Origin of the sequence: Bacillus sp. V5-8f (assembly GCF_002863565.1) — a bacterium.
Taxonomy (GTDB): domain Bacteria; phylum Bacillota; class Bacilli; order Bacillales; family DSM-1321; genus Peribacillus.
On the sequence record NZ_PGUW01000001.1, the window covers coordinates 230,686 to 288,356 of the forward strand.

A 57,671-nucleotide genomic window follows, 5' to 3' on the forward strand; every position below is an offset into this window, starting at 1 on the left:
TGCCACGTCCTGTGGCAACGTCGGCACTATCACATCTTTGTGTCGGTGCTGGACGCTTTAGCTAGACATCAATACATGTTGAAAGTTTTATACTTTCTTCTCTTCCAACAATAGTCTCGCCAGATTACTTGTTTCCTAAACTAGTAAAATCAAATTTTGTGGAGGAGAGCGAAAACATAAAAGGACCCGCCCCCGAAAAAGGGCGAGTCCTTATGGCAATTCCGCAAACACCATGCGGTCTTTTCCGTTAATATCAAATTCTATGGATATATGCCCTTGCGGAAATGTTTCCTTAAGCAAGTTAGCCACTGCCTCTCCTTGTCCTGCGCCTACTTCAAATCCTATCAACCCCGGCTGATTGATCACCTGTGGAAGCTCAACCATGAAGCGGCGATAAAAATCAAGGCCGTCTTCGCCAGCAAATAACGCCCTGTGTGGTTCGTGCCCTGTTACCACAACAGACATCGTTTCGATATCTGAAACAGGAATATAAGGCGGATTGGATAAAACGATATCAAACTTGCGCCCGGTGCCAATAAAGGCTTGGAGCAGATCTGCCTGCAAGAATTGAACGTCTGCCCTAAGCGCCTTTGCATTCCGACGCGCAACTTGCAGGGATGCTTCGGCAATATCCGTAGCCGTCACCGATAAATCAGCTCTTTCCAGCTTCATCGTAATCGCAATTGCTCCACTGCCTGTTCCAATATCGGCCAGTGCCAATTTCTCACCGGGCAATTTTTTTATTTTCTCCAAAGTATGGTAGATCAACTCTTCCGTTTCTGGCCGGGGAATCAGCACTTCCTGATTGACTGAATAAGTACGTCCATAAAACTCTTCAGACCCAATAATATATTGTACAGGAACACCCGAAACATGCCTTTCGACCTCTGCGACAAATCTAGCAGCAACACTTTCTGGCAAAGTCATTTGCATGTTGGCAAACAACTTGGACCTGTCCATCTCCAAAAGATGCCTTAATAAAATCTCTCCGGCATTCTCATCCCTGCCGTTTTCCGTTAAAAAAGAAGAAGCCCATTTCAGGGCCTCATATACCTTAGTAGACGGTTTACTCATCAGCGTTTTGCAGCTTAGATGATTGATCTTCTAATATTAAAGTATCAATTACTTCATCCAGCTTTCCTTCAATGATTTGGTCCAGCTTTTGGATGGTCAAACCTATACGGTGGTCGGTTACACGGTTTTGTGGGAAATTATACGTACGGATCCGCTCTGAACGGTCACCAGTACCCACAGCCAGTTTCCTGTTCTGGTCATACTCAGCCTGTGCTTCCTGCTGGAATTTGTCATAAACCCGGGCCCGCAAGATCTTCATGGCTTTTTCCTTATTTTTAATCTGAGATTTCTCATCCTGCATGGATACCACGATCCCTGTCGGCATATGGGTAAGACGGACAGCTGACATCGTTGTGTTTACGCTTTGCCCGCCCGGTCCGCTGGAAGCAAACGTATCAACGCGAATATCTTTTTCATGGATTTCTACTTCCACTTCCTCCGCCTCGGGAAGAACCGCCACAGTCGCGGTGGAAGTATGAATCCGCCCGCCGGATTCCGTTTCAGGTACCCGCTGAACGCGATGTGCGCCATTTTCGTACTTCAATCTGGAATAGGCCCCATTTCCGTTAATCATGAAGATGATTTCTTTAAAACCTCCCAAACCGGTAGGGTTCGAGTCCATCACATCAATTTTCCACCCTTTGGTTTCGGCATAGCGAGTGTACATTCGATAAAGGCTTCCCGCAAAAAGGGCTGCCTCGTCACCGCCTGCTGCACCGCGGATTTCCATGATGACGTTCTTATCATCATTAGGATCTTTTGGAATGAGAAGGATCTTCAGCCTTTCCTCAAGGGATTCCATACGTTCCTCAAGTTCATTCAGTTCTTCCTTTACCATCTCACGCATTTCCGCATCGAGCTTTTCCTCAAGCATCGCCTTGGCATCCTGGAATTGTTCACGCACTTCTTTGTATTCCCTGTAAGCTTGAACAGTCTCCTGAATATCCGATTGTTCCTTGGAATATTCCCTTAGCTTCTTGGAATCGTTAAGCGTCTCCGGGTCACTTAGCAATTCATTCAATTTTTCATATCTATCTTCAACAGCCTGCAGTCGATCGAGCATGTTATTCACCTCGTAAATTCATTGAACAAAATAAGCTGCCCTTAGCATATAAGCGGGCTTCTTTTCTACTTTAGTAAAAAACTATCCATAACATTCTAATTATAGTATAGATGAATAATTAACGTCAAAGACATTCGGTTTCATTCTTTCCCATTCTAAGTTAAAAAAAACTCAAAGACAGAGTCTTTGAGCTGTGAATCGATTAAAGTTGGGATAATTTTAACGCTTTTTCTTTTATAGTATCATTTTTGCCGGGAACTTCGTGATGATGCCTGCAGCGGGGTTCATAGGATTCGGATGCTCCTACGAGGATAACCGGATCATCATAGGAAGCTGGAGCTCCATTAATTAAACGCTGCGTACGGCTAGCGGGCGAGCCGCAAACAGCACAAACCGCCTGCAATTTTGTAACCGATTCAGCCAACGACATCAGGAATGGAACCGGGCCAAACGGGACGCCACGGAAGTCCTGGTCAAGGCCGGCAAGGATGACACGATAACCGCTGTCCGCAAGATGCTGGGCCACTTCAATGATTTCCTCATCGAAAAATTGCACTTCATCAATCGCAATAATATCTAATTTCTCATCAAGGTTCTTGAAAATGTCGGTAGAATGTGAAATCGGCTTCGCTATTACCGACGTTCCATTATGTGATACAACAGCCTCTTCCGCATAGCGATTATCTAAAACAGGCTTAAAAACAGCGATTTGCTGCTTTGCAAATTGAGCTCGGCTAACCCTTTTAATCAATTCTTCAGATTTGCCGGAAAACATGCTGCCGCAAATTAACTCAATCCAGCCTGGTTGTTTCATTTCGTACATTGAAACAGCCACTCCCTTCCACAAATCGGTCCCTTATCGTACCAAAGGCAACTTTAAAACAAGGATGTATTATTCGGTCATACCCCAGTGCTATCCATAAACTTCCCCATCCACAAAAAAAAAACCATTCAGAACCCGGATACGTGAACAGAAACCTCTAAGTAAAAAAGAGGCAAGCAAATGCCTGCCTATTATAAAACTTCACCAGACAAGATAAACACTGCACTGGATGAAGAAAAATAAAACTTCCATCCACAGATGGAAGTTTTTTTAAATTACTTAATGCCGTATTTTTTGTTGAAACGGTCAACACGTCCGCCAGCTTCAGCGAATTTTTGACGTCCAGTATAGAATGGGTGGCATTCAGAGCAAGTCTCAACACGCACTTCATTTTTTACAGAACCAGTTTCAAAAGTGTTACCGCAAGAACATGTAACAGTTACTTTTTTGTAGTTTGGATGAATTCCAGCTTTCATTCTTTTCAGCTCCTTTTGCCCTGAATCATTCGAAACAGAGTTTATATACTTCAACGTGAGTTTAAGACCTCACATATATTGTAAAAACACATTGATTTGATTATAACAACAATCTACGTTTTTTGCAACTGCTTGTTACGAGAAATTAAAGGTTATTAACTAGGATCTTTTCGCTGCCGTCCCTTTTTTCATCTCTTCTTCCAGCTTGCTGAAAAATTCTTCATTGCTCTTGGTTTGCTTTAAGCGGCGTAGAAACTTCTCAGCAAAGTCAGGTGAATCAGACATGGTTTTCCTGATTGCCCATATTTTATCCAGATGTTCTTTCGGGATAAGAAGCTCTTCTTTACGCGTACCAGAACGCCTAATATCAATAGCAGGGAATATCCGTCTTTCCGCAAGGGTTCGGTCTAGATGAAGCTCCATATTACCCGTACCTTTAAACTCCTCGTAAATGACATCGTCCATACGGGAACCAGTGTCAACCAGGGCAGTAGCCAAAATCGTCAAGCTTCCACCTTCTTCAATATTCCTCGCTGCGCCAAAGAACCGTTTTGGCCGGTGGAAAGCAGCCGGGTCAATCCCCCCGGATAACGTTCTTCCACTTGGAGGTATCACTAGGTTGTATGCCCGGGCAAGACGAGTGATACTATCCATTAAGATAATGACATCGCGCTTATGCTCTACAAGGCGCATGGCCCTTTCCAAAACAAGCTCCGCCACTTTAATATGATTTTCCGGTACTTCATCAAATGTTGAACTGACGACGTCACCAGCAACTGAACGTTCAATATCAGTTACTTCTTCCGGACGTTCATCAATCAATAGAACGATCAGCTCTGCTTCCGGATGGTTCGTTGTTATGGCGTTTGCAATTTCCTTTATCAGCATGGTTTTACCCGCTTTTGGAGGGGCAACAATCAAACCGCGCTGTCCGAAACCAACAGGTGCCAATACATCCATGATCCTGGTTGAAATATTTTTGGGTACGGTCTCAAGCATAATCTGTCTGTCAGGATATAACGGAGTCAAACCCGGAAAGTGAACCCGTTCCTTTGCCGATTCAGGGTTGTCCCCATTTACTGCCTCAACATGGAGAAGTCCGTAATATCGCTCATTTTCTTTTGGCGGCCTTACCTTACCGGAGACTTTATCCCCGTTACGCAAATCGAACCGGCGGATTTGGGATGCTGAAATATAAATGTCCTCAGAGCTAGGTGAATAATTGATTGGGCGCAGGAACCCAAAGCCCTCGGACGGAATAATTTCAAGTACGCCTTCCATAAATAGCAATCCGTCCTGCTCTGCCTGAGCTTTCAAAATGGCAAAAATAAGTTCTTTTTTGCTCAGCTTGCTGTAGTAGGATACTTTATATTCACGTGCGTGCTCATACAGTTCCTTGAGCTTCATGTTTTCTAAATTGGAAATAGTTAAATTCATTATGACACCACACTTTAGTAATTTAAACGTTTTCACCCATACTGAACAAAAGAAATAAGATATGGACGTGAGAAGAACAAACGAATCCATATTGTCGGGATTGCTTATTCTTTTTTAGAAAGGATGATACATTTTTGGGTAAAGAAGAAAATTTGAAGGCTTTCTTGAAGTTTGGAGTAGTAAGGCAGATTGTTCTTTTTATTTTGAAACAAGCTTAATTTTACTGTTTTTGTAGTAAATATTCAACTGATTTTTATTTTTTATAGCGAAAGCGAGCGACTAAGCGCCCGCTTTCAAGAGAAAACCCGTATTTACTTAATTACGAGGTTCGGCTTCTTCTTTAGACTGTGGCGCCCATCAACAAAACGAACGGTTCCAGATTTCGCACGCATGACAAGGGAATGGGTCAAGCCATAATTCCCCTTGAACTGAACACCTTTTAGCAATTCCCCGTCAGTGACGCCGGTTGCAGCGAAAATTGCGTCGTCTCCACGGACCAGGTCTTCCATCCGCAGCACACTATCCAGATTGATGCCCATCATTTTGCAACGTTCAGCTTCCTGGTCATTCTGCGGCAGCAGTTTACCTTGCAGTTCACCACCTAGGCATTTTAAAGCGACAGCAGCAATCACCCCTTCAGGTGCCCCTCCAGAACCAAACAAAATATCTACCCCGGTTTGGTCAAAGGCTGTATTGATTGCTCCGGCAACATCCCCGTCGTTGATTAATTTGATACGTGCTCCCGCTTCCCTCAGTTCATGTATGATCCTGGAATGGCGGTCACGGTTTAAAACGGTTGCAACAACATCCTGGATATCTTTATTCTTTGCCTTCGCGACTGCTTTCAGGTTATCCAAAGTAGAAGCATTGATATCAATTTGCCCAACAGCCTCAGGACCGACTGCGATCTTTTCCATGTACATATCCGGTGCATGCAGGAGGTTGCCATTATCAGCAACTGCAAGTACGGCCAATGCGTTCCAGCCTCCTGAAGCGACAATGTTTGTACCTTCCAAAGGGTCTACTGCAACATCTACACGGGGACCATAACCGGTTCCCAGCTTTTCCCCTATATATAACATTGGAGCCTCGTCCATCTCGCCTTCCCCAATGACCACAGTACCTTTCATTGGAACTGTATCAAACACATCTCGCATAGCCGAAGTGGCCGCATCGTCTGCTTCATCCTTCTTGCCTCTCCCCATCCAGCGCGCTGAAGCTAAAGCAGCCGCTTCCGTTACACGCACTAGCTCCATAGATAAGCTTCTCTCCATTGTTGGTTCCTCCTCAGTGCTACTTTACAATGTTTACGATATAAATAGTATAACACAATGACACTATTATCGTAACACATTTAAACACCGAGACTATTATTAATTTTTCAACTGTTCTACTTCTTCTTCCGTCAGCTTTTCTCTCCAAATCGTTGCACCAAGGCCGGAAAGCTTTTCGACTAGATCACTATAACCTCTGTCGATATGGTCGACTCCGGTTACTTCGGTAACTCCCTCTGCCATAAGTCCGGCTATGACAAGGGCAGCTCCAGCACGGAGGTCGCTAGCTTTTACCTTCGCGCCATTCAACTGGACCGGGCCGTTAATGATGGCTGACCTTCCCTCAACCTTGATCGCAGCATTCATCCGGCGAAGCTCGTCAATATGCTTAAACCGTGCTCCGTAGATAGTATCTGTGACAACGCTTGTACCCTCGGCCTTTGTCAAAAGAGAGGTAAATGGCTGTTGAAGGTCGGTTGGAAAACCTGGATAGACGAGCGTCTTGATATCGACGGCTTTCAAAGCTGCCCCGGGCGAAACGAATACCTGGTCGTCCCCAGCCTCTATGTTGACATCCATTTCCCGCAGCTTTGCCGTAAGCGATTCGAGATGCTGTGGAATGACATTATCGATCAGAATCCCTTCTCCGACAGCCGCTGCCAGAATCATAAAGGTTCCTGCCTCAATCCTGTCAGGGATGATCGTATGCCTGCAACCACTTAATTGTTCTACGCCATCAATCCGGATGATGTCCGTTCCCGCCCCTTTAATCTTTGCGCCCATATTCGTCAGTAAGGTGGCGACATCGATAATCTCCGGTTCTTTTGCCGCATTTTCAATAATGGTCCTGCCTTTTGCCAACACAGCTGCAAGCATGATGTTAATTGTTGCGCCTACACTGACTACATCCAGGTAAATCCGAGCACCCCTAAGCTCATCGGCCCGCAGATAAATGGCACCCTGTTCATTGGTCACTTGGGCGCCAAGTGCTTCAAACCCTTTGATATGCTGATCTATAGGCCGCGGCCCTAAATGGCAGCCCCCGGGAAGGCCAATAACTGCCTTCTTAAATTTCCCGAGCATTGCACCCATTAAATAATAGGAGGCACGAAGCTTTTTTACCCGTCCATTCGGTAGGGGCATTGATATCATACTTCCGGGATCGACGGTCATTTCTCCATCCTTGAAAGACACCTTTCCACCGACTTCTTCAAGGAGGCCTTTTAAAATTTCTACATCCGATATATTCGGCAGTCCCTCGATGGTGACAGGGGAATCTGCAAGAATCGTAGCAGGAATGAGAGCAACCGCGCTATTTTTAGCGCCGCTTACCCGTATGCTTCCTTTTAACGGGTAGCCGCCCGCAATGTTAAGTTTGTCCATAATAAACTCCCTTCCACTCTAAGCAGTCAAGAACGATTTCCACCGACATGATAGCAAGGAATAATTTCCCAAATCATATGAACATATTCCGACATTCTTTTCTTTCTATTTTATTAGTTTACACAAAAATCGAAAAGTCATGTAAAAATTTGAAAAAAATTATAGCTAGCTGTCCACTAAATTTTTTATCACATTAGAGAAGAAGGGTGTAACCAATTCTAGTTTGAGCGGGATTTCTAGTCCGCAAGAAACGCATCGATTCCTTTGTCCTTAAACGGGTGCTTGAACAACTGCAATTGTACGTTATACGGAATCGTGGCGATATGAGCTCCCTTTAAAGCCGCTTCCATAACATGCAACGGGTGGCGGATGGACGCTGCGATGATTTCCGATTGGATGTCATGGATAGCAAAAACGCCGGCAATATGTTGCAATTATGTAAATATTGAATTTTCAGTTATTTTATAGTCGAAAGAAAGGCCCGACCTGAAAAAGCATGCTGGGTTACGCATAACTTTTTGGAGGATCAGACCTTTTATATGATCGTGCTAATTTTTCTCAAAAATTAAGCTTGGCCATTTGAACCGAACTCGCGAATCTTGCCAACAACTGTTTCTTTGATAGCATCGCGTCCTGGGCCAATATATTTACGAGGATCGTATACTTCGCTGTTGCTATTTAAAACGTCGCGAACAGCTTTTGTAAAAGCAATTTGATTTTCAGTGTTGACATTAATTTTGGACGTACCCAGAGAGACTGCACGCTGGATGTCCTTTGTAGGAATTCCTGTTCCGCCGTGCAGAACCAATGGAACCCTTGTTAAGTCACGTACTTCTTCCATTTCTTTAAAGCCGAGGTTCGGTTCGCCTTTATAAGGACCGTGTACAGAACCCAAAGCAGGTGCAAAGCAATCAACGCCAGTGCGTCTTACCAGTTCTTCACATTCCTTCGGATCAGCATAAATCACGCCATCAGCCACTACATCGTCTTCCTGTCCGCCTACAGTCCCTAATTCGGCTTCTACAGATACACCTTTAGAATGGGCATATTCGACAACCTTTGAAGTGGTCTCAATATTTTCTTGTAACGGATGGTGTGAAGCGTCGATCATGACGGAAGTAAAGCCGGCATCAATCGCTTCCTTACACTTATCAAAACTTGAGCCATGATCAAGGTGAATGGCCACCGGAACAGTAATCTTCATATCTTCCAACAGTCCTTGAACCATCATCACAGTCGTTTTAAATCCTCCCATGTGACGTGCTGCACCTTCTGATACACCAAGGATTACAGGTGATTTCTCCTGCTCTGCAGCAGCTAAAATCGCTTGTGTCCATTCAAGGTTATTAATATTGAACTGGCCAACAGCATATTTGCCTTCAAGGGCTTTATTAAGCATGTCTGTCATTGATACTAAAGGCATTTCTGTTTCCTCCTTCTATCCTGCTTCACGCAGATTCTCTCTAGAATATTCCCTTAAATATGTAGTTCCTATACAAAGCGTATTGTCGGGAATACCCAAAATCACTCTAAGCATATCAGGCTATGGATAAAACAGCAACCGATTCACAAGTTTGGAGAATATTTAAAAAAATGCATACGCTTTCTCTGAAACACTATTGTTTTGCTTGGTAATTCCCCTTTTTTTCTTAGACGCTTTTATTCTGTTACTTTTTGCTTAATCATTTGTTTTCAGGTATTCAGAATCGGAATCTGTTCCGCCTATTTTTTCTATTTCTCTTGGTTTCTTATCCTGCTGGCAGCCCATTTCATGCTTTTACAAAAAAACACGGCTGTACCCCGGGAGAATCTGTGCCGGAATACACCCGCAGAGCTGCGTGCAAAGGCGTGCGTACTTATTATATGTTTTTAAGAAATCACCCTTGGGACTTTTCCATCGGTATATATTCTCTAACTGCTTTCCTTATATCATCAATATCAAAAGGTTTGGCAAAATGAGTGATAGCTCCTAAATCCTTAGCTTTTTGGATCATATCCAATTCTCCGTAAGCAGTCATGATGATGACCCGAATATCCGGATCCATTTGTTTCATCCGCTTCAGGATCTCAATGCCATCCATCCCCGGAATTTTCATATCCAACAGGACTAAATCGGGAGATTGCTTTTTCACGACATCGAGAGCCTGTATGCCGTTTGCTGCCTGGAACGTACTGTAGCCCTCTTTTGTAAGGACTTCGTTTAGCAAAATCCTGATCCCGAATTGATCGTCAACAATTAATATGTTTGCTGCCATTCTCACACCTCTTCCTCGTTTGAAAGAAATAACTAGCCTTTGCGCTGCCCTTCCGTCCGGTTATGTATAGTGCAGCCCTGCTAAATCCGTGTTTTTTTTTCTATTGCTCCGAATGCTTATTTAATTCTATTCGCTAAATATTCCCCGAATCCTTCTAGATACCTATAAACCTCAAAAAAATTTGTCGATTCTCATATATCCAGTAAAACACGGTTATTCGCTTTAGAAAAACCGTTGCTATATAATATATAGGCAATTAGTATCTAAAGGAGAAAATGATTCATGTTAAAAATGTTTTCTACCCAAATAAACGGTTTATTTAAAAAAATTATGGAAGGTGAAGAATTTGCCTTTGAAGACTGTGCTCGGTTGCTTGCCCAGGCTTCGATCGGGGACGGCACCATTTATATGCATGGTTTTGGAGAAATGCAGGGAATCCTCGCGGAAGCCATTTGCGGCGAGGAGCCTTTTCCAAACGCAAAGCCTCTTTATGATGAAAGCAATACACAAGTTTCGCTTTCGATTGCAGACCGAGTACTGCTATTCTCCCGTCATTCTGATGACAAGGAAGCATTGAAGCTTGCGGGCCAGCTTCGCCATGATGGCATTCCTTTTATCGCCATTTCCACCAAAATACCGTCAGCAGAACATTCACTGGACCAACTGGCTGATGTCCATATCGACCTGCGTCTGCAAAAAGGATTGCTTCCTGATGATAATGGCAACCGTGTTGGGTATCCCGCACTAATGGCTGCTTTATTTGTTTATTATGGCATAAAATTTACATTGGAGGAAATTTTGTCGGAGTATGAACAGGATTAATATTGGCCCTTTCCTTTTGCTCGTTATATCATTTTTTCATCCAACTTCTATAATCTGCGGCTATTCTTATATTTCAGCTTAATAGTAAAAAACGCTTGGTTCCATGAATCCAAGCGTTTTTTAGTCTTTATATTTTTACAGTTGTTTCCCCTGCTGTAAGGAAGCTTCAACAAAATCACGGAATAATGGCTGTGGACGCGTCGGCCTTGAAATAAATTCTGGATGGAATTGAGACGCAACAAACCATGGATGATCTTTAAGTTCAATAATTTCTACAAGACGGCCGTCCGGGCTTGTTCCTGAGAATACAAACCCTTCCGCTTCCATCGCCTGGCGGTAATGGTTGTTAAACTCAAAGCGGTGGCGGTGGCGTTCATATACTACACTGTCGTTATAGGCAGCATGTGCTTTCGATCCTTCTACAAGCTTACATGGATACAATCCAAGGCGAAGGGTTCCGCCAAGATCTTCTACATCCTTTTGCTCCGGAAGCAAGTCGATGATCGGATGAGGCGTATCCGCATTAATTTCGGATGAATGTGCTCCTTCGAGACCTAATACATGGCGGGCATATTCGATGGAAGCAAGCTGCATACCCAGACAAATACCCAGGAACGGAATTTTATTGATACGCGCAAATTCGATGGCAGAGATTTTTCCTTCAATTCCACGGTCACCGAATCCGCCCGGAACGAGGATTCCGTCTGCTCCTTCAAGAAGCTCAGCCACATTTTCACGATTTACATGCTCTGCGTTGACCCATTTAATATCAATATCCGCATCAAACGTGTAGCCTGCATGCTTCAATGCTTCCACTACGGAGATATATGCATCCTGCAGCTCTACATATTTACCAACCAATGCAATAGTCGTTTTCTTTGAGAGATTTGTAACCTTATGGACGAGTTCTTTCCACTCTTCCATGTTGGCCTCTTTGCAATCAAGCTTAAGATGGTCACAGACGATTTGGTCCATTTTTTGTGCCTGCAATGCCAAAGGAATGGTATAAAGTGTATCTGCATCCTGGCACTCGATTACAGCTTTCGCGTCAATGTCGCAGAATAGGGCGATTTTATCCTTCATATCGCGGGAGATTGGCATTTCTGTACGGACGACAATGATATTCGGCTGAATACCAAGGCTCCGCAGTTCTTTTACGCTGTGTTGAGTCGGCTTTGTTTTCATTTCTCCAGCAGCTTTAATATAAGGAACAAGCGTACAATGGATATACATTACATTGTCTCGCCCAATGTCGCTCTTAATTTGACGGATCGCTTCCAAAAACGGCAGTGATTCAATATCGCCTACTGTTCCGCCAATTTCAGTAATGACCACATCCGCGTTCGTTTCATGTCCTGCACGGAAAACCCGTTCTTTAATTTCATTTGTAATATGGGGGATAACTTGCACCGTTCCGCCTAAATAATCTCCGCGGCGCTCTTTTCTCAAAACGGTTGAATAAATCTTACCTGTCGTGACGTTGCTGTGTTTTCCAAGGTTAATGTCAATGAAACGCTCATAGTGACCCAAATCGAGGTCTGTTTCCGCACCGTCATCTGTTACGAATACTTCACCGTGCTGATACGGGCTCATTGTTCCCGGGTCAACATTAATGTACGGATCAAATTTTTGGATGGTGACATTTAAGCCCCTGTTCTTCAAAAGCCTTCCAAGCGATGCTGCTGTGATTCCTTTACCCAGTGAAGAAACCACTCCGCCTGTTACGAAAATATATTTTGTCAACGTTTTTTCCCCCTTTGAAATCAAAAAGTTCAAACTTTATTATTTACTCATGTAGTTTTTCCCTTTAACGTGAAAACATTACAAGTAGCTTATCCGCTAAAAAACAAAAACGCCCCTTACAACCGTAAGGGAGCGTTATAATCATTTACAGTCCTTATTAAAAGGAGCCCAAAAATGATATTACAAAAATCGATATGAAAAGTCAAGCATCTACAAAAACTAGCGTTTATCTTCGTCGATTTCTTCCTCGTCGGCGAAGTCTTCATCCTCGTCATCATCATCATCTTCATCTTCATCTTCATCAATAAGATCTTCATCATCAAGTTCATCTTCGAAGTCGTCATCATCCGTATCGACTTCAAGAAGGTCATCATCATCGTCCGCTTCATCAAGCAGATCTATATCTTCGTCTTCTTCATCTAGCTCATCCAGATCTTCATCTTCGAAGTCCAGATCTTCATCTTCAAAGTCTTCGAAGTCCTCATCCACTGCTTTCTTGGCTTTCTTCTTCTTCGGTTTGACAGCATGTACAACCTCGTCTTCAATTTGGTCGACAGGGTACCAGGTCTTCAAACCCCAGCGATTTTCGCCTAATGACGTAAAACGTCCGTCAACATTTAAGTCTGTATAAAATTGAGCAATTCTTTTTGTTACTTCGTCGTCTGAAAGATTCTGCAATTGTTGGATTTCACCTATTAAATCTTTAAAAGAAACCGGCTGCTTTTTCTCTACGAGCAATTCATAAGCGAGTTCCAAAAGAGACATTTCCATTATTTGTTCTTGTGAGTATTGATTTAAACTCAAGGCCTGCACTTCCCTTCTCTATTCCAAACACCTTTAACAAACGGTGCTTCACACATTAGACATGTAATTTAGTATCTTCTGTACATCCGTACACAAATCCTGCTAAAAACATACTATTCATTATAAACAATAAAAATAGGTTTATGCCAGCTAAATCCCTATATTTCATAGCTTATTCACTGACGCCTACCCATGGTTTTCCTTCCCTTTTTCCCTGTCTTTCCGCCAAGTGCGGTAAGCGAGCACAAAAAAGAATATGGAAAGCAGCAAAAAGGGGATGGCTCCTAATCCAATTTCATATAATTGATAGAAAAGAATAAGGGCAGCGAAACAAATCGTGCCGTTTACAAGTCGTTTGCGCGTCATATTCCCTCTCCAAACAGAGGCTCTAATGGTAACCAAATTTGCCTGAAATACCATTGTAGCCGTTTTATAAAATTTTTATAAGGCAAAAATACCATTTTTCCAAAGAAAATGCTATTTTTACAGAAAAAGAAGGTACTGAACTGTGAATGTCAATGGTTCAGTACCCATATGTCGGACTTCCGGTCTTTCTTTGACTATATATCCCGTGGATTTACATATTCCTTCTATATTGTCCTCCCACTTCATAGAGGGCTCGGGTTATTTGCCCAAGGCTGGCCACTTTTACACACTTCATTAACTCGGTGAAGATGTTTTCTCCGCTCACAGCTGCTTTCTTAAGCCTGTTAAGCGCAGGTTCACATTCGATTTCATGCCGTTTATGGAATTCCCTTAGATTTTGAATCTGGACTTCTTTTTCTTCCTTTGTGGCACGTGCGATTTCCATGCTATTCAAGGACTCATCAGAAGGAGGGTTCGGGTTCAGATACGTGTTGACTCCTATAATCGGAAGCTCCCCAGAATGTTTTTTCATTTCATAATACATAGATTCATCCTGGATTTTCCCTCGTTGGTATTGAGTTTCCATGGCACCTAACACGCCGCCTCGGTCATTGATACGGTCGAACTCCTCAAGCACCGCCTCTTCAACTAAATCGGTCAACTCTTCGATGATGAATGCACCTTGGAGCGGATTTTCATTTTTGGATAGTCCGTGTTCCTTCGTAATAATCATTTGTATGGCCATCGCCCTGCGCACCGAATCTTCGGTAGGTGTTGTGATGGCTTCGTCGTAAGCATTTGTATGAAGCGAATTGCAGTTGTCTTGAAGTGCCATGAGCGCTTGAAGTGTCGTCCGGATATCATTAAAGTCGATCTCCTGGGCATGCAGGGAGCGCCCTGACGTCTGGATATGGTATTTCAGCTTCTGGCTCCGCTCATTGGCACCATATTTATCACGCATGACTGTTGCCCAGATCCTCCTTGCTACCCGCCCAATTACCGTATATTCAGGATCCAGCCCATTGGAGAAAAAGAATGAGAGATTCGGGGCGAAATCGTCAATATTCATTCCGCGGCTTAAATAATATTCGACATAGGTAAACCCGTTTGCAAGCGTAAAGGCAAGCTGTGATATTGGATTGGCTCCTGCTTCAGCAATATGATAGCCGGAAATGGAAACCGAATAATAGTTTCTTACTTGATGTTGGATGAAATATTCCTGAATATCCCCCATCATCCTGAGCGCGAATTCCGTTGAGAAGATACACGTATTTTGTCCCTGGTCTTCCTTTAGAATATCCGCCTGGACGGTTCCCCTTAAGGAACGCAATGTATATGAGCGCATTTCTTCAAATTCGTCGCCTGTTAGCGCTCTTCCTAGTTCAGCTTCCTTTTTCTCAATCTGCTGGTCTATTGCTGTATTCATATACATCGCCAGAATGATCGGAGCTGGCCCATTAATTGTCATGGATACAGAAGTTGATGGAAGACAAAGGTCAAATCCAGCATAAAGCTTCTTCATATCTTCCAATGTGCAAATGCTGACCCCGCTTTCGCCAACCTTCCCATAAATATCCGGACGGTAATCTGGATCTTCCCCATATAACGTCACGGAATCAAATGCAGTGCTCAGTCGTTTTGCATCGTCATCCTTGGAAAGATAATGAAAGCGGCGGTTCGTCCTGACTGGGGAACCTTCCCCCGCAAATTGGCGCTTTGGATCCTCGCCTTCACGTTTGAATGGAAAAACCCCAGCCGTATAAGGAAAGTATCCAGGGGCATTTTCCCTGTACGCCCAGCGTAAAATTTCCCCATAATCGACGTATTTAGGCAGTGAAACTTTCGGGATCATCAAGCCTGATAGGCTCTTTATCTTTAAGACAGTGGTGATTTCTTTATCGCGGATTTTCGTGGTGAATTTATCTGACGAATATTTTGCCTTTAGCTCGGTCCAACCCTCCAGAATCTGTTCTGATTCTGCAGAAAGCTTGGCGTACATTTCATCTCTTAGGGCCTGAAGTAATGATAGAATTTCCTCGTTTGCCTCTTTTTCTTTAACAGCCTGGATCGTACCTTCCAGCTGGAAAAGCTTCCTGGCGATCTGGGCTTGCTCTTCTCCTTTCTTATGGTAATTACGTACTGTGTCTGTTATTTCGCGTAGATAATAGCGGCGGTCATTCGGAATGATGATATTCTGCTTTTGAACGTCAGCTTCCTTTGAAAACGTAGTCTCCCAATCAGTACCAGCCTTTTCATTCAGATTTTCAATTAAAGCGGCAAACAAAGCATTCGTTCCCGGATCGTTGAATTGGGACGCGATTGTACCATAGACCGGCATCTGTTCAGTGTCCTGGTCAAATAGCAAATGGCTTCTTTGATATTGCTTTTGGACCTGCTTTTTTGCATCCTCTGATCCTTTTCTTTCAAATTTATTAATGACAATTAAGTCTGCATAGTCGATCATATCGATTTTTTCCAACTGGGAAGGGGCACCGAACTCGCTGGTCATCACATACATGGATACGTTGCAAATATCGGTAATTTCGGCATCACCCTGCCCAATTCCACTCGTCTCGACCACAATTAAATCAAAGCCTGCTGCTTTTACAACCGAAATGGCGTCCTGGATGGCAAGTGACAGCTCGCTTTTGGAACGCCGGGTAGCAAGGCTTCTCATATAAACACGATCAGAAAAGATTGCGTTCATGCGGATTCTGTCGCCCAGTAATGCTCCGCCTGTTTTTTGCTTTGTCGGGTCTACAGAGAGGATTGCTATTTTCTTGTCAGGAATCTCATTAAGAAAGCGGCGTATTAATTCGTCAGTCAATGAACTTTTCCCCGCACCGCCTGTACCTGTAATCCCGAGGACAGGCACCATTTTCTCTGAAATTTTCACCTGCTTCATTAGGCTTTCCGCCGCAGCGGCTGCTTCGTCCGGGGTATCCTGCCTGTTTTCAGCCAGAGTGATGAATTGGGCAACCGCCCCCGGTTCACCAGCAAGCATATCTGGAAAGCGTTCATGCATAGCGGATTTAACCGTAGAAAAATCACATTCCTTAAGCATCAGGTTAATCATGCCTTGAAGGCCGTTCACCCTTCCATCTTCTGGTGAAAAGATGTGTGAAATCCCATATTCATGGAGCTCCTTTATTTCACGTGGAATGATAACTCCTCCGCCACCGCCATAAATGCGGATATGGGAAGCACCATTTTCGTGAAGCAAGTCGTACATATACTTGAAATACTCGACATGACCGCCTTGATAAGAAGACACCGCAATACCTTGGACATCCTCTTGTATGGCAGCGCTTACAACTTCCTGGACGGAACGGTTATGGCCAAGATGGATAACCTCGGCCCCGCTAGATTGCAAAATGCGGCGCATGATATTGATCGACGCATCATGGCCGTCGAATAAGCTGGAAGCTGTAACGAAACGAATATGGTTTTTAGGTTTGTATATCTCCATTGTGCTCACCCTTGTTCCTCCTTTTATGGTAAAGGTTTGGTATTCAGGTTCTGCGTGTTATATAAACTGCCCAATAGCAAATCCGTTTGCAGATCAATATATTCTTCAAGTGTGTAAAGTTTTCTTAGTGCCCAGCGGCGGAAGGCCCACATCTGTCCCTGGACGAAAATGTTATGCGCAAGGAGGCGAATATGTTTCTCGGAAAGGGTAAGGTCCCCGTTTTCAACACAACGGCTTATGACCAATTCAAACATATGAACCATTTCCATTTCCTTTTTCAATACATATGGAAGAGCATCCTTTGTCAGCGACTTTACTTCCTGATACATGACAAGCACCTCATCCTGCATATCATCCATCACTTCGAAAAAATAAGCTATGGTAAGCTTCAGGGCATCCAGGGTGCCGCTATTCTGTTCAAGGTCGTTTTGGAGCCTGTCTTTCACCTCATCGTAAATAAAATCACAGACTAAATATAAGACATCTTCTTTCGTGCGGATATACTCATAAAGCGTTCCAATGCTGAAGCCGGCAGCCTTGGCGATTTCCCTAGTCGTTGTCCGGTGAAATCCTTTTTCCTTAAATAAGTTCACGGCTCCTTTGATCATTTGATTGCGCCGTATGCTAACGAGCTTCTCATCTTTTACCGAAGCGTGGACTTCTCTTTTTTTCATACGTCACCACCTTACTTGGCCATGGTGTAATAGTACCTGAGGAAATACTTTCTGGAAGAGTTTTTCTTAGAAGATCATTATGCCAAACAACAGGCAGGCAGCAAACTTCATTAATAGCTAGAAAAGTTTCTTCTACCTTCCTATCTGCTGTGTAAACCTACCTGTTACCGGCTTTTCAATAGTACCCATAAGTTGGTTTTCTATTAGTCTTTTGTAATCATCCTGGAGATCACCAGCTTCTGAATCTCTTGTGTTCCTTCGTAGATCTGTGTAATTTTTGCATCCCGCATAAATCGTTCCACCGGATAATCCTTGGTGTAACCGTAGCCGCCGAATACCTGGACCGCTTCTGTAGTGACCTTCATGGCCGTATCCCCTGCAAACAGTTTGGACATAGCAGATTCTTTTCCATAAGGAAGACCGACAGATTCGCGCCATGCTGCTTGATAGGTGAGCAACCTTGCTGCTTCAATGCCTGTTGCCATATCCGCAAGCTTAAAACCGATTCCTTGCTGCTGGGCAATCGGTTTGCCGAATTGTACACGTTCCTTTGCATATGCTACTGCTGCATCAAGCGCACCTTGTGCAATCCCGACTGCTTGTGCTGCGATGCCATTCCTGCCGCCGTCTAGAGTCATCATGGCAATCTTGAAGCCTTCTCCCTCTTTTCCTAGCAGGTTTTCCTTAGGAACCTTGCAATCTTCGAAAATGATTTCTGTTGTCGGTGAAGAACGAATTCCTAGTTTCTTTTCTTTCTTGCCGACACTGAAGCCTGGGAAGTCTTTTTCCACGATAAATGCACTTGTGCCTCTTTGTTTTGATTCCGGGTCAGTTAATGCAAAAACAACATAAGTATCGGCAATCCCGCCATTGGTAATGAAGATTTTTGACCCATTCAAAATATAATGGTCGCCTTCAAGCCTCGCAGTTGTTCTCATTCCGCCCGCATCTGACCCGGAACCAGGTTCTGTCAGCCCGTATGCACCGATTGTTTCTCCCTTTGCCAACGGAGTCAGGTATTTTTGCTTTTGTTCTTCAGAACCGAACTTGTATATCGGCCAGCCAGCAAGTGATGTATGTGCAGATAGGGTTACTGCTGTGGAGGCGCAGACTCTTGAAAGCTCTTCGATGGCGATACAATAAGCCAAATAGTCACTTCCGATGCCACCGTATTGTTCAGGCCACGGAATGCCGGTAAGACCAAGCTCGGCCATTTTGTCGAAAATTTCACGGTCGAAACGTTCTTCTTCATCTCTTTCTGCAGCTGTAGGCGCGACTTCATTCGTTGCGAAATCTCGTACCATTTTTCTTATCATTTCATGTTCTTCTGTTAGTGTAAATTGCATGGTCGTTATCCCCTGTCTTTAATAGAATATGTCGTTTCATAACGAAAGTAGTAATGCTTGGATGAAACCATCAATCACAGGAAAAAGTGTAAAGGTTTCATTTACATCCTCATTTTTTAGGTAAAACAGAATGTAATCCGGAAATTTTTTCGGTGAATCACAGGATTTAAGCGATCAATCGATTTTTTAAGCGAAAATCATCAAATTTAAGTGAAAAATTTATTTTATAAGCAAAAACCATAGTTTTTCAGCAAATGCCTGGATTCCTATTTAAGATACCTATTTAAAAAGATGCTTGCTGATAACAATACGCTGAATTTCACTTGTGCCTTCATAAATTTCTGTGACCTTCGCATCCCGAAAATATCGCTCCACCTGGTATTCCTTTGTATAACCGTAGCCTCCAAATACCTGAATGGCCTCGGTGGATACATACATTGCAGTCTTTGAAGCCATTAGTTTCGCCATCGACGCTTGTTTTCCGCAAGGGAGGCCCTGGGACATTAAGTCAGCAGCTTGGTAAACCAGAAGCTTTGAAGCTTCAATATCTGTCGCCATTTCCGCTAGCTTGAACGCTACTCCCTGCTGGGCTGCGATTGGCTTGCCGAACTGTACTCTTTCTTTCGCATAACGGACAGCGTGCCTATACGCACCATCCGCAATTCCAAGGGCCTGTGCAGCAATACCGATACGTCCTGCATCCAGGTTTGCCATTGCAATTTTGAAGCCTTCCCCTTCATTCCCGAGCACGTTTTCAGCAGGCACCATCATATTATCGAAGGTAAGCTGAACGGTTCTTGAACCGTAAAGTCCCATTTTGTGTTCGTCTTTGCCAATGATGAATCCCGGCATGTTTTTTTCTACGATAAAAGCTGTGATGCCTTTACTTCCTGCTTCAGGGCTGGTTGAGGCAAAAACAATATAAACATCTGCTTCCCCGCCATTTGTGATAAACACCTTGGAACCATTGATTTTATAAAAACTGCCTTCCCGTACTGCCCGGGATCTCAGGCTTGCAGCATCAGATCCTGAACTTGGTTCCGTCAGGCAAAAGGCTCCAAGGTAATCTCCGGATGCCAATTTGGTCACATACTTTTGTTTTTGTTCTTCCGTTCCGTAGTACAGAATCGGATTGGTTCCAACGGATGTGTGGACAGAGAGGATTACACCTACCGTCGGACTTACCCTTGAAATCTCATGGATTGCAATGACATAGGAGATAAAATCCATTTCTGAGCCTCCATATTTCGCAGGAACCGGAATGCCCATCATGCCAAGCTGGCCCATTTTTTTTAGCAGGGGCCTCGGAAATCTTCCTTCTTCCATTTTTTCTACAAAAGGAGCAATTTCATGTTCAGCAAAGCCTCGAACCATTTTCCGCATCATTTCTTGCTCTTTCGTAAATGTCAGATTCATAGTAGCCTCCCCGGTGCAGGATTAAGATGGCTAGTTATACATAAAGAACCCGCGGCCGGATTTTTGGCCCAACCAGCCTGCTTTTACATATTTCCGAAGCAGCGGGCACGGTCGGTATTTATCATCCCCGAAGCCTTCGTGTAACGTTTCCATGATATAAAGGCATGTATCAAGTCCGATGAAATCAGCAAGCGTCAAGGGACCCATAGGATGGTTCATCCCGAGCTTCATGACCTCATCGATTGCTTCTTTAGAAGCCACGCCTTCGTATAACGTATAGATGGCTTCATTAATCATCGGCATCAAAATCCGGTTTGAAACGAAGCCAGGAAAATCATTCACTTCTACTGGCACTTTGCTGAGCGTCTTGGACATATCTTCAATGGCCGTATACACTTCATCTGCAGTGGCGAGCCCGCGGATAATTTCAACAAGCTTCATGACAGGGACAGGATTCATGAAGTGCATGCCGATCACTTTTTCAGGCCGCTTTGTGGCTGCCGCAATCTCAGTGATCGGGAGCGATGATGTGTTGGAGGCCAAGATTGCATGTGCTGGAGCAATTTGATCCAGTTCACTAAACAGCTTTGTCTTGATCTCCATGTTTTCCACGGCTGCTTCGATAACGAGATCAACTCCTGAAGCATTGCTCAAATGAATGGAAGGCGTTAATCTTGAAAGGGCAGCTGCTCTATCCTGTTCTGCCATTTTCGCTTTTTCAACCTGGCGAGCAAGGTTATTCTTAATGGTGCTTAGCCCTCTGTCGACAAACTCTTGCTTCAAATCATGCAATATAACGGCGTACCCGCTTACAGCACAAACCTGGGCAATGCCTGAACCCATCTGCCCGGCGCCGATGACCATCACTTTTTTTATATTCATCAAAGGACCTCCATCTATTAGATTTAAAAACTATGAATTAAGATTTTGGCACTTCTATTAAAATGGCATCCCCCTGGCCGCCGCCTGAACAAATTGCTGCAACACCAAGGCCACCGCCACGCCGTTTCAACTCATGCATAAGCGTAATAATAATGCGTGCCCCGCTTGCCCCAATCGGATGACCGAGCGCTACCGCCCCACCATTTACATTCACTATTTCAGGCTTAACGTTTGCCAGTTTCCCGCTTGCAAGCGCAACCGCTGCAAATGCTTCATTGATTTCAAACAACTCAATCTGTTCTAATGACTTTCCTGTCTTTTTCAAGAGTTCATTAATGACAAGGCCCGGTGTCTTAGGAAAATCCTTTGCTTCCACTGCTATTTCAGCATGCCCAACAATATAAGCAAACGGCGTTTTCCCCTCTTTCTCGGCCCTTTCCTCACTCATAAGCACCAGAGCACCCGCACCGTCATTTACACCTGGCGCATTTCCGGCTGTAATCGTCCCTTCGTTATTGAATGCCGGACCTAGTTTAGCCAGCTTTTCAATGGATGTATCTTTTCTTGGGGCTTCATCATGTTCTACTGTGACTGGCTCCCCTCTTCGAACAGGGACAGGAACTGGAACGATTTCTTCCGCCAGCACACCATTTTCAATTGCGGCTATTGCCCGTTGATGGCTTCTATATGCCCAGTTATCCTGGTCTTCTCGTGATAGCTCCAACTCCTCAGCTGTACTATTTCCATACGTCCCCATATGAACGCCGGTAAAACTGCAGCTGAGTCCATCATGGATCATAGAGTCTTTCATCGCCGCGTCCCCCATACGAAGACCCCATCTGGCTTTCGGAACTAGATAAGGGGCATTGCTCATCGACTCCATACCGCCCGCTACAATCACTTCTTCATCACCCAACCTAATGAGCTGATCCGCAAATGTGACACTCCGCAATCCTGAGGCACACACTTTATTAATGGTTTCCGTTTTCACTTCCCATGGGATCCCGGCATGCCGTGATGCCTGACGGGAAGGAATCTGTCCTTGTCCTGCCTGAAGCACATTCCCCATAATAACTTCATCCACTTGGCTTCCATCAATTCCTGCACGGTTCAAGGCTTCCTTGATCGCTATCCCGCCAAGCTCGGATGCCGTTAAGCTGCTAAGCCCCCCTCCAAACTTCCCAAAAGGTGTCCTCACTCCACTGACAATAACTGTTCTATCCATATTGCTCCTCCTTCTTAAACCCTAGTTTCTCCTCCAAATAAATTGACTGAACGCTCGCTCAAAGCCTACACACAAAAATGTAAGCGCTTTACTAAATCTTACACAAAACTTCGAAAAGGTTAAATAATTAATGAGAAAAATATGTAAAAATTTTTTTAAAGAAAATGCCTGCTTCGGCAAATAAATTTTTAATTTGGAAGCAGGCTTTATAAAATTATGCATCATCTAACAAGTTTATGTTTTAAGTAAGAATTACGCGGCGTTAGATAGAATACTAGTCTACTCTTTTATGATGCGATGGTTTGCTGTTCGCCAAGGATTGATTTTTCTAATAGCTCGGCGACATCATATGTCTTCACATCATCTTCTACTTCTTTTGCTTTTGTACCGTCTGTAATCATTGTTAAGCAGTACGGGCAGCCGGAGCTGATTACAGATGGGTTTACTGCCAGAGCCTGTTCTGTACGGGCGACGTTAATGCGATGTCCAGTTTCTTCTTCCATCCACATCAGTCCTCCGCCGGCGCCACAGCACATGCCAGTTTCCCGGTTGCGCTCCATTTCAACAAGCTTCACGCCCGGAATAGCTTTCAGAATGTCCCTTGGGGCGTCATACACTTCATTGTATCGACCCAGATAACAGGAATCATGGAATGTAATAGTTTCATTTACAGGATGCTTCGGTACAAGCCTGCCTTCATTTACAAGCTTCGCAAGCAGTTCAGTATGGTGATAAACCTCCGCTTGCAAACCAAAGTCAGGATATTCATTTTTAAAGATATTATAGGCGTGAGGATCAATCGTTACGATCTTCTTCACTTCGTTTTTCTCAAATTCGGCAATATTGTTTGTTGCAAGCTCCTGGAAGATGAACTCATTGCCCAAACGACGCGGTGTATCCCCGGAATTCTTTTCTTTATTTCCTAAAATCGCAAACTTCACACCCGCCTCATTCATCATTTTGGCGAAAGAAAGGGCGATCTTTTGGCTGCGGTTATCATAGGAACCCATGGAGCCTACCCAGAATAAATATTCAACTTCTTCTCCGGCTTTTTTCGCTTCCTTGACTGTTGGAACATGAACATCGTCACGAAGTTCTCTCCAGTTTTCTCTTTCCTTACGGTTTAGTCCCCAAGGATTGCCCTGGCGTTCAATGTTTTGCATGGCACGCTGTGCATCCGGGTTCATCTTTCCTTCCGTCAGGACTAGGTAACGGCGCATATCGATGATTTTATCGACGTGCTCATTCATGACCGGACATTGGTCTTCACAGTTCCGGCAAGTGGTACATGCCCAAAGCTCTTCTTCTGTGATGACTTCCCCGATTAGAGCCTTATCGTATTCCACAGCCGCTGCAGATTCCTTCGCTCCCTGGCCTGCACTTGCAAGCGCAATCTGGTTGCCTTGTGTATGGCCAAATACGAAAGTTGGCACCCACGGTTGTTTTGCAGTGATGGCAGCACCCTTATTCGTTAGATGGTCACGCATCTTTAGGATGATATCCATTGGGGAAAGCATCTTCCCGGTACCTGTTGCCGGACACATATTCGTACAGCGCCCGCACTCAACACAAGCGTATAAATCAATCAGTTGATATTGGTTAAAATCTTCAATCTTTCCTGCCCCGAACGATTCCTGAGATTCGTCTTCAAAGTTGACAGGCTTTAATTTACCTGGATTATCTAACCTGCTGAAGTAAGTGTTTGCAGGCCCTGCAATCAAGTGAGCATGCTTGGATTGCGGGATATAAACAAGGAACGTCAGTAAGAAAAGGGTATGAATCCACCACGCTACGTAGAATACTACAGTTGCGGCGGTTGGACCTATCCAGCCCAATGCTGCAGCAATGCCTGATGCAACCGGCTCAGTCCATGTCCCTTCATGCCCGTGCCAGATCATGGCCATTCCGTTTCCTAAAAGAACCGATAGCATTAAGCCGCCGATTAAGAGCAGTACGATTCCGGATTTAAATCCGCGCTTTAAACGAACAAGCTTTTCAATATAGCGACGGTAGAAGGCCCATACTACTGCGACAAGTATGACAAGGGTAACAATTTCCTGAAAAAATGTGAATGCTGGATACAACGGACCAAACGGCAAGTGTGCACCAGGTTTGATACCCTTGATAATGAAATCAATCGCACCGAACTGGACTAGGATAAAGCCGTAAAAGAACATGACGTGAATGGCCCCGCTCTTCTTATCTTTGAGCAGCTTTTTCTGGCCAAATACATTGACCCATACTTTATCGAGCCGTTCTTTCACACGATTGTCGAATTCTACTTTCTTCCCCAGCTTAATGTAAGCCATCCTTGTCCTAATTAAATAGACAAACAAGCTGAGTGCGTAAGCGGTTACAAGTAAAAACGCGATTAAATTAACCCATAGCAACCCATTCATTATGTGCGCCCCTTTCTGGTATGTTGAATTTGAAATGTCTATTTCCTATTAAAGCATTAAAATTAGAAACAGTTACATTTTTCTGAATTCTATTAATTCCATTATATAATGAATGAGCATTCAGTCAACTTTTTTCTTCGTTAATTTTGCTTTTTTTCTCACCTCTTGATTTCTTTTCCAGTGATAGAAAGGTTCTTCTAGTGTTATGAAAAAATTACCACTTCATCATTTTGTAATAGAATAGAGTATCCCACCTGTTATTGAGCCAAACTAAACGAAAAAATAACAATCGAGGAGAGGATGGACTTGATAATCCCGGTTACAATTGGAATCATCATTCTAAGTATCCTCGCCTGGCTGCCGTTCGACTTTTATCTGGGTCGGAAAAGTCATCTAAACCATGTATTCAATAAGGATTTCCCCAAACGCAGCAGCGAAATACAAATCTACACAAACGGGCAGTCACTGTTCCGGGAGCTTTTCAAAGAAATCAAAGAAGCAAAAACACATATACATATCTTATTTTATATTGTCAGGAACGATAGTTTTAGTAGGGAGTTTCTCCAGTTATTAAAAACAAAAGCGCAATCAGGGGTTGAGGTCCGCTTGATGGTGGACCGGATTGGCAGCCGCCGTCTCACTAGAAAAACGATCAAAGATCTTAAACACTACGGTATCCGATTCATGTTTACCCATTTGCCCAAATGGCCCTACTTTTTCTACTCCCTTCAGGAAAGGAATCACCGGAAGATTTCCATTATTGACGGCAAGGTCGGATATCTGGGCGGATACAATATTGGCAAAGAATATATCGGAGAACACCCGACGCTAACTCCTTGGCGTGATTATCATGTGAAGATTACAGGGGAAGGTGTTCAAGACCTGCAGTATGTGTTCCTGGAGGACTGGTTCCATGCGTCCGGGGAGGATCAACGCAAAAGCAAAGAATACTTTCCTTCTCTAAAAAAAGGCACTTGTATCCATCAGTTCATTCCAACTGAAGGTGTCTTTCTGGAAGAAACATTTTCCGATCTCATATCTGCGGCAAAGTCAAGAATCATTATTGGGACACCATACTTTATACCGAGCCAAAAACTTTTTTCCGACTTGAGGGTCGCTTTATCAAAAAGCGTGGAGGTTACCATCATTGTCCCTAAAAATTCGGACCATCCTTTGGTCAAGGAGGCAGCGTTCCGGTACTTCCGAATTCTGTTAAAAGATGGGGCAAGAGTGTTACAGTTTAGAAAAGGGTTTTACCATTCTAAAATCGTGTTAATAGATGATAAGATATGCGATATCGGAACAGCCAATTTCGATAGACGTTCATTATTTTTGAACCATGAAATGAATTGCCTTATTTTTGACCGCTTATGTATTGAAAACATTAAGAAGGAATTGAAATACGATATGGATCATTCCACCCCCTTAACACTTGAAATGCTATCTATCCCTAGCCCGGTGCGTAAGATCAAAGAGTCGATTGCCACTACGATTTTGCCATTTTTATAAGGAACCGTGTTGTGCCCGAAAGGAGACGAGAATGAGGATACGAATGGGCTTTGTGTCAACCGCCACTTCCCTCTGGGAGACAACCCCTTCCCGTACGTTAACGTTTAAAAGGTTTTCCAGCTTGAAGAAAGAAGAGCGCATGGAGAAGCTTTATGAGGTAACCCGGCAAAATATCTCCAATACGCGTAGGATCCTCTATTTCAATACCGCTCATGAAATCGAGGTATACCGCCTTTCAAGCTCCATTGTACCGCTCGCAACACACCCAGAAGCCGGATGGGATTTTGTCTCTCCGTTTGCCAGGGAGTGGCGGGAGCTTGGAGATTGGATTCAGCGTCACCAAATGAGGGTGAGCTTTCATCCTAATCAATTCACCCTGTTTACGAGCGAGAATCCTGGAATCACATCAAATGCTGTCAGGGATATGGAATATCATTATAAAATGTTTGAAGCGATGGGCGTCCATGACAATTCTTATATGAACATCCATGTAGGCGGGGCCTATGGGAACAAGCCAGCTGCGACTGCCAGGTTTCATGAAAACATCAAACAGCTCCCCGCACATATACGAGCTAAAATGACGTTGGAAAACGACGACAAAACATATACCACTGAGGAAACCCTGGCTGTTTGCCTGAATCATGGCATTCCTTTAGCATTCGATTACCATCACCATATGTCGAATCCGGGTGAAAAGCCAATCGAAGAGCTGTTGCCAATGATATTTGGAACGTGGAACCATACAGGGATTCCTCCAAAAATTCATATTTCCTCGCCTAAATCCGAAAAAGAGTTCCGCTCTCACGCAGATTTCGTCGACGTGGAATTCCTAATGCCTCTTATCAAATTGCTGAAAGAGCTCAAGCAAGATGTCGATTTTATGGTGGAAGCAAAAATGAAGGATAAAGCCATGTTGAAGCTGATTGAGGATCTATCAAAAATCAGGGGGATTAAACGTGTAAGCGGCGGTTCTATGGTTGTTAAGTAAAAAGGCTTTAATTGAGTTTCGCTTAAGTATCTAGTTTTTCACTTAAATCCAGAAATTTCCGCTTAACTATCAGTTGTTTTACTTAAATCACACTAATTTTTTCCTATTATGGACCCGAGCACAACCCAAATGTTAGAAAAGGCTGTCTCCCTCATAGGGAATCAGCCTCTTTGTCGTTTACATCTTTTCTGGAGCGGATACGCCAATCAACGCCAGCGCATTTTTCAGCGTAATTTGTACTGTTTTCACTAATGCAAGGCGGGCCTGGCTTCTCTCCAGGTTGTCTGAATCAAGCACTTTCTCCGCATTATAAAAACTATGGAAAACAGATGCCAGCTCAAAGATATAATTGGTCATGCGGTGCGGCGTGCGCTTATCCGCAGCTTCCGCAATTGCCTGTGGGAATTCGCCAAGTTTCTTCAAAAGCTCGATTTCCTTCTCGGAAGAAACACGCGAGAAGTCCTGTACACCTTCATAGCTTATATTTTGTTCCACACCCTGCCGAAGTATGCTGGAGATACGTGCATGAGCATATTGGGCATAGTAAACTGGGTTTTCATTTGACTGGGACACAGCCAGATCAAGATCAAAATCCATATGCGTATCCGCACTTCTCATCGCAAAGAAGTAACGAGTCGCATCAAGGCCTACCTCTTCAATCAAATCCCTCATCGTTACAGCTTTACCCGTACGTTTGCTCATCTTCATCTTTTCACCGTTTTTGTACAGGTGAACAAGCTGGATGATCTCCACTTCAAGCTGTTCACGGTCATAGCCCAGGGCTTCAATTGCAGCCTTCATTCGCGGGATATAACCATGGTGGTCTGCTCCCCAAATATTGATCAGCTTTTCAAAACCGCGTTCAAGCTTGTCTCGGTGATACGCGATATCAGGTGTTAAATACGTATATGAACCATCCTGTTTAATAAGGACACGATCTTTATCGTCGCCGAGCTCGGTCGAACGGAACCATGTTGCCCCATCTTCTTCATAGATATGGCCGCGCTCTTTTAAAACGGCAAGGGCATCATCAATCTTTCCGTTTTTGTAAAGGGATGTTTCTGAATACCAAACATCAAAGCCGACGCGGAAGTTTTCGAGGTCCTGTTTTAATTTTTCCATTTCATATTTCAAGCCGTACTCCCGGAAAAACTCAAACCGTTCCTTCTCATCGGTGTTTACATACGTATCCCCATGTTCTTCGGCAAGCTTTTGTCCAATACCGATGATGTCTGCACCATGGTAGCCGTCCGCAGGCATTTCCTTCTCGATCCCAAGAGCCTGAAAGTAGCGGGCTTCCACTGATAAAGCAAGGTTGTTAATCTGGTTACCGGCATCGTTGATATAATATTCACGGGAAACATCATAGCCTGCTTTACTAAGCAAATTACAAAGGGAATCCCCTACAGCCGCACCACGGGCATGTCCAAGGTGAAGATCCCCGGTCGGATTGGCGGAGACGAACTCAACCTGAACTTTTTGATTGTTTCCAAAATCACTTTCCCCGTACTTGTCGCCTGCTTCCAAAATGGCAGGAATCAATTCGGTCAAATAATCGTTGTTCATATAAAAATTAATAAATCCGGGTCCAGCGATTTCAATTTTTTCAATAGAAGCTTTGGAGCGGTCAAAATTCTCAATGATCCCCTCTGCAATCATACGAGGCGCTTTTTTAGCCACTCTTGCAAGCTGCATGGCCATATTCGTTGAGTAATCGCCATGTGCCTTATCTTTTGGCAATTCCAAAACGACATCCGGTATCTGCTCTTCCGTTGCCAGACCGGCCTTGATGACAGCCGCTTTGATTTCCTGTTTTAATTTTTCCTGAACCTGCTTCACTATGTTCATCGTCTTATGCTTCCTCCTTATAGGCTATTGCCATCTCATATTGGCCAAGCAAGTCTCCCTGCATGAAAAGCTCATAGCGAAAAACAAACATTCCTTCACGTTTTTCTTCTGTCCAAACATGACTGATGGATTCTGTCTTTGTCTGTATAGGCATGGAACCATACATGCTTTCATAATGCCCGTTCAGCGTTTCACCCGGGTTGAATACCTGGCGCATTTTCACCGCACCCCCGCGCATAATTAACGCTTCCGGGTCCTTATATTTTACAGTAGTCTGCGTTTTCCCGTTTTCATCTTCTTCGGTGTACTGCAGATACAGAGCATTTCCCTTAGAAAATTTCGTGCCAAAAGTGGTCAATTCATATGATTCCGTTTCACCATCGTTCCTGATGGTCGTGCGGAGCATTACTTTCACCTTTTGTTTATCGGTTTCCTGTAGAGACAAATGCTACACATCCTTGTATACGTCCTATAACTTTATAAGTATAAATATTCTTATCTAAAGTTTCAACTTCTCATACATTTATATCTTGTCTTATTTAAAATCTATGGTCGATGTGAATTGGGATTTCAATAATTGTGAGGATGATAACAAAAACTTGCAGTACTATTTGGAGCAGGCTTAATACAAACTATTTAAGGCTGCCTTTCAACTTAATGATAAATTGCATCTACTGAGCAGATTTTAACCATTCGAATACAGTTATCAACAAATTTTAATGTACTTTTCAATATTTCAACTGAGATATCCACAAATTTAATGTACTTATCAATATTCAACTGGGATATCCACAAGTTAATTTACTTATCAATATTCAACTCAGATATCCACAAGTTAATGTACTTATCAATATTCAACGCAGATATCCACAAGTTAATGTACTTATCAATATTTCAGCACAGCAAAAAAAAAGAGACTGCCCCAACTCAACCCCCGGGTCAATCTCTTTTTATCATCCGCTAGCGTTTTTGCACCCAGCCTAAGATCATTTCACGAATTAATTTGCTCGCTGTGTTGGCGGTTTGTTCCGATGTATCATAAATCGGTGCTACTTCCACCAAGTCACAACCTACTACTTTTATATCCGATTTTGCAATTTCGTGGATGGATGCAAGCAGTTCCCTTGAAGTAATCCCGCCGGCATCCACCGTCCCTGTTCCAGGAGCATGTGCCGGATCAAGGACATCAATATCAATTGTGACATATACCGGACGGCCTGCAAGCTTAGGCAGAATTTGCTTTAGCGGCTCGAGAACCTCAAATTTAGAGATATGCATCCCATTTTCCTTCGCCCATTGAAACTCTTCCCTCATACCAGAACGGATTCCGAATGAATATACATTCTCAGGTCCAATATGCTCAGCGATTTTCCGAATTGGCGTCGAATGGGAAAGCGGTTCACCTTCATAATCCTCACGGAGGTCAGTGTGTGCATCCATATGGATAATGGCAAGGTTCGGATATTTCTTATATACGGCTTTCATGACCGGCCAGGAAACAAGATGTTCTCCGCCCATGCCAAGTGGAAACTTCCCTGCATCCAGCACGCGGTCAACAAAATCTTCAATGATATCCAGGCTCTTCTGAGGATTTCCAAATGGAAGCGGGATATCGCCAGCATCAAAATATTTGACCTCTTCCAGCTCACGGTCAAGATACGGGCTATACTCTTCAAGACCGATTGATACCTCTCGAATCCTTGCCGGGCCAAAACGAGAGCCCGGACGGTAGCTCACGGTCCAATCCATCGGCATCCCATAAATGACTGCCTCCGCTTCTTCAAAATCGGGATGGCTCTTAATAAACACATTACCTGAATAGGCTTCATCAAAACGCATAAATATGTTTCTCCTTTGTACAAAGGGGTCAGTCCACCACTGAATTAACGCATTAACGCAATGGGGGACTGACCCCCTTCCTTATTTAATTAGGTCCTGCACGAATTTTGGCAGTACAAACGCTGCTTTGTGCAGTTCTTTGGTATAGTATTTTGTTTCAATGTCATGAAAGCGCTCTTCGCTGACTTCTAGAGGGTCATGTTTTTTTGATCCGATTGTGAAAGTCCATAGGCCGCTTGGGTATGTCGGAATATTTGCCAAGTATAGCCTAGTAATTGCAAAGATTTCTTTTACATCCCGCTGCACTTCGGTGATCAGGTCGGCTTTAAACCATGGATTGTCGGTTTGTGCGACAAAAATGCCTTCTTCCTTTAACGCTTTCGCAATGCCTGCATAGAAGCCTCTTGTGAATAGGTTCACGGCGGGGCCAACCGGTTCTGTTGAATCTACCATGATAACGTCATATTCATTTTCGCTTTTGGCGATATGCATGAATCCATCGTCCACCTGTACATCCACACGTGGATCATCCAGTTTACCTGCGATTTCAGGCAAAAATTTCTTTGAATACTCTATGACCTTTCCATCGATATCTACCAAGGTCGCTTTTTTGACGCTAGGGTGCTTCAGTACTTCCCTTATGACACCGCCGTCACCACCGCCAACAACCAGCACGTTTTCAGGATTTGGATGGGTAAACAATGGCACATGGGCCACCATCTCGTGATAGACGAATTCATCCCGTTTCGAGGTCATGACCATATCATCAAGAAGCAGCATATTGCCCCATTCTTCCGTTTCAATCATATCTAGCTTTTGAAAATCTGTTTGTTCTGTATGTAAAGTCCGGTTTACTTTCATCGTGATCCCAAAATTGTCAGTCTGCTTTTCCGTAAACCAAATACCCATTCCATCGCTTCCTTTCTTTCTAGCGTTATCCTCTGATTAACCAATTCATCATTAATAACGTTCCCCAACAAATAAATTACAAACTTCTGTAGTTAGTGAAAAAAGTAAGAAAGCGACAAAGGTACTAAATATCCCCGACATCGCATTTAACTAGAAAAAGTATAGTCGAACCACATAAAAAATCAAGAAGTTTTTTCACTTTTTTCATAGGCAATGTTTAAAAGATTGGGTTTGTTTTCATACTGGATAATATTATCTTTTTGGGGAAAGAGGTGTCAACGGTGGAATTGATTGCGAGCAAGCGGTTTACAAGAGCTACAAAATTTATCCGGGCAACGATCATCATTACCGGTTTAGCCGCATTAACGCTATCCTTATTGTTCGCCTCCCTGATTTTATTTGCAAAGGCGTTGGGCGCCCCTCCATTGGCTGTTCCGCAATCCACCCTTTTTTACAGCGGGGATGGGGAAATTATCGGGGAAAGTGATAACGGGCAAAAAAGGTACTGGGTGGACCTAGAGGGTATTTCCCCGGCTTTAATTGATGCCACTATTGCAGTTGAGGACCGCGGGTTTTACAATCATCATGGTTTTGACATAAAGCGGATAGCCGGTGCACTCCTTGCTGATATAAAAGCCATGGCAAAAGTACAGGGAGCCAGTACAATTACCCAGCAGTACGCCAGGAATCTTTATCTCGGCCATGATAAAACATGGAGCCGAAAATTGAACGAAGCGTTTTATACCATCCGGCTGGAAACCAATTATACAAAGAAAGAGATACTGGAGGGTTATTTAAATACCATTTATTATGGGCATGGTGCGTACGGAATACAGGCAGCCAGCCAGTATTATTATGGTAAGGACGCAAAGGATCTAACACTTGCAGAAGCAAGCATGCTAGCAGGCATTCCGAAAGGGCCGTCCAGTTATTCTCCTTTTTTACATATGGATAATGCGAAAAGGCGCCAAGAAGTTGTGCTGCAGGCTATGAAGCACGAAGCGAAGATTACAAAGGGAATAGCCGAAAAGGAAATCAGATACCCATTAGTTTTCAACCGGGGGCATAAAACCGCGGAAAGAAAAATAGCCCCATATTTTCAGGATGCCGTCACACAGGCGTTAAAGTCTCAGTTGCATTTGGATGACCGAACGATTAGTCTGGGCGGACTAAAAGTATATACCACTCTGGACATCAAAGCACAGGAGATTGCCGAAAAAACGGTAAACAATGTAATTGAACAAACATCAAATATTCAGACGGCACTCGTGTCCATGGACCCTAGAACAGGTGAGGTCAAAGCCATGGTCGGCGGAAGGGATTATGCAAAAACTCCCTATAACCGGGCTATCCAGGCCATTCGACAACCTGGATCAACCATTAAACCGCTGCTTTACTATGCAGCTCTGGAAAATGGGTTTACACCCGCTACAACCTTAAGGAGCGAATTGACTACTTTTCAATATGATGATGGGAATTCATCCTATACGCCGCATAATTTTAATCATCAGTATGCAGATTCGGAGATTACAATGTCACAGGCTCTTGCTTTGTCAGATAATGTTTTTGCGGTTAAAACGCATATGTTCCTAGGTGAAAAAGCCTTAAGGGATACGGCCCGCCGCTTTGGCATCACCACAAAAATGCCCGAAGTCCCGTCCCTTGCCCTTGGAACATCAGGTGTCCGGGTTATCGAACTGGTTAATGCATATAATCTGTTTGCAAATGGGGGGGCCGGGGTAAAACCCATTTTCATAAAGAAGGTCGAAAACCATAGAGGTGAAGTAATTTTCGAGCATCAGACAGAAAGGCAGCAAATCCTCGACCCTGACCAGGCATTTGTGATGAACGAGATGCTAACCGGCATCTTTGACCCTAAGCTAAACGGGTACACAAAAGTGACCGGAAACTCGATCATCCCACAGCTGACCAGGGAATACGCCGGAAAATCTGGAACGACCGAAACCGACAGTTGGATGATTGGATACACGCCAGAACTAGTTACCGGCGTTTGGACAGGCTACGATAATCCTCAAAAAATCACAGTACCAGCCGAAAAAACCTATGCTAAAAAAATTTGGGCCCAATTCATGGAACAAAGCTTAAAAGACGAGCCAGTTAAAAAATTCAAGGAATCTGCCAATGTGGTGGGTGTGTATATTAATCCAGTTAACGGAAAGCTTGCCACCGAGAATTGCCCGGTCAAGAGGATGACTTATTTTGTAAAGGGAACGGAACCTACAGAGTTCTGCACCGAGCATTTACCTCAAGGGGAACCGCATAAGAAAACAGAAAAGAAACCGGAAAAGCAAACGTGGTACAAACGGCTGTTTAACTTTTGGGGACAATGATTACACTCCCCCTTTAGCAGAAACGAAAAACCTCGAGAATACACAATCTCGAGGTTTTTCATGTCCTGGTTTTACAGTATTGCACGTTGTAAATAGTTTACTTATTTTATAAGAAATGCACAAGCTATATTCTTGAAAATTTCGACAACTAACTTTTACATCATGAATGCATGCACGAGATTGCAGTTATTTTCCGGAGTCAACCGAGAGCCCCTTTTTCAATTCTTCCGATGAATTGGTCCACATATCACCGTTATGATTCTTTAAAAATTCAGCAAGGATCGCCTTTGACTTATCATCCATATGCTCGACGATAATATGGCGCTTCAGTGATTTATCCATCCGGTTCACATGCTCCGGCAATGATTTATATCCCCTTCTGATTGATCGGTCGACCGTCATCTCACATGCGGTTACACCGGCATAAAGAGGACCCTTCTGCGTTGTCTCAATCGTCACCCATACAAGCCAATATGGCTTGCCGTTAGGGACTTCTTCTTTACTTTTTAGAAATTTGATTCCTTTCTCGACCGAACTTCTGGCATGCATGGCTCCGACATCCACAGTCGCCTCCCCTGCTTCCACATCTATGATGACTGGAGAAATATTGTCGAGCGTTAATACACCAGCGCCAAATCCGCCGTGGCCTTCTGTGGGATCATTTTTAATAATATTGAAACCCAACTTTTGTTTTGGCTTATCTTCCATCACTTTTTCCTCCTTTTAAGTTCAAAGGGTAACCTTTACATGAATAACCCAGCAAAAAAGTTATTCATTCCATGTATGACCATTGGCAACACAACCTGGAAAATCGGCTGGATGGTATATTGGTCCAACGGTGTAATCACTATGATCAAAAAGATCAGCGCGCCGTATGATTCAAATTGAATCATCTTTGCCCGAATATGTGTCGGTGCCAAATCCTGCAGGATATGATACCCATCAAGCGGAGGTAAAGGCAGCATATTAAAAACAAAAAGTACGATGTTAATCTGAATCAGCATATTAAAAAAGGTGTATACAGGCCCATTGGTATCAAGCCCGGTTCCAATAAGACTGTACCAAATGATAAACCCTATGGCCGCAATAATCAAATTACTGAGCGGTCCTGCGAAAGATACAAGGACGCCGGCAAGCCTGGGACGTTTAAAGTTAAATCGATTTACCGGTACAGGCCTGGCCCATCCAAATCCGGCAATGAGTAGCAGCAATGTTCCCAACGGGTCAATATGGCTAATCGGATTTAATGTGACACGTCCTTGGTCCTTTGCAGTAGGGTCGCCAAATTTATATGCTACATAGGCATGGGAAAATTCATGTATTGTAAATGCAATCAGCAACACCGCTACCACATATGGAATTTCTTCCAATTCATAGGCTAAAAATTGACCGAAAAAATCCTCCATTGTTCTTCTCCCCAATCTCTTATTACCGATAGTATACAGGAAAATTCAATAGAAGTTAAAACAGATGCTACTTCTGAACCTGCGTATATCCGCCGCCATCAAAATACTCACATACTATGTTACCGTTCTGTAACCTTATTCCTGCCGTGGCCGGAAAACGCTTGAGAGACCAATAAGCGACATAATATCCATAGCAGATCGCTTAGTTTCTCCCACCACATAAAAACGCTTGGAAATGGTAGGTTTCCCAAGCGTTTTTTATTGCTGTATATTGGGTCAATGAGCCTTTGCTTTCTCCCGTAGCTTATTGATATACTCATAGGCTTCATCTATTTCTTCATTTGTGTATTTCTGTTTACTTTTTAATGTAAAAATCTTTTCCGCTACTTCTGCTTTTTCCAGTGTATCAAAATAAAGCACTGTCGATACGAGCTCTAAAAAGCGAGCGTTTTGCCCATTCATATCCAACAAGCAGTTTTTTAATGCAGGCATGTCCAAATTATGCATAGATAAAAAATCTGCTCCGGCACCGGTGATTGAATAGCAATACTGGTAGTAGCCCGCCTTTTTCTCCTTTACTTCATTCAGATATCCCATATTGCATAGTTCCTCAATGCGAAGCGTCAGCTCCTCAGAATATGGCCCATAAAAATGGAAGGTAAACTTTTCCTGGAAAGGGAAGGATAGCTTCTTGGCGATATAAATAATCTTCTGCAGCTTTTTTCTCCCAGCAATCTCGCCAGCAGCTGATATGGCATTAATAATTTTTGCATGATCCTTAAACAAAGCTTGTCACTCCTCACCCAATTTCTTCCTATAAGGAACTTCTCTTCTCTATTCAAGCTCCAAAAGCTTGCGGATCTGTCTTTTAATATTTTTTTTCGATGTTCCCTCACGCAAGAGATCTTCAGGGAAATATAGCTTGTGGTCCGTTCTTCTTTTGCCCGATATCGCATCTACGATTTCGGATTCCCGAGACAATTCGCGGATATCGCCACTATTCTTAAGCAAATGGATTGGAAGACGTTCTTCTTCTTCACCCGGGCGGTAAAAATCATAAGGCAAATCGGATGATGAATCCACCACAAGATAATATTCCGGATCAATCCCTGCCTTCTTAAATAGGCTGTTGAGTTCCACCAATTTATTCATCTGATCATTGGAAGGATGAAACTCCGTATATTTAAACAAGTTGCGGTTGACGAACCGATCACAGAGATCGCTCAGAATTGAGTCATCCTCTTCTTCCCAAGTCTGAAAATAATAGAGCATCACCGATTCATCCATTTTTAAATAATCAGCAAGCGTGACATCTCCCTGGAAAAGCGAGTAAAAATGATGCGGATCGTGCTTAAACTGATAACCGGATTCGTATAAGCGCTTGGCACGGTGCAATATTTTTGTCAGGATCACCTCTGCACTACGGGTAACCGGATGAAAATAAACCTGCCAGTACATTTGATAGCGGCTCATTATGTAATCCTCAACGGCATGCATCCCGCTATGTTTAATGACTACCTGGTCCTCGCGGGGCCTCATGACCCGCAAGATCCGTTCCATATCAAAGTGGCCATAGCTAACGCCAGTGAAATAGGCATCCCTTTGTAAATAGTCCATGCGATCCGCATCAATCTGACTTGAAATAAGGCTGACCACCAGTTTGTTTTCGTAGGTTTTGGCGATCACTTCAGCCACTTTCTTCGGGAAAAGTGTATCAACCTTGCGAAGGACTCGGTTTACTTCTGTATCTCCCAAAATAATCTGACGGGTAAAATGCTCATGGTCCAAGTCGAACACCTTTTCGAAAGAATGTGAGAAAGGACCATGCCCTAGATCATGGAGCAGCGCCGCGCATAAGGAAAGCAGCCGTTCCTGACTATCCCATTCAGGCCTGCTGGCAAAAACGTCATCGATAATCCGGCGGACAATTTCATACACACCGAGCGAATGGTTCAGCCTGCTATGCTCCGCACCATGAAAGGTCAAAAAAGTGGTCCCCAGCTGGCGGATACGCCGCAATCGCTGAAATTCCCTGGTCCCTATTAAATCCCAGATCACCTTGTCCCGTACATGAACATAGCGGTGGACCGGGTCTTTAAATACTTTTTCTTCACTAAGTTTCTCAGTGGAATATCCCATGGACTACCCTCTTTTTATTAAAAAATCAAAATGGCCAACTCTTAATCTGTTGGATTCGGACCACAGGCTAAGAGCGCCACATCCTCATGTCTTCAGCTACATGACCCACATCTTGTGAGCCTAATCGAAGGTTTCTAGCTTTTATTATAGCTTGTTTCCTGAAAAAAATCATATATCGACACAGGATGGGAAGAATCGAAACTAAGAAATATATAAGTAAAATCAACAAAAAACAACTATTTTTGCCGATTAAAATTTTTCTGCATGATACATGAAAATAAAAATCACCTTGCAAACTAGATGCCGGTGATTAAGCTATTTATTAATCTTCTCAATTATTTAAGTTTTTTATCAATCTTCTCAATCAACTCATTTTCCGTAGGAGCTGCAACTGGACGGTTATTCACAAACGCGAACGATTTCTTCCTCCCTGGCCCGCAATAGGATTGGCAGCCAATATCTATTACAGCGTCAGGATCCAGCTTTTCCAACCGAGGGACCAGCGTATTTATATTCGTTGCCTGACAGTCGTCACAAACCCTGAATTCATTTGCCATTCAGACAGTCACCAACCTTTCTTTTCTTTATGATAAACAATGGATCCATCGCCTGAATCGAAAGCACCAAAGGGTATTTTACATTTTCGGACATTGAATTTCAAGGGCTGATCCATGGCAAAATGAGCGGCAAATCATCCCTATCTGTTTCTCTTAGAAAAAACTATTATCCTTTTAACTTTTTTGTATAAAAAGGCCCCAACGTGTCCATGATGTAACTAGAACACTTAGCTTACCCGGCAATACCCCTATCAAAACCAACAAATGTATTGTTGGGCCAACCCACTTACTAAGCTATGAATTTTTAAATGTTAAGAAAGGGAGTAGGTATCATGAAAGTCCGTCAAGACGCTTGGACAGAGGAAGATGATTTACTTTTGGCAGAGACTGTACTGCGGCATGTCCGTGAAGGCAGCACACAGTTAAATGCGTTTGAGGAGGTTGGGGACAGGCTGAACCGCACATCAGCTGCATGCGGCTTTCGCTGGAATGCGGTCGTGCGCCATAATTATGAAAAAGCTCTCCAGCTGGCTAAAAAACAACGAAAACAGCGCCAAAGAATTTTAGGGAAGGACCAGGGCGGCAAGAAAAAACTCCTTTACACACCGCCATCCCCGACCATACAGGATATTAGCGTTACACCACAGCAAATAGTTGAGCCAGAAGCTCCCGTTGACACAGAATTTGCAACTGAATATGAGTACGAAACTGCAATTGTCCATATACCTGAACCGCTGGAAGTCCCAGCTTTGCCGGAACCGGTATACACAACACCCAATCCAACAAGCAATCTCACCCTTGATATGGTGATAAGCTTTCTGCAAACTATGAATAACAGCAGCCTGCACGCCGAAGTGTTAAAATCAGAGAACGAAAGATTGAAGCTGGAAATCGCGGACCTAAAAAAGATGAACTTAGATCTTGAGAAAAAGGTTGCTTATTTGGAAGAAAATACAGGCATGATTCAGGAAGATTACGAGACACTGATGAAAATTATGAATCGGGCAAGAAAATTGGTTCTGCTAGAGGAAGATGAGCGCCCGGCTACTAAATTTAAAATGGACCGCAATGGGAATTTGGAGAAATTAGCCGAATAAGAGGGGGTCAGTCCCCCGGCCGATATATTCCCAGATTCGGCCGATATAATCCTAAGTTCGGCTGAGAACATAAATATGGCGAAAAGCCTTCTGTTCATAGAAATTCGACGATTTGTGAACTACAAAACAAGAACATAGGGGTATTTCTCTTTCGACAAGTATACTCTTACGAAAAAAAAATCTGTTAACCCGATCTCACGGACGTAACAGATTTTTTTAATTTTCCCACGGTAGCAGTTTTATTGTCTAATCGCCTTTTGGTTCCTCTCCACAACTCTTTCATAATAAGACTCGTAGAGTAGAAGCTCTTCCGGAGACAATTGGCCGGCCTGTATGTTTCCGCCCACTTTTTTAAGGGTTTGTAAGAAGCGGAGCATGGTAGCCTCTATCGTAAGCGGCATATTAATTAATTCCGATAAAGAAGCCATTACTCCAGGCTGGATATCAGGATACGAAAATTTAGTGTCAACCTGGCCTCTGGCTGCCCTGTAAAATTCTTTTACGAGCTCAGCCCTTTCTGATCCACTTCCTGACACACACAAATATATTTGAACGGCTACGCCACCTCGAATTCTCCTTTGTGAGATACCAGCGAATTTTTTTCCGCCAATGCTAAGGTCGTAGCTCCCCGGGCAATAGGATCCGATAATTTCCCCGGCTTCGATTTCAACAGGCAAATCAGCAAACATAAGCCTGACCAATTCCCACATCGCATCATATCCTCGGTTTATATCAATTCTTCCCACCGTTTCCGGGAACACTAAAGAAAGATTTAACACCCCTTCATCTAGGACAACTGCAAGTCCACCTGAATTTCTCATGATGGCGCGGTATCCCTTTTTTTCCAGCAGAGAAATGCCTTTTTCAAGCAAAGGAAGTTTGCTGTCCTGGATGCCAAGCACTACCGTGTGGTGATGTACCCACGCCCGGGCTACAGCAGGAGAAATGCCGTTTCCGACTGAGGTGCAAAGCGTATCATCCATTGCAAAAGACTGCAAGGCTTGAAACTGGGTCCCAAGCGTTGATTGATCAATGATTCGCCACTGCGGCTGTATTAATAAAGAATTTATATCATGCATTTATATTCTCGTCCTTCGTAACAAAATCCATCATTTCATTATACCATATAGGATTGCTGGCAGTCCTGGAGATTGGGATGAGCAGATTGAAAGTACAAAAAACTGCCTTGCTAAAGAGCGAGGCAGCATAGTGTTATTGCTGGAGTGCCTGAGCAGCAGTGATTAAAGCCAGCTTGTATACATCTTCTGCATTGCAGCCACGGGATAAATCATTTACAGGACGCTTCAGTCCCTGCAGGATTGGACCTACGGCCTCAAAGTTTCCTAGGCGCTGCGCTATTTTGTAGCCGATATTTCCGGCTTCAAGACTTGGGAAAATAAATACATTCGCATTTCCCTGGATGATAGAATCCGGAGCTTTTTTTTCGGCAACGGAAGGAACAAATGCAGCATCAAACTGGAATTCTCCGTCCAAAATCAACATAGGGTCCATTTTTCTCGCTTCTTCCACGGCTTGGGCAACCCGTTCAGTTTCTGGTGATTTAGCAGACCCTTTCGTAGAGAAGCTTAGCATGGCTACACGTGGTTCAATGTCGAACATTTGAGCGGTGCGTGCACTTTCTACTGCTATTTCGGCAAGGTCTGTGCTGTCAGGGGCGATATTAATGGCACAGTCGGCAAACACATATTTTTCATCCTCACGAACCATGATAAACACGCCTGAGGTTTTACGCACGCCTTCCTTTGTCTTAATGATTTGCAGTGCAGGACGTACAGTGTCAGCCGTAGAGTGGGCCGCGCCGCTGACAAGGCCGTTCGCTTTATTGGTATGCACAAGCATCGTGCCGAAGTAATTTTCATCAAGCAGGATCCTGCGGGCATCTTCTTCAGTAGCCTTCCCCTTCCGTCGTTCTACGAATGAAGCTGCAAGCTCATCCATCATGATATAGTTATTAGGGTCATAGATTTCCGCCCCTTCAAGGGAAACACCTAGCGAGCTTGCCTTTTCCTGCACTTGTTCAATATTCCCGATTAAAATTGGCACTATAAGCCGTTCCTCCGCCAGCCTGCCAGCGGCTGTCAGGATACGCTCATCCAATCCCTCAGGAAAAACGATCCGCAAATTGTTACCTTTAATTTTCGTTTTTAACGATTCAAATAAATCACTCATGTAAAGTGCCTCCTTCTTGCTTTTCAAAATCCATTCCAAACCTCATGGCAAACCTGAGATAATATGCTCTTATTCTGCCAAATCTTTGATCTCCCTATTAGGATACCTGTTCATCCTAAAGTTTTCTATTGGCAAGCGAATTGTTACCGTTTTCAGTAGCGATGTTTTTTTATTCTGAAAACAACAGCATTTTGAGCTTGATTCTTTTACTGTTTTCCTTTGTTCCGTTTCGTTAAACCCCATCTTTAGTATGGCATTCTCTCCATTTATTATGTTTAAATATTCACACCCGGGATATGCTGGAAAAGTGTGAACATTTATTGAACAAAAGATATATTCAAACGTAAGGAAATAGTCTTTCTAAAAAACTATGGTATAGTAATGGATAAATGTATATATATAGGAGTGATCACAATGAGTGAAGCAGCACAAACTCTTGATGGCTGGTATTGCCTCCACGATTTCCGCCTTATTGACTGGACAAGCTGGAAAGCGTTGTCAAGCGATGAGCGCCAGGCGGCTATCTCAGAATTTAACGGTTTATTGGACAAATGGAATAAAACACAGAGCGAAAAAGAAGGCAGCCATGCCCTTTATTCAATCGTTGGACAAAAGGCTGACTTTATGCTGATGTTTGTTCGCCCTACAATGGAAGAACTAAATGGCATCGAAATGGAATTCAATAAATCCAAGCTTGCGGAATACTTGGTTCCTGCCCATTCTTATGTTTCAGTTGTCGAACTGAGCAATTATCTGCCAGCTGGCGAGGATCCGTACCAAAATCCACAAATCCAGGCACGCTTGTATCCAATTCTTCCAACAACAAAGCATGTTTGCTTTTATCCAATGGACAAGCGCCGGCAGGGCGAGGATAATTGGTACATGCTGCCGATGGAAGATCGCCGCAGCTTAATGAGGTCGCACGGTATGATCGGACGCCAATACGCCGGAAAGGTTAAGCAAATCATTACAGGCTCAGTGGGATTTGACGACTATGAATGGGGCGTAACCTTGTTTGCGGACGATGTCCTACAGTTCAAGAAGCTTGTTTACGAAATGCGCTTCGACGAAGTGAGTGCACGCTATGGAGAATTCGGCTCCTTCTTCGTTGGGAATATTTTACCTCAAGAACGCATCTCATCTTATCTTCACGTATAATATAGAAGCTCCCGCCAACACGGGGGCTTTTTTAAATACCTCTTTCTCCCCGGTGTAATTCTTCCCTCCTCATTGGTATAAATCACATACACGAACCATACATATGAAATAGTGCAAAGAAGTGATTTGATCCCAAACGGGCAGGAGGATTCCTGCTACCACTACAAATGAGTTGGAGGGAAGTTGATGAGTCAGCAAAACAAACAGAATCCATATGGAAGCTACGGGTACAATGCACCCTATTATCCTTATGCTAGTGTGAATCCTGCATTGAGTAACGACCGGCAACAGTACAATCAGTACCCAGCAGGTTATCCTGGAACACCTGCAGGCTACCAGCAGGGCCAAGGCGCCCAGGCAGCGCCCGGCTCGCAAGCCGCACCGCCAAGCGCACAAGCTGGAGCAGGCATGCTCCCCGCGGAAGAGTCGTATATTGAAAACATCCTGCGTCTTAATAGAGGCAAATTAGCTACCGTTTATACAACATTTGAAGGAAGCAGGGAATGGAACTCCAAGGTATTCAAAGGCATTATCGAAGCGGCGGGACGGGACCATCTAATCCTTAGCGACCCGCAAACCGGCATGCGTTACCTGCTCACTATGGTTTCTATTGATTATGTAACTTTTGAAGAAGAAATTGAGTATGAATACCCTTACGGTGGCGGAGGCGGCATGGCCTCTTATCCCCCAAGATAGAAGCAAAAATAACCAATAAAAAGAGAGGATGGCTTAGGGATCGGGAACAATTCCTAAAAAGCCATCCTTTTTTTACAAATACTTGTTTACGGCAAGTATCATTAACACCCATGCTGCAAGGAAGGATACGCCTCCTAAAGGAGTTATCGCACCCAGCACCTTTATTTGGGTTACACTCAATACATAAAGGCTTCCCGAGAATAATAGAATGCCAATAAACATCAACCATCCTGACCATGTCAAAAGTTGCCCAGCCATTTTGCCTGATAGAAGGCCAACCACCAATAATCCGGCTGCATGGAACATTTGATAGGTAACCCCTGTCTTCCATGTTTCCAAATATTTATCTGGAATCCGCCCCTCAAGCCCATGGGCGCCGAATGCACCTAAGGCAACCGCAAAAAAAGCATTTATAGCCCCCAATATAATGAACAGCTTCAAATTAAACACTCCTCTCTGTATATGTATAACCATGAATAGCTGGCGGGAAGGCAACCGCAAAAGACTGCTTAAAAGTCAAAAATTGAATCACCGTTCGCATCATCCATCTTCACCGGCTTTGATTGCGGCACCGCTGAAATTGCAGGCTGTGCGGCAATAGGCGGCCTCTGTGAAAAGGCCCGTTGGCTAGATGCAGGAGACTGCGTGCTTGACGAGAAGCTGACCGTCGAATAAGATCCGGCTGCCTCCTTTTCCTCAAGCAAAATATCACATAACGCCTGGACCGCAGTTACATACCCAAGCAGCTTATCATGAGATTCCGTATTTTTTGCCTTATGTACCAACTCTTCCATTTTCTCTATGACTTTTTTTGATGAAATATCCACTCTCACACCTCATTAGAGTTTCACTTACAAAAAACACCCTATTCAATAGCTTATCAAAAAAATCGCTATGAAACAAAGTACAGTTAAAAATCGAGCTTATACCGGCTGGATATTGTAGCTCTAAATCTATGGTCAATTATCTGTTGTTTCACCACTGTAAAGGCTTGACGCCAGATCTAAGTATATAAAGCATACAAAGTTAAAACTCATAGAATGCCCTTAAGGGTTTTGCAACTCTTTTTTCTCATACTTCATGCACTGCCGGCCTGATGCACGGAGCACCTCCTGTGAAGGCAGAACGGCGGTCTTAAATTGAAAAGCCTTGCACCCTCTAGGGAAATTCCTATCCCAAGTAACGAAAAAATGCTTACACGTCATGCAATTTATTTTTTTATTCACTTCTGCTTTCCCCGCTAAGTTCATAATTTAACAACAAAAATGTTTCATGTGGAACATTTTTGTTGTTTCATAACTTTACATATTGGAAATCTGCCAATCGATCTCCTTTTCTCCCCAATCCTTCAAGCAGGAATTGATTTGTGAGAAAGGCCTGCTCCCAAAAAAACCTCTCCGTGCCGAAAGAGGGCTTGGATGGGCAGAAGTAAGAATATGGTGCCGATTTGTATCGATTAATGGAATTTTGCTTTGTGCAGGCTTTCCCCACAACACGAACACCATTGGTTCCTTCCTCTCACTTAAACAATTGATGATTTTATCCGTAAAGGTTTCCCACCCTTTTCTGCGGTGTGAATGGGCTTCTCCCGCACGCACTGTTAGGACCGTATTCAGTAGCAGCACCCCCTGCTCGGCCCATTCTACTAAATAACCATTATCCGGAATCGTGCAGCCAAGATCTTCATGAAGCTCCTTAAATATGTTTTTTAATGATGGCGGTAACGCTACACCGGGCTTAACAGAAAAACTCAGTCCATGAGCTTGGTTCGGTCCATGATAAGGATCCTGTCCCAATATGACCACCTTCACTTTTCCGTAAGGCGTAAAATGCAGGGCATTAAAAATATCATCAGCTGCCGGATAGATGGTATGCCTGCTGTATTCTTCTTTTAGGAAGTCACGAAGGCTTTTATAATAATCCTTTGTAAATTCATCAGCCAACAACGGCTGCCAGTCATTATGCAAGATTTCCTTCGTCATGTTTGGGCTGCTCCCCTCTTCTAACTCTCATATAACTATTATACGAGATATTCACTTTTTTTCTGATATTGGTATATACCTCTCTGTTCTTCTGTTTACACAAATTTTTCTAAAAAGGATGCACCTTCCTTTTCTTGAAAATTAGTGCTGTCTTGCCGGGTTTCTTGCTCCTGCATATTTGGCTATATAAAGGGAAAGGTCCAATCCAGTTTAGGGGGTTTTACCATGGAAGCAGAAAAGAAAAAATGGCTTACAAGAAAACGCATTTATATACCGGCCCTTCTATTCATCATAATAGCTATCGTAATAGTCTACAATCAGTATAAATCATTGCCTGAAGGTGTTTCCTATGAAGGAAAGATACATCAGGCCCAAGATATCCAATTCTTATATGACCTTTCCTATAAAAATGAAAAAGGAAAGATGGTACATGAACGGAATATTTTTAACGCGATTTACAAAGCAATCGAGGAAGCAGATCAATTCATTGTCATCGATATGTTCCTTTTTAACGGCTACTATGATGAAAAAATAGCATTTCCGAAAATAAGTAAAACCTTGACTAATAAAATCATCGCCCAGAAGAAAAAGAAGCCCAACTTAACAGTCATTTTCATAACGGATGAAATTAATACGTCTTACAACTCTTATAAATCAAAGGAAATCCAACAATTAAAAAAAAGCGGGGTCGACGTCGTGATTACAAACCTGGACCGGCTGAGAGATTCTAATCCGCTTTACTCGGGTGTGTACCGAACATTTTTTCAATGGTTTGGTGAAGGCGGTTATGGTTGGATCCGTAACCCAATGGCGGCAAATGCCCCTGAAGTTACTCTACGTTCTTACCTGCGTCTTTTCAATGTCAAAGCTAACCACAGAAAGGTCTTAGCAACTGAAAAAACGGCTCTTGTATCGTCAGCCAATCCACATGATGCGAGCGGTTACCACTCTAATATTGCTTTTCAAATGGATGGCAATATCATCGGGGAATTAGTGGATGCTGAAGAAGCCGTCGGCAAATTTTCCAAAGGGCCGGACAAGTTTCCATTGTATACAGACAAAGCAGAGCCAAAAGGCCCGCTAACAGTCCAGCTTGTTACGGAAGGAAAAATATACAAGCATGTTCTGAACGCCATCCGTGAAACAAAAAAAGGAGATCATATTTGGCTTGGCATGTTTTACATTGCAGACCGAGGTGTCGTGAATGAAATAACAAAGGCTGCACGGCGGGGTGTGAAAATCAATATGGTCCTTGACCCGAACCAAAATGCATTCGGCGCAGAAAAAATAGGTCTTCCCAATTTACCAGTAGCCGCCGAAATGGAGAAATTGGGCGAGGAAAACATTAAGATCCGTTGGTACAAAACCGAAAAAGAACAATTTCATACAAAACTGATGCTCGTTCAAAAGCCCGGAAAAGATATTGTCATAGGCGGTTCTGCTAATTATACCGAGCGAAATCTGGACGATTATAACCTCGAAGCTAATGTTAAAATCCATGCTCCCCGCTCATCGAAGTTTGCTAAGGAGGTAGAAGCATATTTTACCCGCATTTGGACGAACAAGGATGGCACATATACAGCGGAGTATCGAGAATATCAGGACAAACTTCCTGCCTTGAAATACGCACTCTATCGGGTACAGAAAGTCTTCCGTTTTACAACCTATTAACGAACTCGAAACTAGTAAAACGTTAAAAAATGATGTTTTGCTTCGAGTGATAGAGGCTATATAAAAAACATAGCTGTCAAACCATTCTAAAAAACACGGGTGATCCAAGTATTTTTATTAAAGGAGGAATTACTATGTATCAAGTGCGTGTAGTTCAAAACGGAGTTCAAGCTATGGAAATGATCGATCAATTAATGTCTTCCGGTTATGACAAAAATGATATTTATTTATTTGCCCATGACAAAAACCGTTCAGAGCATCTGACAGAAAACACGGATACTGGAGAAATTGGATTGAAGGAACAAGGGTTACTAGATTCAGTAGGAAATATGTTTAAATCCCGCGGTGATGAGCTCCGCTCGAAAATGAGCTCCCTTGGCTTGACAGATTCAGAAGCTGATCAGTATGAAAAGGAACTGGATCTTGGGAAAGTCGTACTTGTAGCAAGCAATGAACCAAACATCAATTAAATTTTATAGGCGGGCCTAATAGGCCTGCTTCTTCTTTTTTCCAAATATTTCTGATGCCTTTTCCATCCTTTTAAATTTATAATGAGGGAAACAGAATTGAAAGAGGAATATTTTTATGGAAGGCAACCTTCTCTGGACGGTTTACTTAGCACTGCTGGCGACCGTTACTATCGGCTTCCTTATCAAAGGAAAGTATAAAACTTTTCTGGAAAAAATCGATTTTTTTATATCTATTTTTACCTGGATCGGATTGTTCGGATATGTAACTGATACTCAGATTCTTACACCGGCTGTATGGAAGGCCGTATTCATCGGAGCTTTAATATGGGATATTAGTTTCACTGTTTTTTTCAATAAGCTCTATCAGGAAGAAACGGAAGGCATCCCTGTTCATGTTCAAAAGATGATTAGTGCGATATCGTTAGTGATCTTGATTGGCCCAATGTATTATGGATTATTTCATTACGCATTTTAAAAGCTGTATAAGAAGGCAAAAGAACCGGGCAAAAGGCTGCCGGTTCTTTTTTACGTAATGTATCATTTCTATCCTAAAATTCGCTGGTACAATGCTTTGGCATGGGCCATATCCTTCGTGCCATGGATGAGCGCACGCCCGTCCTGGAAAATGACCATCCGCTCGCCTTCTTTCTCAACAGATAAAAGAAAGGGATTGGATTTCACGATATAGCCACTTCCCTTGAGGTCGTTTCCCAGTTTTTCCATCTGCAGCCTTCGAATTTTTGGAGGCCGCACCTGCACCGTGTCCCTGCCGCAAAGAACTGTCGTCTTGGTTGCATTCTCCGGTGTCAAGAACGGATAAGTCGGGGCGTCGCCGCAGGAAAGGCAATCCTGTTTCTTTGCTCTTCCCACTTTCATGCTCTGATACTGGTTCCTCCAAAGATCAAATGTCGTGAAGCCTTGGCGGACAGCATCATAATCCTCGACAAGAATTTTCAAGGCCTCTGCTGCTTGATGAGCAACGACGACCTGCACGGCCGGGGAAATGATACCACCTGTATCACAGGTCATCCCCTGGATTGGGATGGATCTTAGCAGGCAATTGAGGCATGGGGTTACTCCCGGGATGATGGTGAAGGTCATTCCGACACTGCCGACACAAGCCCCATAAATCCATGGGATCCGGTATTTTTGCGAGAGGTCATTAATGACCATCCTCGTTTCAAAATTGTCGGTTGCATCAATGATTAAGGATACCCCTGCCAAAAGAGGCTCAAGCGACTGGGCAGTACCATCCATGATTAACGCTTCAATTTCCACTTCGCTGTTGATTTCATTGCAATGCATTTTAGCGGCTTCAGCTTTTGGAAGCTTTTCTCGAACATCTTTTTCTGTATATAATTGCTGCCGCTGCAAATTGCTTTCTTCCACATAATCACGATCCACAACCGTAAGCTTCCCAATGCCTGCTCTCGTCAAGAACTCTGCATTAGCAGATCCAAGTGCACCAGCACCTATTAACAGAACATGCTTGCTGCGGATTTTTTCTTGTCCGCGGTCGCCAATCGGAGGAAATAACGTTTGGCGCGAATAGCGTTCATTCATGACCATCTCTCCTATCCGGTTGCTGTAGTTACCCTCCACTGACAGGCGGAATAAACGCAACCGTATCTCCCTCTGACACAATCGTTCCGTCATCGGCAAATTCTTCATTCACTGCTGCCATAACCGAATCTAAACCTTCTATTCCAAAATCGGCCGCAATCTTTTCTTTTACCTCAGCAATTGACAATCCATTTCCTTCTATAGAAACCTCTTCTTGGCCGGCCTGATCCTTTAAGTGTGCAAAAAAGAGTACTTTAACCATTTAAATCCTCCTCTTCAGGCTTTCCCGTTGGATAACTCACCGTCTCCAGCTGGTTTCCGATCCACTTTTCTCCGTCTTCCCAATTCTCTTTCTTCCAGATAGGAACAATTTCCTTGATCCGTTCAATAGCATAGCGGTTTGCTTCATAAGCATCATTACGATGCGGCGTGCTCACCGCAATGACAACCGCCACATCGGTGATATCCAGCTTGCCGACACGATGTGTAATCGCAATCTTAGTGTTTGGCCAGCGTTCTTCTATTTCTTTGCCGATCTGCTCCAGCTTTTTCACGGCCATTGATTCATAAGCTTCATATATAAGGAAAAGCGTCTTTTTTCCTTTTGTAAATTCCCTGACAGTGCCGATAAATGTTGTAATGGCACCCGCCTCTCTCGCCACAACCTTATCGATAACATCCTGCACCTGGATGGGATCCTTTGAGATTTCAAAATTCAATGGTTTCACCCTTTCCTTTGGGGGGTCAGTCCCCCGCCGCGGTAGCGCGTTAAACTAGTGGGGGACTGACCCCCCAATTCATATCCTACCATATTTGAGTGTTGAAATGAGTTTCCAGTTTCCTTGCCTTTTCGTATTCTTCGGGATTATTCATATTATAAAATAGAAGAGAAAACAGGTCGTGATTTTTTGCATATAACTGAAATTCAGTATGCTTCATTATTTTAACTTTCACTTTGTCGAGAAAATGAGTCATCTTCAACTCACGTGCGTGCAAACAGTCTATAAGAGATGGTAAGCAAGCTTTGCGATATATGGAAAAGAGCGGGTGTAACCGGCCCTCAATTTCAGGAACTAATGCATCGTAATCGTCCAGTTTGCTAAGCATCTCTTCCATTACTGCTGCTTTAATAAAGGGCATATCACAGGCTGAAACGAAGACGGTATCTGTCTTAGATGCTGTTAGGCCAGCATGCAGACCTCCAAGCGGCCCCATTCCTTCATATTCGTCCTTCACCATTGGAAGGCCAAGAAATTCATATTGGTCGGGTGAGTTAGTCACTATTAGCACTTGTCTGGCAACTTTCTTTAATTCTTCGGATATGTTCTCAATGCTGGTTTTCTCAAACATCGGAAGCAATGCCTTATTTGTGCCCATCCTGCTGGATTTCCCTCCGGCAAGGAGCAATGCCGTTACATCCATTGGAGTCACCTTTCTATTTATATGCTCGTTTTATTTTCACATTGTTTTTTTACTGTACACGTAACCCTTCTATTTCGCAAGAAAACCGCTATTGATGGTTAATATTTAAAATCCAGTTCCCCCATGTATTTGGTTTTACATCAGCTGGTGTAATGTTATATGCTGATTACGGATTAATACAATAATAAGAAAATTACAAATAGTAAAATACCATTCCTTTAGGAGGTTATACTATGACAATGAAAAAAGCATTGACTCTGGCCGGATCGGACTCCAGCGGCGGGGCTGGCATTCAAGCCGACCTTAAAACCTTCCAGGAGCTTGGCGTCTACGGGATGACGGCGTTGACCACCATCGTGACGATGGATCCAAAAAACGGCTGGTCCCACAATGTATACCCTCAAGCCATTGAAACAGTAGAAGCTCAATTGGAAACTATTCTTTCAGTAGGCATTGATGCCATGAAGACCGGGATGCTTGGTTCTGTGGAGATCATCGAACTTGCAGCTCGTAAGATTGACGAACTTGGCATACAGAATGTCGTGATCGATCCAGTAATGGTTTGTAAAGGGGAAGACGAGGTACTGCATCCTGAAACAGCCGTTGCGCTTCGTGATATTCTTACTCCGCGCGCTACCGTTGTCACACCAAATCTATTCGAAGCCTGGCAGCTGTCAGGAATCGGGCCTATCCGCACCGTGGAAGATATGAAGGAAGCCGCAGTAAAGATCCGCGAATCCGGAGCAAAATATGTATTGATTAAAGGCGGCAGCAAGCTTCGGCATGACCAGGCAATCGACCTGTTATATGATGGGGAAACATTTGAGATTCTTGAGTCAGAGCGTATTGAAACAACCTATACTCATGGTGCAGGCTGTACATATTCTGCAGCCATTACAGCGGAATTGGCCAAAGGCAAGCCCGCACGCGAAGCGATTTTTACAGCAAAAAATTTCATTACAGAGGCAATCCGCCATTCCTGGAAATTGAATGAATATGTCGGTCCAACCATGCACGGTGCCTACCGTACGTTCGAGGCCGGACGGCTGGAATCCACTGAACAAACATCAAAATAATAATAAAAAAGCTGACTTCAAAACAATGACAGTTTTCCGGAAAATTGGGCATCTTGGTAAGGGGCGAGTTGCCCCGGCTGAATTCTCTGGGAGGGGTGCTTTCTGTTTTGGGTCAGTTTTTTTAAGTCATGTGCGGAAACGATCAAAAAATGTATGCAGGCATTCAATCTCAACTCTTCGCTTTTTATTTGTCTTTTTAGTAAGATATTATATAGATTGTTGATCGTCCGCTAGAAAGGAGGAAGTTTGATGAAACCTATTGACCGTACTGAAGTTCAACAGAAGATCGATTCGTTTGCGGGAAGCGATGTCTATATGCATTTGGAAACGACAAATGGCGCTTACGCTACCCATAATGATGAATCATTTTTCTCTGCAGGCGCATATATCCGAAATGCCCAGGTCCGTTATGAACATGGCAAAATTGTGGGGGATGGCCCCTATCGTGTCGGTTTGAAGCTTGAAATCGGCTGGGTATACGGTGAAGGCCTCACCCACTTTGAAATAGATGACCAAGGCAGACTATTGATGGCTGGATTGGATTTTAACGGAAAACTCGCGGTGGCTATGGAAATCAGTGCGAGCCCTTTTGAATAGGAAGGAGTCAGGAGCCGATATGGAGAAAGAACGTCATGTATTAGTGATTTTCCCTCATCCCGACGATGAGGCTTTTGGGGTTTCAGGCACGATTGCATCCTATGTAGAGAGCGGGACACCCGTCACCTATGTTTGTTTAACATTGGGTGAGATGGGCCGGAATTTAGGTAACCCCCCATTCGCAACAAGGGAATCCCTGCCGAAAATACGCAGGCAAGAACTGCTCAACGCAGCTGAAGTAATGGGAATCCAGGACTTAAGAATGCTCGGTTTGCGTGATAAAACCGTAGAGTTTGAGGATGACGAAGAACTGACAAATAAGATGTCTTCTTTTATTGATGAGTTGAATCCGTCACTCATCATCACCTTCTATCCTGGTTATAGCGTCCACCCTGACCATGAAGCAACGGGCAGGGCAGTAGTCCGTGCTGTCGAACGAATCGCCCCGGATGCACGTCCTAAACTGCACTGCGTAGCGTTTGCCAATAACAGCCTCCAGGAGCTTGGCGAACCGAATATTATCAATGATATATCAGCAGTAAAAGATAAAAAAATTGCAACAATGAAGGCACATCGTTCACAAACAGAAGCGATGATGGCCTCTTGGTCGGAAAATGCAGAAAACCCGGATCCGGCGATCCTTGCATGGATCGAAAAGGAGCGTTTCTGGACATATAAGTGGCCGAAGCCATAAGAAAACTCGCCGATTGGCGAGTTTTCTTTTTGCACCACAAAAAAAATCCGCCTGCGGGAAGCAAGCGGATAAAAAGGGGGATTACTATGGAAAAATCATCGTGGTTATAGTATGGCCCATTACTTTTTTTATATACATCCTTTTTTAAATTTTTCACTTATTGAGAAGACAGCGGCATCCGGTAAAGCTTATCATCGTCTTTCGCAGGATTGCCCCGGCCATCAGTATTGTTGCTCACGAAATACAGATAGTCCCCATCTACCAGGACATCCCTTATTCTCCCGGCACCTGTAAATACATGAAATTCTTCATTCTTACCCGGATTAAACCCTTTGATTGCTTCCCCTCTCAAGGCTGCCGCATAAATAATCCCCTCATGGAAGGCAATTCCTGATGGTGCCCATGTATTGGTGCCTGAATGAAACAATGGGCTTTCCATATCATTTTTCTTTTCATCCCCGATGATCAAAGGCCAGCCATAATTATGCCCAGCGATGACTTTATTGATTTCATCATGTCCCGACGGCCCATGTTCACTGCTATATAGCTGCCCCTTTTCATCCCATGCAAGCCCCTGCGTGTTTCGGTGGCCTAGGGAGTAAACATAAGAATTCCGGAACGGATTATCCTCTGGAATGCTGCCATCCAGGTTGAGCCGCAATATTTTTCCACCTAATGAGCTTATGTCCTGCGCAATTTCATCTTCATTGGCATCCCCGGCAGCGGCGTATAATTTGTTATCAGGCCCGATCTTTAACCTGCCACCATGATGGTATTGCCCGCTTGGGATGCCATCAAGCAGAACCTTCTGCTCCGTCCATTGTCCACCCTTATAACTGAGTACAACAATCCGGTTCCATGACTTTTCGTCTTGATCGTATGTATAATAGGCAAATGCTTCATTTGTTTCCTTAAAGATTGGAGACAAAACAAATCCAAGGAAACCAGCCTCAGGGTTTGCCGAGAGCCTTTTCTGCAGATTCACCTTCTCCCGTACCATCTGACCATTTACCAATTTAACAATGCTCCCGGTCCTTTCAGATAAATAAAAGGTCTCGCCTTTTTTTTCAATGGACCATGGAACTTTCAAGTTGCTCAAAAGCACTTCAGCCTGTCCCTGCTTACCGGGTTGACCCGTGGTTTCCACTGACTGGGGGCTGGCTTTGTCCTGATCTTTGTTTAAATTACCTGAACATCCGCCAGCCATAATGACAGCAAGCGACAAAACCAATAACCTTTTAATCATAAAGCTCACTCCCTTTTATATATGGAAGCGGTATGCGGGTATATCTTGTAGCTGTATTTCAGCCGCCTCAATTTTGTGAATTCTCGTTCAGCGCCTCAATAATGGCATGGGCCACGCCATTTTCATCATTCGTATCCGTCACGAAGTCGCAAATTGCCTTAATTTCTGAAGGTGCATTACCCATAGCAACCGACCGGCCTACACGCTCAAGCATCGAAACATCATTGAAATTGTCCCCCATTGCCATCGTCTCGCTTAGCGAACCGCCTCTAGCTTGAACATACTTTTCCAGCGCGACTCCTTTCTGCGCCTCCTGGCTTGTCACTTCCAGGTTTTCACGGGCCGATGCACTTACTGCAAGCGAGGTGTTCTCTTTTAAGAAACTGGCGATTTGTCCGAGTTGATCATAATGATTGCTGAAAATTAAGAACTTGTAAATTTCCAATCCAGGTATAGCAAAAAGCCTTTCATAGCTTTCAACAGATTTAATATTACTGACTGCGATCCGTTCTCTCGCTTGCTCAGCTACCTTCACGGGATCCAAATCCGGATTTGCCGTCAAAAGAATATCTACGATAGAACCTAAGGATTTTTCATAATTTTTTGTATAAGTACCGTCGTTTGTATAAATTTCAAAATAGATTCCTATTTCAGCTAAATACTGTATGACTGATTTCGCCGTTTCTTGATTGATTGGATTCGATGCCGCAACTTTTCCTTCCTTAGTATATACAACTGCGCCATTCACACCAATAACTGGACATTCTATTTCGGCTTCATCTAGGGCGTACCGCGCCTCCTGATAGGACCTTCCGGTGGCAATGATCACTTCCACCCCTTCAGACTGGGCTCGTTCAATTGCTTCCTTATTTTCTTTGCTAACCTTTTGCTCTTTATTTAACAGCGTTCCATCCATATCACTCGCAATAAACTTAACCAACCACAGCACCTCATAATTCTTTGTATGTATTTTAAAGAACCCACGATTTTGACTTTCATCATTTAACCAATCCTGACGCAGGGCTAAACCTTTCGCTTTCAGGCTCCCTTCTACACTAATTTAAAAATAGCCCAAAAAATTAGGTAGCGGTAAATATTATTTTAGTATTATGACTCCAAAAAATACAAATTTTTGGCCCTACTGATATAATACCTATGAAAAACAAAGAATACTGCTTGATTTAATTACATAGAAAGAGGGTCTAAGTTATGCGTATCATGCCTTTAGAAAAACGGAACATTACTTCTAGCCGGCTGGTTCTGGGATGTATGGGATTCGGGGGTAGTTGGGATAAGACGCCAATTACTAATGAACAAATTTCAGCTGCCGAACAAGCCATAGATGCTGCCCTTTCTTCAGGAATCACCATGTTTGATCATGCCGATATCTATACAAAGGGAAAAGCTGAAGAAGTCTTTGGCAGGATTCTAAAAGACCGGCCAGGCTTGAGGGATAATATGGTGATCCAGAGCAAGTGTGGCATTCGATTTGCGGATGAACATGGAGTAGGCAGATATGATTTTTCAAGAGAACATATTTTGCACTCTGTTGATGGAATATTGAATCGATTGCAAACCGACTACTTGGACATCCTTTTATTACACCGTCCTGACCCTTTAATGGAGCCCGAAGAAGTGGCAGCTGCCTTTGAACAGCTCCATCGGTCCGGCAAGGTAAGAAACTTTGGCGTTTCCAATATGAATAAGGGGCAAATAAATATATTGCAAACGTATAGTGATTTCCCAATCATCGTTAATCAGTTAGAAATGAGCCTCCACAAGCTTGACTGGGTTGATCAAGGCGTTTCAGTAAATCAACCGGCTGGAATGGCCACTCATTTTGCCGATGGATTGAAGGAGTATAGCATGATAAATGATATCCAAATTCAGGCATGGTCGCCATTGGCAAAAGGAATTTTTACAGGTAAAGATCTTGAGGGTGCTTCCGAAGCTGAAGTCGCAACAAAAGAGCTAGTTGAAAAAATGGCCACTGAAAAGGAAACAACTAAAGAAGCGATCGTGCTCGGATGGTTAATGCGCCATCCAGCAAAGATACAACCCGTGATTGGTACAACAAATGTAGAACGGATTAAGAATTGCCAGGATGCCATTCGTCAGTCCGAACTGATGACCAGAGAAGAATGGTATGCCCTTTATGTAAGCTCTCGTGGAAATAAATTACCATAATAAGAAGAGCAGCGGCACCAGCTAGGGAAAGTCAACTCTAGACCATAGAACATGTTTTAAAATAAGAAGCCGGCAAGCTGTTTATCAGTTGCCGGCTTACTCCTATTTCGAAGAAACTCCTGCCGATTGTTCAATGACTGCCATGATGTCTGCCTGGATTTTTTCAATTTTTACAAAATCCATAGCTTTGATATAAATGGCCTCCAGCTCGTCATGCAAGCTTTTAGCCTGCGCTAAATATGATGTAGCCTGGTTCATTTTCGCTCTGTACCTTCCAGAAACATCTTTTATTTCCAAAGCATACTTTTCATCTGTGCCAGGTGTAATCGCAGCTTTATACATATCGATAATTTCGTCGCCTTCCCGGTTTGGGAAATATTCATGAGGGGCGGTGCTGTCAAAGATAGCGAGACCAATCTCCCGGACGATCACCATGTCAAGGCTGTTTGGGTCGAAACCGCAGTGGTAGATTTCCACATCAAAGCCTCGTTGTTCTGCAGCAGCAGCCAACTTTTTCAGCATAGTGGATTTTCCGGAACCCGGCCTTCCCTTAATAAAATAGCGTTTTGCCAGATCCTCGGTGAGATTCGGCACAAAATCCACTGCCCCCTTTGGTGTGGCTGCCCCAAGGAAACGATGGCACACGTTCGCAGTTTTATTAAGGAATATTTCGCCGAAAAATAATTCTTTTAGCTTTTCTGTCAGCTGGTTCACCTTGTTAAAATCCATGTTTTCGATATAAATCTTTTCCCATTCATCATGAATGGCAAGCGCTTCTGCAAATGTAGAGTAGGCCGCTTGAAAAGCGCGACTAATTTCTTTTGTAAGCTTGACAATCGCTTCTTTTTCCCCTGCTAAGACACTTGAATCCCAAGCTTCCCCTAAGTTTACGTACTCTTCAATGGCACCAGGAGCACTCGGTTCAATGACATGGGGTGCCGTGCCATCCACAATGCCGATTTTAAACTTCGGGATGATGACCCCGTCTATGGATTGATTATCGGAGGAACAATGGAGCAATTCAATGTCAAATCCCTTATCCGCCCACTCCTGGGCAACCTTTTTCATAAGCGTCGATTTTCCTGTACCTGGACCGCCTTTTAAAATAAACAGTTTATCAAGCCCCTGAAGATTCGATTCATATA

At 43.5% G+C, this 57,671-nt stretch carries 54 protein-coding genes and 1 pseudogene (1 of these 55 running past the window's edge); 14 read left to right on the forward strand and 41 right to left on the reverse strand.

Annotated elements, in window-relative coordinates; all coding sequences use genetic code 11:
• Window positions 1–210 precede the first annotated feature (210 nt).
• From prmC to CUU64_RS01035, 10 genes and pseudogenes are all read right to left on the reverse strand, one after another.
• Entirely contained in the window at window positions 211–1,074 is an 864-nt protein-coding gene (prmC, locus tag CUU64_RS00990) for a peptide chain release factor N(5)-glutamine methyltransferase (protein ID WP_101631410.1), read from the reverse strand.
• Window positions 1,067–2,137: a peptide chain release factor 1 gene (gene prfA / locus CUU64_RS00995; protein WP_101631411.1), complete on the reverse strand. Its 1,071-nt coding sequence runs from the start codon at window positions 2,135–2,137 to the stop codon at window positions 1,067–1,069. The genes prmC and prfA overlap by 8 nt, the downstream gene beginning before the upstream one ends.
• 202 nt (window positions 2,138–2,339) lie before the next feature.
• Entirely contained in the window at window positions 2,340–2,960 is a 621-nt protein-coding gene (locus tag CUU64_RS01000) for a thymidine kinase (RefSeq protein WP_101631412.1), read from the reverse strand.
• A 275-nt stretch (window positions 2,961–3,235) separates the two neighbouring features.
• Entirely contained in the window at window positions 3,236–3,436 is a 201-nt protein-coding gene (rpmE, locus tag CUU64_RS01005) for a 50S ribosomal protein L31 (protein ID WP_101631413.1), read from the reverse strand.
• Window positions 3,437–3,595: 159 nt separating this feature from the next.
• A complete protein-coding gene (gene rho / locus CUU64_RS01010; RefSeq protein ID WP_101631414.1) occupies window positions 3,596–4,873 on the reverse strand; it encodes a transcription termination factor Rho in 1,278 nt (425 codons plus the stop codon).
• A 311-nt stretch (window positions 4,874–5,184) separates the two neighbouring features.
• Window positions 5,185–6,147 (reverse strand): class II fructose-bisphosphatase, encoded by a 963-nt coding sequence (glpX, locus tag CUU64_RS01015; protein ID WP_101631415.1) that lies wholly within the window; start codon window positions 6,145–6,147, stop codon window positions 5,185–5,187.
• Window positions 6,148–6,246: 99 nt separating this feature from the next.
• Window positions 6,247–7,530, reverse strand: coding sequence for a UDP-N-acetylglucosamine 1-carboxyvinyltransferase (locus CUU64_RS01020; RefSeq protein ID WP_101631416.1), 1,284 nt, complete (start codon window positions 7,528–7,530; stop codon window positions 6,247–6,249).
• 236 nt (window positions 7,531–7,766) lie between these two features.
• A pseudogene (locus CUU64_RS01025) lies at window positions 7,767–7,955 on the reverse strand (fructose-6-phosphate aldolase); the annotation flags it as partial.
• Window positions 7,956–8,095: 140 nt separating this feature from the next.
• Window positions 8,096–8,953 (reverse strand): class II fructose-bisphosphate aldolase, encoded by an 858-nt coding sequence (locus CUU64_RS01030; RefSeq protein ID WP_101631417.1) that lies wholly within the window; start codon window positions 8,951–8,953, stop codon window positions 8,096–8,098.
• Between the two features lie 454 nt (window positions 8,954–9,407).
• Window positions 9,408–9,785 carry a response regulator gene (locus CUU64_RS01035; RefSeq protein ID WP_101631418.1) on the reverse strand — a complete coding sequence of 126 codons (378 nt, stop codon included), beginning with the start codon at window positions 9,783–9,785 and terminating at the stop codon, window positions 9,408–9,410.
• A gap of 282 nt (window positions 9,786–10,067) precedes the next feature.
• On the opposite strand from CUU64_RS01035, the gene CUU64_RS01040 reads away from it, so the two are divergent.
• Window positions 10,068–10,607, forward strand: coding sequence for a DUF2529 domain-containing protein (locus CUU64_RS01040; protein ID WP_101631419.1), 540 nt, complete (start codon window positions 10,068–10,070; stop codon window positions 10,605–10,607).
• A gap of 135 nt (window positions 10,608–10,742) precedes the next feature.
• Here CUU64_RS01040 and CUU64_RS01045 read toward each other — a convergent pair whose 3' ends face one another.
• From CUU64_RS01045 to CUU64_RS01090, 10 genes are all read right to left on the reverse strand, one after another.
• Window positions 10,743–12,350 carry a CTP synthase gene (locus tag CUU64_RS01045; RefSeq protein WP_101631420.1) on the reverse strand — a complete coding sequence of 536 codons (1,608 nt, stop codon included), beginning with the start codon at window positions 12,348–12,350 and terminating at the stop codon, window positions 10,743–10,745.
• Window positions 12,351–12,569: 219 nt separating this feature from the next.
• Window positions 12,570–13,154 (reverse strand): DNA-directed RNA polymerase subunit delta, encoded by a 585-nt coding sequence (rpoE, locus tag CUU64_RS01050; RefSeq protein WP_101631421.1) that lies wholly within the window; start codon window positions 13,152–13,154, stop codon window positions 12,570–12,572.
• Window positions 13,155–13,340: 186 nt separating this feature from the next.
• Entirely contained in the window at window positions 13,341–13,520 is a 180-nt protein-coding gene (locus CUU64_RS01055; protein WP_101631422.1) for a hypothetical protein, read from the reverse strand.
• A 211-nt stretch (window positions 13,521–13,731) separates the two neighbouring features.
• A complete protein-coding gene (icmF, locus tag CUU64_RS01060; protein WP_101631565.1) occupies window positions 13,732–16,989 on the reverse strand; it encodes a fused isobutyryl-CoA mutase/GTPase IcmF in 3,258 nt (1,085 codons plus the stop codon).
• Window positions 16,990–17,012: 23 nt separating this feature from the next.
• On the reverse strand, window positions 17,013–17,663 hold the full coding sequence (locus tag CUU64_RS01065) for a TetR/AcrR family transcriptional regulator (RefSeq protein ID WP_101631423.1): 651 nt from the start codon (window positions 17,661–17,663) through the stop codon (window positions 17,013–17,015).
• Between the two features lie 203 nt (window positions 17,664–17,866).
• Window positions 17,867–19,009, reverse strand: coding sequence for an acyl-CoA dehydrogenase (locus CUU64_RS01070; RefSeq protein WP_101631424.1), 1,143 nt, complete (start codon window positions 19,007–19,009; stop codon window positions 17,867–17,869).
• Window positions 19,010–19,288: 279 nt separating this feature from the next.
• On the reverse strand, window positions 19,289–20,425 hold the full coding sequence (locus tag CUU64_RS01075; protein ID WP_101631425.1) for an acyl-CoA dehydrogenase: 1,137 nt from the start codon (window positions 20,423–20,425) through the stop codon (window positions 19,289–19,291).
• Window positions 20,426–20,455: 30 nt separating this feature from the next.
• Window positions 20,456–21,307 (reverse strand): 3-hydroxybutyryl-CoA dehydrogenase, encoded by an 852-nt coding sequence (locus CUU64_RS01080; protein WP_101631426.1) that lies wholly within the window; start codon window positions 21,305–21,307, stop codon window positions 20,456–20,458.
• 37 nt (window positions 21,308–21,344) lie between these two features.
• A complete protein-coding gene (locus CUU64_RS01085; protein ID WP_101631427.1) occupies window positions 21,345–22,532 on the reverse strand; it encodes an acetyl-CoA C-acetyltransferase in 1,188 nt (395 codons plus the stop codon).
• Window positions 22,533–22,819: 287 nt separating this feature from the next.
• Window positions 22,820–24,931, reverse strand: coding sequence for a (Fe-S)-binding protein (locus CUU64_RS01090; protein ID WP_101631428.1), 2,112 nt, complete (start codon window positions 24,929–24,931; stop codon window positions 22,820–22,822).
• A 300-nt stretch (window positions 24,932–25,231) separates the two neighbouring features.
• Here CUU64_RS01090 and cls point away from each other — a divergent pair, with 300 nt between their 5' ends.
• Together cls and uvsE are read left to right on the forward strand one after the other, a co-directional pair.
• A complete protein-coding gene (gene cls, locus CUU64_RS01095; RefSeq protein ID WP_101631429.1) occupies window positions 25,232–26,440 on the forward strand; it encodes a cardiolipin synthase in 1,209 nt (402 codons plus the stop codon).
• A gap of 31 nt (window positions 26,441–26,471) precedes the next feature.
• A complete protein-coding gene (gene uvsE / locus CUU64_RS01100) occupies window positions 26,472–27,428 on the forward strand; it encodes a UV DNA damage repair endonuclease UvsE (RefSeq protein WP_101631430.1) in 957 nt (318 codons plus the stop codon).
• Window positions 27,429–27,605: 177 nt separating this feature from the next.
• Here the strand turns inward: uvsE and argS are convergent, their stop codons facing one another.
• The 4 genes from argS to speE form a co-directional block, all read right to left on the reverse strand.
• Window positions 27,606–29,276, reverse strand: coding sequence for an arginine--tRNA ligase (gene argS / locus CUU64_RS01105; RefSeq protein WP_101631431.1), 1,671 nt, complete (start codon window positions 29,274–29,276; stop codon window positions 27,606–27,608).
• Between the two features lie 4 nt (window positions 29,277–29,280).
• Window positions 29,281–29,721: a YwiB family protein gene (locus CUU64_RS01110; RefSeq protein ID WP_101631432.1), complete on the reverse strand. Its 441-nt coding sequence runs from the start codon at window positions 29,719–29,721 to the stop codon at window positions 29,281–29,283.
• Window positions 29,722–30,236: 515 nt separating this feature from the next.
• On the reverse strand, window positions 30,237–31,115 hold the full coding sequence (gene speB / locus CUU64_RS01115) for an agmatinase (RefSeq protein WP_101631433.1): 879 nt from the start codon (window positions 31,113–31,115) through the stop codon (window positions 30,237–30,239).
• An 81-nt stretch (window positions 31,116–31,196) separates the two neighbouring features.
• A complete protein-coding gene (speE, locus tag CUU64_RS01120; RefSeq protein ID WP_101631434.1) occupies window positions 31,197–32,024 on the reverse strand; it encodes a spermidine synthase in 828 nt (275 codons plus the stop codon).
• Between the two features lie 281 nt (window positions 32,025–32,305).
• Between speE and CUU64_RS01125 the strand changes: the two genes are divergently transcribed.
• A complete protein-coding gene (locus CUU64_RS01125) occupies window positions 32,306–34,375 on the forward strand; it encodes a transglycosylase domain-containing protein (protein ID WP_101631435.1) in 2,070 nt (689 codons plus the stop codon).
• Between the two features lie 186 nt (window positions 34,376–34,561).
• Here CUU64_RS01125 and CUU64_RS01130 read toward each other — a convergent pair whose 3' ends face one another.
• The 5 genes from CUU64_RS01130 to CUU64_RS01150 form a co-directional block, all read right to left on the reverse strand.
• Window positions 34,562–35,083 (reverse strand): YwhD family protein, encoded by a 522-nt coding sequence (locus CUU64_RS01130; protein ID WP_101631436.1) that lies wholly within the window; start codon window positions 35,081–35,083, stop codon window positions 34,562–34,564.
• Between the two features lie 35 nt (window positions 35,084–35,118).
• Window positions 35,119–35,781, reverse strand: a complete 663-nt coding sequence (locus CUU64_RS01135) for a site-2 protease family protein (protein ID WP_101631437.1) — start codon at window positions 35,779–35,781, stop codon at window positions 35,119–35,121.
• 276 nt (window positions 35,782–36,057) lie between these two features.
• Entirely contained in the window at window positions 36,058–36,567 is a 510-nt protein-coding gene (locus CUU64_RS01140) for a YwgA family protein (protein WP_101631438.1), read from the reverse strand.
• Between the two features lie 48 nt (window positions 36,568–36,615).
• On the reverse strand, window positions 36,616–37,920 hold the full coding sequence (locus CUU64_RS01145) for an HD domain-containing protein (RefSeq protein ID WP_101631439.1): 1,305 nt from the start codon (window positions 37,918–37,920) through the stop codon (window positions 36,616–36,618).
• 335 nt (window positions 37,921–38,255) lie between these two features.
• Entirely contained in the window at window positions 38,256–38,477 is a 222-nt protein-coding gene (locus CUU64_RS01150) for a YuzB family protein (protein ID WP_101631440.1), read from the reverse strand.
• Window positions 38,478–38,809: 332 nt separating this feature from the next.
• On the opposite strand from CUU64_RS01150, the gene CUU64_RS01155 reads away from it, so the two are divergent.
• The gene (locus CUU64_RS01155; RefSeq protein WP_101631441.1) at window positions 38,810–39,574 is read left to right on the forward strand and encodes an RsfA family transcriptional regulator; all 765 of its coding nucleotides are present in this window, start codon (window positions 38,810–38,812) and stop codon (window positions 39,572–39,574) included.
• A 239-nt stretch (window positions 39,575–39,813) separates the two neighbouring features.
• On the opposite strand, the gene lipL is transcribed toward CUU64_RS01155, so the two are convergent.
• A complete protein-coding gene (gene lipL / locus CUU64_RS01160) occupies window positions 39,814–40,653 on the reverse strand; it encodes an octanoyl-[GcvH]:protein N-octanoyltransferase (RefSeq protein ID WP_101631442.1) in 840 nt (279 codons plus the stop codon).
• Window positions 40,654–40,786: 133 nt separating this feature from the next.
• Window positions 40,787–41,764 carry a phosphate acetyltransferase gene (pta, locus tag CUU64_RS01165; protein WP_101631443.1) on the reverse strand — a complete coding sequence of 326 codons (978 nt, stop codon included), beginning with the start codon at window positions 41,762–41,764 and terminating at the stop codon, window positions 40,787–40,789.
• 414 nt (window positions 41,765–42,178) lie between these two features.
• On the opposite strand from pta, the gene hemQ reads away from it, so the two are divergent.
• Both hemQ and gerQ read left to right on the forward strand, forming a co-directional pair.
• Window positions 42,179–42,922, forward strand: a complete 744-nt coding sequence (gene hemQ / locus CUU64_RS01170) for a hydrogen peroxide-dependent heme synthase (protein ID WP_101631444.1) — start codon at window positions 42,179–42,181, stop codon at window positions 42,920–42,922.
• Between the two features lie 186 nt (window positions 42,923–43,108).
• The gene (gerQ, locus tag CUU64_RS22415) at window positions 43,109–43,618 is read left to right on the forward strand and encodes a spore coat protein GerQ (RefSeq protein WP_257985346.1); all 510 of its coding nucleotides are present in this window, start codon (window positions 43,109–43,111) and stop codon (window positions 43,616–43,618) included.
• 72 nt (window positions 43,619–43,690) lie between these two features.
• Here the strand turns inward: gerQ and CUU64_RS01180 are convergent, their stop codons facing one another.
• The 3 genes from CUU64_RS01180 to CUU64_RS01195 form a co-directional block, all read right to left on the reverse strand.
• On the reverse strand, window positions 43,691–44,059 hold the full coding sequence (locus CUU64_RS01180; RefSeq protein ID WP_101631445.1) for a DUF423 domain-containing protein: 369 nt from the start codon (window positions 44,057–44,059) through the stop codon (window positions 43,691–43,693).
• A gap of 68 nt (window positions 44,060–44,127) precedes the next feature.
• Window positions 44,128–44,445: a YwdI family protein gene (locus CUU64_RS01185; protein ID WP_101631446.1), complete on the reverse strand. Its 318-nt coding sequence runs from the start codon at window positions 44,443–44,445 to the stop codon at window positions 44,128–44,130.
• A 474-nt stretch (window positions 44,446–44,919) separates the two neighbouring features.
• Window positions 44,920–45,600: a uracil-DNA glycosylase gene (locus CUU64_RS01195; protein WP_101631448.1), complete on the reverse strand. Its 681-nt coding sequence runs from the start codon at window positions 45,598–45,600 to the stop codon at window positions 44,920–44,922.
• Between the two features lie 225 nt (window positions 45,601–45,825).
• Here CUU64_RS01195 and CUU64_RS01200 point away from each other — a divergent pair, with 225 nt between their 5' ends.
• The 3 genes from CUU64_RS01200 to CUU64_RS01210 all read left to right on the forward strand — a co-directional run bounded on the left by CUU64_RS01200 (window position 45,826) and on the right by CUU64_RS01210 (window position 48,216).
• Window positions 45,826–47,271 (forward strand): phospholipase D family protein, encoded by a 1,446-nt coding sequence (locus tag CUU64_RS01200; RefSeq protein WP_101631449.1) that lies wholly within the window; start codon window positions 45,826–45,828, stop codon window positions 47,269–47,271.
• A gap of 134 nt (window positions 47,272–47,405) precedes the next feature.
• On the forward strand, window positions 47,406–47,741 hold the full coding sequence (locus CUU64_RS01205) for a YflT domain-containing protein (RefSeq protein WP_101631450.1): 336 nt from the start codon (window positions 47,406–47,408) through the stop codon (window positions 47,739–47,741).
• 115 nt (window positions 47,742–47,856) lie between these two features.
• Entirely contained in the window at window positions 47,857–48,216 is a 360-nt protein-coding gene (locus tag CUU64_RS01210) for a hypothetical protein (protein ID WP_101631451.1), read from the forward strand.
• A 68-nt stretch (window positions 48,217–48,284) separates the two neighbouring features.
• On the opposite strand, the gene CUU64_RS01215 is transcribed toward CUU64_RS01210, so the two are convergent.
• The 4 genes from CUU64_RS01215 to mobA form a co-directional block, all read right to left on the reverse strand.
• On the reverse strand, window positions 48,285–49,304 hold the full coding sequence (locus CUU64_RS01215) for a thiazole biosynthesis adenylyltransferase ThiF (protein WP_101631452.1): 1,020 nt from the start codon (window positions 49,302–49,304) through the stop codon (window positions 48,285–48,287).
• A gap of 28 nt (window positions 49,305–49,332) precedes the next feature.
• Window positions 49,333–49,566, reverse strand: coding sequence for a molybdopterin converting factor subunit 1 (gene moaD, locus CUU64_RS01220; protein ID WP_101631453.1), 234 nt, complete (start codon window positions 49,564–49,566; stop codon window positions 49,333–49,335).
• Entirely contained in the window at window positions 49,559–50,023 is a 465-nt protein-coding gene (locus CUU64_RS01225) for a molybdenum cofactor biosynthesis protein MoaE (RefSeq protein WP_101631454.1), read from the reverse strand. The genes moaD and CUU64_RS01225 overlap by 8 nt, the downstream gene beginning before the upstream one ends.
• 85 nt (window positions 50,024–50,108) lie before the next feature.
• Complete coding sequence (gene mobA, locus CUU64_RS01230) at window positions 50,109–50,726, reverse strand: molybdenum cofactor guanylyltransferase (RefSeq protein WP_101631455.1); 618 nt, start codon at window positions 50,724–50,726, stop codon at window positions 50,109–50,111.
• A gap of 233 nt (window positions 50,727–50,959) precedes the next feature.
• Here mobA and pdxK point away from each other — a divergent pair, with 233 nt between their 5' ends.
• The 3 genes from pdxK (at window position 50,960) to bshB2 (ending at window position 53,093) form a co-directional block, all read left to right on the forward strand.
• Window positions 50,960–51,802 carry a pyridoxine/pyridoxal/pyridoxamine kinase gene (pdxK, locus tag CUU64_RS01235; RefSeq protein WP_101631456.1) on the forward strand — a complete coding sequence of 281 codons (843 nt, stop codon included), beginning with the start codon at window positions 50,960–50,962 and terminating at the stop codon, window positions 51,800–51,802.
• A 249-nt stretch (window positions 51,803–52,051) separates the two neighbouring features.
• Window positions 52,052–52,399, forward strand: coding sequence for a YojF family protein (locus CUU64_RS01240; RefSeq protein WP_101631457.1), 348 nt, complete (start codon window positions 52,052–52,054; stop codon window positions 52,397–52,399).
• Between the two features lie 19 nt (window positions 52,400–52,418).
• Complete coding sequence (gene bshB2 / locus CUU64_RS01245) at window positions 52,419–53,093, forward strand: bacillithiol biosynthesis deacetylase BshB2 (protein WP_101631458.1); 675 nt, start codon at window positions 52,419–52,421, stop codon at window positions 53,091–53,093.
• Window positions 53,094–53,250: 157 nt separating this feature from the next.
• Here the strand turns inward: bshB2 and CUU64_RS01250 are convergent, their stop codons facing one another.
• Window positions 53,251–54,339: a PQQ-dependent sugar dehydrogenase gene (locus tag CUU64_RS01250; RefSeq protein ID WP_101631459.1), complete on the reverse strand. Its 1,089-nt coding sequence runs from the start codon at window positions 54,337–54,339 to the stop codon at window positions 53,251–53,253.
• A 67-nt stretch (window positions 54,340–54,406) separates the two neighbouring features.
• Window positions 54,407–55,279 carry a Cof-type HAD-IIB family hydrolase gene (locus CUU64_RS01255; RefSeq protein ID WP_101631460.1) on the reverse strand — a complete coding sequence of 291 codons (873 nt, stop codon included), beginning with the start codon at window positions 55,277–55,279 and terminating at the stop codon, window positions 54,407–54,409.
• Between the two features lie 269 nt (window positions 55,280–55,548).
• On the opposite strand from CUU64_RS01255, the gene CUU64_RS01260 reads away from it, so the two are divergent.
• Window positions 55,549–56,526 (forward strand): aldo/keto reductase, encoded by a 978-nt coding sequence (locus CUU64_RS01260; protein WP_101631461.1) that lies wholly within the window; start codon window positions 55,549–55,551, stop codon window positions 56,524–56,526.
• Between the two features lie 102 nt (window positions 56,527–56,628).
• On the opposite strand, the gene CUU64_RS01265 is transcribed toward CUU64_RS01260, so the two are convergent.
• Window positions 56,629–57,671: the 3' portion of a PRK06851 family protein gene (locus CUU64_RS01265; RefSeq protein ID WP_101631462.1), read on the reverse strand. 61 nt of this gene lie beyond the right edge of the window; only the last 1,043 of its 1,104 coding nucleotides appear in the window; the start codon falls outside the window, past its right edge — the gene reads right to left on this strand; its stop codon occupies window positions 56,629–56,631.

Coding starts and splice junctions, on each gene's coding strand:
- prmC (WP_101631410.1), bottom strand. CDS start 1,074: ATGAGTAAACCGTCTACTAAGGTATATGAGGCCCTGAAATGGGCTTCT.
- prfA (WP_101631411.1), bottom strand. CDS start 2,137: ATGCTCGATCGACTGCAGGCTGTTGAAGATAGATATGAAAAATTGAAT.
- CUU64_RS01000 (WP_101631412.1), bottom strand. CDS start 2,960: ATGTACGAAATGAAACAACCAGGCTGGATTGAGTTAATTTGCGGCAGC.
- rpmE (WP_101631413.1), bottom strand. CDS start 3,436: ATGAAAGCTGGAATTCATCCAAACTACAAAAAAGTAACTGTTACATGT.
- rho (WP_101631414.1), bottom strand. CDS start 4,873: ATGAATTTAACTATTTCCAATTTAGAAAACATGAAGCTCAAGGAACTG.
- glpX (WP_101631415.1), bottom strand. CDS start 6,147: ATGGAGAGAAGCTTATCTATGGAGCTAGTGCGTGTAACGGAAGCGGCT.
- CUU64_RS01020 (WP_101631416.1), bottom strand. CDS start 7,530: ATGGACAAACTTAACATTGCGGGCGGCTACCCGTTAAAAGGAAGCATA.
- CUU64_RS01030 (WP_101631417.1), bottom strand. CDS start 8,953: ATGCCTTTAGTATCAATGACAGACATGCTTAATAAAGCCCTTGAAGGC.
- CUU64_RS01035 (WP_101631418.1), bottom strand. CDS start 9,785: ATGGCAGCAAACATATTAATTGTTGACGATCAATTCGGGATCAGGATT.
- CUU64_RS01040 (WP_101631419.1), top strand. CDS start 10,068: ATGTTAAAAATGTTTTCTACCCAAATAAACGGTTTATTTAAAAAAATT.
- CUU64_RS01055 (WP_101631422.1), bottom strand. CDS start 13,520: ATGACGCGCAAACGACTTGTAAACGGCACGATTTGTTTCGCTGCCCTT.
- icmF (WP_101631565.1), bottom strand. CDS start 16,989: ATGGAGATATACAAACCTAAAAACCATATTCGTTTCGTTACAGCTTCC.
- CUU64_RS01065 (WP_101631423.1), bottom strand. CDS start 17,663: ATGAAAAAAAGAGAAGTCCACGCTTCGGTAAAAGATGAGAAGCTCGTT.
- CUU64_RS01070 (WP_101631424.1), bottom strand. CDS start 19,009: ATGCAATTTACACTAACAGAAGAACATGAAATGATAAGAAAAATGGTA.
- CUU64_RS01075 (WP_101631425.1), bottom strand. CDS start 20,425: ATGAATCTGACATTTACGAAAGAGCAAGAAATGATGCGGAAAATGGTT.
- CUU64_RS01080 (WP_101631426.1), bottom strand. CDS start 21,307: ATGAATATAAAAAAAGTGATGGTCATCGGCGCCGGGCAGATGGGTTCA.
- CUU64_RS01085 (WP_101631427.1), bottom strand. CDS start 22,532: ATGGATAGAACAGTTATTGTCAGTGGAGTGAGGACACCTTTTGGGAAG.
- CUU64_RS01090 (WP_101631428.1), bottom strand. CDS start 24,931: ATGAATGGGTTGCTATGGGTTAATTTAATCGCGTTTTTACTTGTAACC.
- cls (WP_101631429.1), top strand. CDS start 25,232: ATGGACTTGATAATCCCGGTTACAATTGGAATCATCATTCTAAGTATC.
- uvsE (WP_101631430.1), top strand. CDS start 26,472: ATGAGGATACGAATGGGCTTTGTGTCAACCGCCACTTCCCTCTGGGAG.
- argS (WP_101631431.1), bottom strand. CDS start 29,276: ATGAACATAGTGAAGCAGGTTCAGGAAAAATTAAAACAGGAAATCAAA.
- speB (WP_101631433.1), bottom strand. CDS start 31,115: ATGCGTTTTGATGAAGCCTATTCAGGTAATGTGTTTATTAAGAGCCAT.
- speE (WP_101631434.1), bottom strand. CDS start 32,024: ATGGGTATTTGGTTTACGGAAAAGCAGACTGACAATTTTGGGATCACG.
- CUU64_RS01130 (WP_101631436.1), bottom strand. CDS start 35,083: ATGGAAGATAAGCCAAAACAAAAGTTGGGTTTCAATATTATTAAAAAT.
- CUU64_RS01135 (WP_101631437.1), bottom strand. CDS start 35,781: ATGGAGGATTTTTTCGGTCAATTTTTAGCCTATGAATTGGAAGAAATT.
- CUU64_RS01145 (WP_101631439.1), bottom strand. CDS start 37,920: ATGGGATATTCCACTGAGAAACTTAGTGAAGAAAAAGTATTTAAAGAC.
- CUU64_RS01150 (WP_101631440.1), bottom strand. CDS start 38,477: ATGGCAAATGAATTCAGGGTTTGTGACGACTGTCAGGCAACGAATATA.
- CUU64_RS01155 (WP_101631441.1), top strand. CDS start 38,810: ATGAAAGTCCGTCAAGACGCTTGGACAGAGGAAGATGATTTACTTTTG.
- lipL (WP_101631442.1), bottom strand. CDS start 40,653: ATGCATGATATAAATTCTTTATTAATACAGCCGCAGTGGCGAATCATT.
- pta (WP_101631443.1), bottom strand. CDS start 41,764: ATGAGTGATTTATTTGAATCGTTAAAAACGAAAATTAAAGGTAACAAT.
- hemQ (WP_101631444.1), top strand. CDS start 42,179: ATGAGTGAAGCAGCACAAACTCTTGATGGCTGGTATTGCCTCCACGAT.
- gerQ (WP_257985346.1), top strand. CDS start 43,109: ATGAGTCAGCAAAACAAACAGAATCCATATGGAAGCTACGGGTACAAT.
- CUU64_RS01195 (WP_101631448.1), bottom strand. CDS start 45,600: ATGACGAAGGAAATCTTGCATAATGACTGGCAGCCGTTGTTGGCTGAT.
- CUU64_RS01200 (WP_101631449.1), top strand. CDS start 45,826: ATGGAAGCAGAAAAGAAAAAATGGCTTACAAGAAAACGCATTTATATA.
- CUU64_RS01205 (WP_101631450.1), top strand. CDS start 47,406: ATGTATCAAGTGCGTGTAGTTCAAAACGGAGTTCAAGCTATGGAAATG.
- CUU64_RS01210 (WP_101631451.1), top strand. CDS start 47,857: ATGGAAGGCAACCTTCTCTGGACGGTTTACTTAGCACTGCTGGCGACC.
- CUU64_RS01215 (WP_101631452.1), bottom strand. CDS start 49,304: ATGAATGAACGCTATTCGCGCCAAACGTTATTTCCTCCGATTGGCGAC.
- moaD (WP_101631453.1), bottom strand. CDS start 49,566: ATGGTTAAAGTACTCTTTTTTGCACACTTAAAGGATCAGGCCGGCCAA.
- mobA (WP_101631455.1), bottom strand. CDS start 50,726: ATGGATGTAACGGCATTGCTCCTTGCCGGAGGGAAATCCAGCAGGATG.
- pdxK (WP_101631456.1), top strand. CDS start 50,960: ATGACAATGAAAAAAGCATTGACTCTGGCCGGATCGGACTCCAGCGGC.
- CUU64_RS01240 (WP_101631457.1), top strand. CDS start 52,052: ATGAAACCTATTGACCGTACTGAAGTTCAACAGAAGATCGATTCGTTT.
- bshB2 (WP_101631458.1), top strand. CDS start 52,419: ATGGAGAAAGAACGTCATGTATTAGTGATTTTCCCTCATCCCGACGAT.
- CUU64_RS01250 (WP_101631459.1), bottom strand. CDS start 54,339: ATGATTAAAAGGTTATTGGTTTTGTCGCTTGCTGTCATTATGGCTGGC.
- CUU64_RS01260 (WP_101631461.1), top strand. CDS start 55,549: ATGCGTATCATGCCTTTAGAAAAACGGAACATTACTTCTAGCCGGCTG.